Origin of the sequence: Bacillus sp. M6-12, from assembly GCF_002860285.1 — a bacterium.
Taxonomy (GTDB): domain Bacteria; phylum Bacillota; class Bacilli; order Bacillales; family DSM-1321; genus Peribacillus.
The window spans coordinates 173,015-222,906 of sequence record NZ_PGVF01000005.1; the positions used below are offsets into that span (position 1 = coordinate 173,015).

Below are 49,892 nucleotides of genomic sequence, written 5' to 3' on the forward strand. Positions count from 1 at the left end.
AATGTTGTAACTAAATCGTATCCATAGCTTGGCTTTTCGTTCACAATGGTGAGAACACAGAACTCCAATATTCCTCGTCGAACTTGTGTAATCCAGTCGTTTGAGTTCATTTTTTATCACCCAGGTAAAATATACCACACTGTAGTGTGCAGTGCAAGGTACTGTATGGAAATTTCTCCCTCACTAAACAAAATGGTGATCCTTTATGGAACAAAAAAATCCGAATTAATATTCGGATTAAGTAGTGAAAGTATCAGATTTTTTTCCTCACGGCTTTTTGCTTGTTCATTACTTCGTATGATTTTTCGATAATATCCGTTAAGACGTCTCCTTTATAAACACGTCCAATCCTGGTATTCTCCTGATAATATTCAACAATTTCATCAAGCTTTTCTAAGGTTTCTTGAGTTATTCGGACGTTTAATTGCTGTCTGCTGTTTCCAGTCATAATTCCCTCCGCATTGTAAACTGATAGCTAATGCTAGCAAATTGCTTGCTTTTTAATGAATTCAGCTAGCAGTGTGATAACCACTTAGCTACCAACAATTTTAACGGATTCTTTCTCTGACAACAACATTTTTTGTCTTTTTTTGTCAGCTATCACTACTGGAAGATTTTGGCGTTTTATAATAGAAACTAATAAATTGACTTACAGGAGTTTGAGGAAATGGCTAAATCAAATGCTTTAAAATTTAGGGAAAAGCAGATTAGAGAAGGAAAATTCGATGCTGCAAAGGTACGTGGAAACTGGGGTGATATTTTACCCGTCACCAAAAAAAACAAAACCAAACTAGGATCTTTAACTCACAAGTTGAAAAAACATAAAAAGGACCATTCTCTATATGAATATGATGAGAATGGTTCTTTTTGTTTTATGGTTAGTAAAACTTAATTAACAAGTACAGATGTCCAACATATTCGACCGGACCCGAAAGGAAAGTTTCGGCAGCGGCACAGCTTTGTGATGATGTGCTAGTGTCAACGCCGCCACAGAACGTGGAAATCTTATCTTTGCTTTCTTTATAATGAAGGCCTGGCATCGGCCTTTCGCACATGTTGTGCCAGACCTTAGTCGACATTACTTGTGCCAGGTTTCTTGCGCTTTTCACTAAAGTATCTCGTCGATGATGCCGTATTCCTTTGCCTCCTCCGCACTCATAAAATAATCCCTGTCAGTGTCTCTGGCTATTTTGTCATCCGGCTGGCCCGTTTGTTCCGCAATCAGCTGATTAATATGCTGCTTTAGTTTTAATATTCGCCGTGCCGAAATTTCTATTTCCGTAGCTTGCCCCCTCGCCCCTCCAAGCGGCTGATGAATCATGATTTCACTATTGGGAAGTGCAAACCGCTTGCCTTTAGTCCCTGCAAGGAGAAGCAAAGCCCCAAAGGAAGCAGCCATTCCAGTACAGATGGTCCTTACATCCGGTTTAATATGCTTCATCGTATCGTAAATGGCAAATCCAGCAGTTGTTGAGCCGCCGGGGCTGTTTATATAAATAGAAATGTCTTTGTCAGGTGCATCCGCTGCCAGAAATAATAATTGGGCAACAACGATATTTGCAGTATGATCCGTAATTTCCTCACCGATCATGATGATCCTGTCTTTTAAAAGACGGGAATAAATGTCGTATGATCTCTCCCCGCGGCTTGATTGTTCGATTACATATGGAATTGTACTCATATTGCCCTCCTGTTTTCCGTTTTTATAAAAAGTTGAGCCACTATTTCTGACTCATTATCTAAACGGTAAGGGAGGATATAAAGATACGGGACTTCCTAAAAAAACTATGCCGCCATACTGCTTGCATATGAAGAGCTTTTCTGCAATACACATTGAGGATTTCGCGCTTCGCTTTTTAAGGAACGGATTAATGGTATAGCCTTAATCAACTTGCTTGGATCCTGCGAGAGTAACGCTGAATAAAAAAGTTGCATAATCAATTGATCATCTTCTTCATTGGCTGTTTCGGCCGGATGAGGCTTAACCAGATCTTCGGATTTTCCTAATCGTTTCTTTGCCCGATGGAATGCAGCTTTCACTGCAATTTCTGTTGTTTGGAGGATTTCGGCAATCTCACTGTTCTTATATTGAAACGCTTCTTTCAGCAGATAAATGGCTGACTGTTTTGGTGTCAGGTATTTCTTCATTCTGCTGATGATTTCTTCAATATCTGCAAGCCTGGCTGTCCCTTCGCCTTCTGCTAAATCCGGAACTGTGCCAAGAGTTTCTTTCTTTTTTTTACGGATTGAATCTATCCAATGGTTATAGGCAATTTTGTTCAGCAAAGCTAATGTGACATCCGGTTTATTTCGGTAATGCTGAATCGCCTTCAGAATGGCTTCTTGAGCTATATCATCGCCATCCCATTTATTCTGGGTTAAAAAGCGGCAGTATTGTTGCAAACCTGGATATATTTCTTCCCAAAAAGTGTCAGCCTTTTCTTGAAGCTGACCATTGTTACTATGCAAATAGCTAACCTTATTTGGCATGTCAGGCCTCCTGAAGTCATCTTTTTAATACAAACGGATAAAAGGGTAAAAAAGATACGGGTAAACACGAAAAATTATACTTTTATTGTAAACAGTCCGTAATTGAAATTACCAAAAGAATGCTGCTGTTTTACCTGTTTATTTTTACTCAATCGGTTACCTTATATATGAGCATTAGTTTATTGCTCAATTACTCGTCGGGAGTGATGTAGCATGGCCAGAAACAAACTTTTGGTACCTGGTTCAGAAAATGTACTGGAACAGATGAAAAACGAAATTGCCAATGAGTTTGGAGTTCGACTTGGTGCAGATGCGACCGCGCGTGAGAATGGTGCTGTAGGCGGGGAAATGACCAAACGTTTAATTGCCTACGCACAGCAGCAGCTTGGAAACCAGCAAGGACAGTAACGCTGATTTTCTTTGAAGAGGCCCGTATGAAGGGTCTCTTCTCCCCTATATAAAAAAATCTGGACGGATGGGAGGAGACGCTGCAATGACTAATCGTAATGATAATCGTGAACGTGTAAACAAATATCCAAACAATCTTAAAAACGGTACAGAATTCGCCCAGGATATCAATATCCGCAGTGAAATAACAAAAAGGGACTTACAAAAAAGAAATAAGTAATCCAGAACCACGCCTCCCAGGCAAACGTCGCCTGGGAGGCTTTATATTACTTCCATTTTTCTTATACACGTATAAAATAAAGGCATGAATTCTTATCTTCATATATAATAGGATAGTTGCCTCTTATTGTTGCACAATTGGGTAAAGGCCGACGCATAACGAAAAAATAAGGAGTCATACTGAACAATGGATTTTCTAATGTTATTGAAAGCAATTATTTTAGGACTTGTGGAAGGAATAACCGAATTTGCACCTGTTTCGTCAACAGGACATATGATTATTGTCGATGATATGTGGCTTCAGTCAAAAGAATTTTTAACGAAGCCTATTGCAAACACATTTAAAGTGGTGATTCAGCTTGGCTCCATTCTTGCTGTAGTCATTGTTTTCCGAAACAGATTCATTGATATGCTGGGGCTAAACCGCCTTTTCAATAAAGGTACTGTTCAGCATACACAAGGGTTAAAGCTGTCACAAGTGATTGTCGGTTTAATACCTGCAGGAATCTTAGGCGTATTATTTGAGGATTATATTGATGAGCGTCTCTTTTCAACATCTTCTGTATTGATTGGACTAGTTATCGGTGCAGTATTTATGATTATTGCTGATATTTTTGGAGCAAAAAACTTAAAGGTAGATTCTGTTGACCAGATTACATACAGACAGGCCTTTACAATTGGACTGATTCAATGCTTCTCGCTCTGGCCAGGATTTTCCCGCTCAGGATCAACGATTTCTGGCGGGGTACTGTTAGGGTTAAGCCACCGCGCGGCTGCAGATTTCACATTTATCATGGCTGTTCCGATCATGGCTGGTGCGAGCTTCCTGTCATTGATTAAAAACCTTGAGTACTTCACGATGGATGCCATGCCGTTCTTTATCGCAGGATTTATCAGCGCGTTTGTATTTGCGTTAATATCGATTCGGTTTTTCCTAAAGCTGATTAACAAAGTTAAATTAATACCTTTTGCGATTTATCGAATTGTACTGGCAGCAGTTATTTATATTGTTTACTTTTAAAAAAACGGTTTCGGAGCATATTGAATGCTTCGAAACCGTTTTTTTGTATTATGCTGCTTTTGAAAAGTCGAAAAATGCCGAGAAATCGATAAAATCGGGAAGTTGCCGTATAAATTTCCGGTGCTGAACGATAAAAATCCGAGGGTTGATTGAAAAAATTTGAAAGTTGTTCGATAAATCAATCAATGTTGATGATAACTGCTTTTCTGCAATACCCTTCTGGGGTATAATTGGCTGAATTTCCCTATAATTTCCCGATAAAATAGCTAAAAAGGCAATCGGTTTTCAGAATCATAGTGTATTTACAAGTAAATAAAGCATTATTCCGGTTTTTATAATACTTTTTCTCCCTATATTAAAAACCGACCGGATATTGGTTTATCCGGTTTTCTGGAAACTTTATGAAATTAAACAAAATCCAGCTCCAAAACGACCGGGCAGTGGTCGCTGCCCATTACATGTGAATCGATATGAGCGTTTTTCAATGAATCTTTTAATCTTTCAGAAACAATAAAATAGTCTATGCGCCAGCCTATATTCCGTTCTCTTACTTTATTCATATAAGACCACCATGTATAGGCATCTTTTTGATCCGGGTTTAGGAATCTAAATGTATCAATAAAACCAGACTTTAGCAGCTCGGTCATTTTTCCGCGTTCTTCTGGCGTAAAGCCGGAGTTCTTAATATTGGATTTTGGGTTTTTTAAGTCGATTTCCTGATGGGCAACATTCAGATCGCCACAAAAAACGACAGGCTTAACCTTGTCCAATTCCATTAGATAATCCCGGATCTCATCTTCCCATTGGAGCCTGTATTCAATCCGTGATAAATCTCTTTTGGAGTTGGGTGTATATACGTTTACAATATAAAAATCCTCGAATTCAAGGGTTAAAGTCCTTCCCTCCGGTTCGTCATCCCGAAGTCCAATTCCATATTTTACATTAAGGGGCTTTTTCTTAGTAAAAACCGCAGTACCGGAATAGCCTTTTTTCAGCGCATAGTTCCAATATTGTTCATAGCCTTCCAGCTCCATTGAAATTTGTCCTGCCTGCAGTTTTGATTCTTGAATGCAGAAAATATCCGCATCTGTATCCTTAAAATATTCTAAAAAACCTTTTCCAACACAAGCCCTTATTCCATTCACATTCCATGAAACCAATTTCATTTTGGTATTTCGTCTCCTTGCTGCCAGCATACAAAGCTGAATATTAAATCTTTCCTATATCATGCTGATCGTTTTTTCGCTTTTAATCGTCTTCGTCCAGGAACAATTCTTTTAAAAATTGATCCCTTCTATTCAAAAAGCCTTTCATTATCTGATAATGGTCGGTCATTTCATATTGTACCTCTGAAATTTCAGCTTCGTCAAAACTGTAGATTGTGGCATTCGGATAGCCAAGCAGTATGGGGAATGGGTTGCTATAATAAATTGACTTTCGCCATCAGTTACTAAGTCATGAAGAATTCTTAAAAACGCAAGCTGTCTTTGCGGAGACAGTGCGGCTTCTGGTTCATCTAATAAATAGATTCCTCTCCCTTTAAACCGATTCAGGAAGAGAGCCAAGAAAGATTCACCGTGCGATTGGTGATGCAAAGAACGCCCGCCATAATTCAAAAAGCCTGTATCATCATCTACCTCTTCAAATGAGTGGCAAAATGATAAAATGACTCCGCGCGAAGAAAGAAACTATTAGTAATTTTTGGAAGCCATGAGAGTGTAATATAATTACCAAGCTCAGATTTAGACGCATAAAGATCATAAGCATTATTACGGCCGCCACCGGCGGTATTAAATCCGCATTTTTCAGCAATTGCTTCCAACAATGTAGATTTCCCTGATCCGTTTTCTCCCACAAAAAAGGTTACATTATTTTTTAACTCCAGTTCATGAAAACTGTTAATACAGGGAATGTTAAACGGATATTCGTCAGTATTAAGTATTCTTTCTCTTTGAATAGTAATTTTTCTTAAAGACATTTTAAGACACCTGCAAGCTTATTAGTTTCAGTAAATTAGTAAATCAGAATTTTATATTGGTACTTTGTTTATTTTAACGAAGACAGTAAATCTGTCAATTCGCAATAAATTCCCACAACTTCTTCCATTTTCATCCGCACCAGCCCGCTGGAGGATGGGGCCACAAAATCAATTGTCCCTGGCACCACAGAAATTTCCTGGCGTCCCCACTTCGCCTCCTTTTTTTTACTGAATTGCTGATATACTCCTTTGCCTACATAACAGGCAATCTTTGGTTTAAAGGTTCGGATTTTCCCTCTCAATTCCAACCGGCCTTCCTGATATTCATCTTTCGTAATTTCGTCAGCTGCTTTTGTTGGCCGGGAAACGATATTCGTTAATCCGTATCCCAGTTCCAGTAACAAATGGTTCTCTTCAGGAAGAAATTTTCGCGGCGTGAGGCCTGCTTCGTGAAGGATTTTCCAGAAACGGTTATTGGGGTTTGCATAATGGAATCCTGATTCTCCTGAACGGATACTTGGGTTAAAGCCGACGAATAAAATATCTAGACCTTCTTTTAGATGGTCCGGAATAGGATTCATTTTCTCACCTTCCTCAACCTATATATAAAAAGCGGTCCTCTAATAGAAGACCGCCTAACTATTATTCTTTAACTGCTTTTCCTGCTTCAGCAATATGGTGCATCAGGTGGGCAAGATGGTGAAGCGGTCCATATTCTTCTTCATCATCTTCGTCATCCGCTTCTTCAGTAAATTCCATGTCATTTAAGTATAGAGCCATAAATTCATAAAAATCCTTCAATTCAAAGGAATAGCAAGCGCTCGGATCCTCATTATCCTCTTCATATTGAAGAACCATGTAAGAGATATCGCCATCCGCGTCTGCCGCGTCGAAGAAGACAAAGAACCCGATATTAGTGTCAAATTCAAATAGGTGCCTTGTTCCGCCCACTGTTGCTTTTTCGAAATCTTCCTCATTCAGCTTTTGAATTGTCATGGAGTCCACGTTATCTTCCTGATGAAAGCTAACAATAAATGAATTCAAAGTCTTCGCCTCCTTATTAAAATGTAAACAAGTATAACTGTCTCAACAATTACAGATGACTAGCTAGAACGCCCAGCCCCGACGAACAGGACAAGGAAAAGCTGCCGCGATACATCTCACGAAACAAAGCGCTAGCTTGGTGAGGATGGGCAAGTGCCGGCGTCGCCACAGGACGAAGGTTGTAACATGGTTTTAGTTACAACACTGGCGATCTTAGACGTTCTTCCTCTAACAGGGCGCATGCGCTTTTCTTACATACATTATAGTTTTTACCCTATTTATGTAAAATAACCCCTATTTGCCGATTTTGGTTATGGTCTAATTTTTGATTGCTGAATTAGCGATCACACGTTTCATGGCGTGAACTTGCCCTAAATGATATGACTGGTGATAAACGGCCATGTTCGCCAGTTCGCCAAAGGTTTCCAGATCGAGGAACGGTTTTTTCAGTTTTTCGTCTAACCGTTCAAACGGAATGTCTTTAATTCGGATCACCTGTTCTTTCAGCTGTGCGGTCAATTCTTCAATCGAAGGAGCATCACCCTGCCATTCGGATGGTTTTGTCCCAGGTCCAAACAATTCAATATAATTTTCGGGAAGATGGGCAGATTTTTTTGGAAAACCAAACATAAATTGTTCTGTAACAGTCAAAATATGCCCGGCATGCCAGCGAATGTTGTTGTTGAAACCTTCAGGCTGGATATCCAACATTTCTTTTTCAATGCCTTCAAGTGTGCGAACGATAAATATGTTCGTCAATTCAAATTGTTTATACAATAGTTCACTCATTGCATTTCCTCCCTTTTTAAAAAATGAGATGAATCGTTGTTGCAATTTGCTCCTTCATATATATTTAACATCGTAGGATGTAATTCCTGCTAATCTTAAAAAACTCTATACGTTAAACTTTAGAGCAAAACTCCAGCAGGCAGCTGGGCAAGAAAATATTCACTTACTGCCATTGAATCGAGCCTGCTTGCGACATATGGCGGCTGCACTCTTTTTGCACATTCGACCGGAATTCCAAGCCAAAACAATCTCCCATCAATGATCATAAATGGTAAAGAAAAGCTTTCCTGAATCCACTTATCAGGAGCTATGCCATGTATGCTTGCCTCCGAGAGGACTGTCAGCTTCGCATTGCTGCTTTTTGAGGAAAGCATTTTTATCCATATTTCAGGTAATAACTTTGCATTGGGGAGGGAAAGAACAATTGATTCTCTAGCTTCGGCAATATCCTGGGCGGCTCTTTCCAATTTTCTTGCATGCATCCATTGCAGGCGATGATGCTGGTTTTTAATCCAGGCACCTATTTGGCCGATATCTGCTGTCTGACCAAGGTTTGACTGATGAGTAATCAGCTTATGCAATGTCTTGCTTCTATAAATTTTATCCTTACTAAATTCACTGTCAGCTACATGAATAAATTTGCCCTTTGTTCTCGTAATCGCAACATTAATCAGCCTTTCGCTGCCAGGACCTGTAAGCAGCATGCCGGCCCTTTCATGAGGGTAGCTGTCCACTCCATCAAATATCATGACTTCCCGCTCACTTCCTTGAAAACGGTGTACGGTTGCTGCCAGGATATCGGCTGTTTCCCTTTCCTTGCTATAAAGGTCTTTTAACAGAATCTCCATTAGTTCAGCCTGTGCCCGGTAAGGGGTGGCATAACCGATCGAGCGTGACCCGCCTACATACGCTTCATGTATCAATTGAAAAGACAGCATCAAATGCGATGGGTTGATTCTGGAGCCAGATGATTTTTCAGTCAGGCAGTTTTCTCCTGTAAAGGCAGTATCAACTAGCATGGATGCCCGATCTGGAAACGGAGCTCGCCCTGCTATATCCTGACGGCTAGTAAAAACAGTTTCGTGGTCAGCGACAAGTCCATGGTAAATATGCCTGTTTGTAAAAGCAGAAATTTCAGGGTGCATTCTTCTTTGCTCGTCCAATAGAAACAGATGCGGATGAAGCTGGCTGCCTTGCTGCTCGTTAACAACTCCTGCCCGGTGAAAAATGTCCTCTTTAAGCCATTTAGTTACTAATTCATGGCGTGCAGCTGCAATAGGCGGCAGCTGTTTAAAGTCGCCGCAAACAATGATCCTCTTCGCAAGTGAAGCGGCGAATGCAATTTGTGGCACATAGGCCATGCTTGCTTCGTCAACGATGACCAGATTAAATTCATTCGCATAGATTGCTTCGTCTGTCGCGGCCTTTGCCAGAGTGGTAGCAACTATCTTGGCTTCCTTTAAAAACTGAATCTCTTTATAACGAATTTTTTCAAGGACTCGGGAAATTTTTGTTTCCAGATCTATAAGCTGGTCTGTATCCCGCTTGCTGAATGAACGGCCAATATCCTGCTTTAGCAATCGCTTTTCTTCGAACAATTGCTGACGTTCTTCAGCGAGCTGCGGGTGATGTTTGCCGATTAGCTGGGTGGTTGTCAGTCTTTCTAAACCTGAAAGGATTTCTCCGGATTGTGAACCATACCGAAGAATTTCTCCTTCAACAAACTTCTTCTTTTTAGTTAAAAAAGCAGATGTTTCTTGTGCAAGGACATCGACTGCCTGGTTGCTGTGAGAAACGATCAGCACTCGTTCTCCCTTAAGGTACTTATTGGCAGCTACTCGTGCGAGTGTATGTGTTTTTCCTGTACCGGGCGGGCCCCATACATATGTAACCGGGTTGTACTTTGCCCTTGCAAACAGTTGCTGCAGCTTCGTTTTGCCGCGTGAATCAGGCTGCTTTGCCGGCATGGAAGGATCTATCAGCTTTTTGATTCTAACCCGTTTATTTTTGCTTTTCCCGGCTTCATCCAATCGTAAAATAAGCTGTTCAAGCAATTCCCATGGGTCAAACAATATATGGGCATCCGAGATCAAATCTCCAAGCGATTGAGTTAAAGCGAGAATCACACTGTTTCCTTCAGAGGAAAGGATTCTTCCATCCGCCATCATGCTGCCCCATTCCAAGCGTATCGAAGAACCGAGCGGGATCTTGATAGATGAACTTGTCTCAAAATAATAATTATAAGAACCTTCAGCTGACAGCAAATGGCCGTTTTTAATGCGGTATTTCGTACTGCCGTACTTTTTTATATATTGAATTTCGATTTGAAGGGCCTTTTGCCATTCTTTAATTAAACCGATTGTAGTTGTCATGCTTCTCTTCCTTTGTTTAATTTAAATCGGTTTCTAGTGGTTCCCGAGGGTTAGCTTAAATATGATTGTATTAGAATAAAAGTCTCTGTTAAGCTTCGCAGTTGATTTCCGCTACACGTATGCTAAATGCCCTGCTATTAAATCTCACAGAAAAACCCTGTCATACAGAATGACAAGGTTTTACATTCATTCTTTCCCTTTTTTATAAAAATTCAAGCATTTCAGCAGATCTTCTTTTCGCTTCAACATAGCCTTGCTGATATAGCTTGTCCAGTTTAGCAGGGTTTCGTTCGATTCGGCCAACCTCCAGCTTTTCCATTGGCCGGATAATAAACACATTGCCTTGTGCTTCTTGATCCTCCAAATAACTGACTGTGCTGTTATAAACCTCATGGCGGTTCATTATCGACCGGACTAACCCTTCATAATGGCCGTATTTCCGTTTTAACAACCAACCTAAAGAAGGTTTTTTCTTAAAATATCCTTCATTCCTAGTTAATATTACAACGTTTTTTAGATTGCCATCCTGTTCCGATTTTTTTATCGGGATTGGATCGGAAATGCCGCCATCAAGCAGATATCTGCCATTATAGCTGATTTCCGGCGCCATGAATGGGAGCGAGCTGGAAGCACGTAAAACGGTTAAAATATCTTCGTTATTCGCGAACTGTGATTTCTCGAAATATACTGGCTCTCCAGTCATGCAATCGGTAGTTCCAACAACGAATTGTCTTTCTTCCTGATGAAAAGTATTAAAATCAAACGGTACAAGTTCATTTGGCAGCTTATCAAAAATAAAATCCATCCCGAATAACTCTCTGCTCCTAACAAAACGTTTAAGAGAAATGTACTCCGGATGTGTACTATACTGGATAGTTACTTTATGATTTCGGCCTATTTGTCTGGAAACGTAGGAAGATCCATGGCAAGCTCCTGCAGAAACCCCAATTACGTAAGGGAGCTGGATATTCTGTTCCATAAAGAAGTGCAAGACTCCTGCTGTGAAGGCTCCTCTCATACCTCCGCCTTCTAAAACCAGTCCTGTATTTTGCATATATAAATCGCCTCTTTAATTTATCTTTATATCTCTACGATTTTACCATAACTGCAGCCCAATCAAAACTGATGATGCCATATAAGCAGTTCTGGGAAAAATATTTAATAACATCAAGTTTACTTGAAATAAAAAGAAGGAATGAAAGAGAAAGACGTTCAATACGGGAGGTTACATAGTGTGGATTCATAAACCCTTTTTTCAATATGCAACAGCAGTTTTGCTGGTTGTGATCATTATTTTTTTTCTCGGAAAAATCGATTACTTTTTATGGCCTTTTCAAAAGACAGCAGCTACTATCTTCTTTCCGATTGTGATTGCTGGACTATTATATTATTTGGTAAGGCCTATCGTTCGATTGCTTTCAAAGCGGATGCCGAAAACGGCAAGCATCTTTATTGTATTTGCAGTTTTCATCGCCATTATTTCAGGAGTGTCCTACTTTTACGGAAATGCTATAGCAGAGCAGGTTCAGGATCTTTCTAAAGTTCTTCCTGATAAAGTAAAGGAAATTTCCTCGGAATCTGAAAAAGCAATTGAGGATAGCAAGCTCGGAGTAGTTAAAACAGATAACCTGTCACAAAAAGCACAGCGCTATCTGAATACTCTTGCAGAAAAGCTGGTCGGCAATCTTGCGGATGTTATTTCCGTCATTACGAGTGTAGCAACTGTATTGGTTATTGTTCCTTTTATCCTTTTTTATTTTCTGAAAGATGATCACAGGCTAAGGCCATTTCTCTTAAAATATCTTCCTGATGAACATGAAGGAGAAGGAAATGTAATTTTGCTTGATATAGATAAGACTTTATCCACCTATATTATAGGGCAATTTATAATTGCCATTGTTGATGGGATCTTAATGTATATAGGTTATTTGATTATTGGAATTGATTATGCGATTATCCTGGCATTGTTTGCTATGGTCCTGACTGTTGTCCCGTTTATTGGGCCAATGATGGGAGTGATTCCGGCCATGTTTATCGCACTGCAGCAGGAACCATTCATGGCTGTAAAAGTCCTGATTGTCCTTGCTGTCGTTCAGCAGCTGGAGGGTTATCTTGTAACACCTCACGTAATGGGAAAACGGCTGAATATTCATCCATTAACCATTATCCTGCTTCTGCTAGTGGCAGGATCCATCTATGGGTTTCTGGGCATTTTGCTTGCGATTCCGCTGTATTCTGTTATCAAAACACTAATTAAAAACTTCCGCTTATTTTATCGGTTGCGAAGAAAGCGTGAAGAGAGCTCCCCAGTAAGTCTGAAAAAATCATAACTCAATATGAAAGAACCCTATCCGGCAGGGTTCTCAGAATGTCGACAAAAGGGGTACGGAATGGTCTCATTCCGAACCCCTTTTGTTGATTTTTCTATCTTTCTCTTATTTGGCAGGAAATGATCTCTTATAGCCTCATTTATTAAGCCCTTTCTCGGCATCTCCAAATACATTTGGCCATCTTCATGATTTGGAAAATGCATTCTTAATTTTTTGGAACAATCCTTTTCTCGCAGTTTTTTTTGAAAATGTTCCAGCTAATTCTTTCTTGCTCACAAAAATTTCCGGTTTATCAACGGCATGATCGTAGGCTATCAGCATACCAATTTCAGAGTTATGATCGCCGTTAGTAACGATTGTGTATTTGATGCCGTGCTTATTGGCCGCCTGAATGTACTTGGATTGATGGGAAAAATCAAGATTGCCATTGATTAACATGTGAGCTTGAGGATTATCCTTCATTGCTTGTTCTGCTTCCGGATAAATGCTCTTTTCCATTACTTGTGCCTGAGTTAGCGCGAGCACAACGCGCTCCCGTAGTGTACCAAGAAACTTCTTTCGTTCTTCCGGCTTGATCTCCTTTTGACCATATATCCCTTCCTGCAGATAATCATCAATATTTTTATTAGACACAATTCTCCCTCCTGCCCTTTCAACCTTTATATATATGTATCATTAACCATGATTGATAAAAAAACTGATCGTTTCTAATAGCAGTAACAAAAAAAGAGCCCGCCTAATTGGCACAGCTCCTCTTGTTTTGACAGCTATTCTTCCCTTTTTGAAAGGCAGCGGTCGCATTCCATTAAAAAAGATTCGTGGTGCTCGTGAAATTTTTCACCACATTCCGGACATTGCTTTTGTGTTTGCATTTTGAATTCGTTTGATTTTTTCATTTTACTTCCTCCTTTTGTATAACAATTATTTTTTTATTTCTTCTGTTATAATACAGTATAATCTGGTTCCGATTAAAAGGGAAGCCTTTTTTTCTGAAAATTTCAATTTATTTAACTTCCTGTTAAAATGGGAAACAGGTTGCGGTTTTTTTGATCATAGGTCTGATTATCTGCTTAACAAGTAAATCACCGGAATCGGCTAGTATTTTCTGGGGTTGGACAGTAAATCCTTGATTCCGGCAAGTAAATGACCGTCTTTGGACAGTTACCCTTTTTGGGAAGTAAATAGGGCTTCAAATTTTAAAAAAATAAGCCCGGTTATACATGCATGTTTATTTCCGCTCTAGGAGCAATCCGGGAGCCTCCTCGGCGTTACCTTATGCGGGGTCTCCCTTGGACCGCTTCTCACGGGTACATTAATCCTTGAAAAAATACCGCACGAAGGAAATGCTAAGCATTTACGAGGAGTCTCACTCCTTCCGCCCCAATCAACATAGTGCCAAAATAAAAATGAATTTTAACATTGCCTAAAAATAAAAAACCTTGCCTGTTCTTTTCAAAACGGGCAAGGTTTAATGGAAGACATCCTTTTGTTATCTTTATAAAAAACAATCTGCGGATTTCAATATCTTATTTCCTGGCATCTTCAAATGGGGCAAAGAATACTCCTTTTGGACCGAGCATTTCTGTGCTGCTAGTTCTTTCGTTACCGTTGACCACATATAGTCCAGCGGGGAAATAATCAAATCGGCCGCTTTCCACATGAAGCTGGACAAAATAATTCTGGAGTTCATCCAACAGCTGATCATAGGACTTTTCATCTTTCACGTCGCCAAATTCATCGAGCTCAAAACTATCTTTTAAAGAATCCTCTAATTCTTCATGACTCGAAATGGCTATATAGATGTCGACATCGCTGCAATCTAAACACAGCAGCATCGGATCATCAATGAGCTGATCGTATGCGGTCTCGACCATTTCGCTCAAGAGGTCCTTGATCTTGTCTTCATTCTCCAGTTTAATGGACGTTTTTAGCATCTTTCTCCCTCCTAGCCTAAAAGAATAATCATTTTTTAATTAGCTTTATTATATCAGTCAGGCCATAAAGGACAAATGTTTGACCTCAGGCATTAAAACAAGGGCCGTAGTTTGACAAAAATCGCTGTTATACTGTGTTGGGTTACACGGAATGACATTTTTGGTTTGTTATTGTCACATCCTGCGCTTTCCCGAGAAATAATTTAAATTTTCGGAAATAAATAACGTTCACTCTTTATATCATTCTATTCATTTTAAAGAACAATCCAGAATACCAGCGGCAAGGTAACTAAACTTAACACGGTACTTACGAACGTAGCAGTGGATACAAAATCCGGCTCCGTATTGAACTGGAGCGCCAGCATGGTGGTATTTGCGGCTGTTGGCATTGCGGCTAAAACAATCATAATTTGTTTTACCATATCATCCACTGGCAGGATCAGGGTCAATAAAAAGGCAATAACAGGAGAAATGGCAAGTTTAATAGTTAAGGAAAGAGATAGTTTCTCTTTGACCAGGTTTTTTACCGAGATATTTGCAAGCTGCATACCAAGCGTAATCATAATAGTCGGAATGGCTGCGTCTGCAACCATGTTTACGGCTTCCATGATAGAGCTCCCAAGCGGAATCCGGAAATAATGAAGAACCGCCCCTGCAAAACCGGCATACATAATGGGCATTTTCCTTACTGCCTCAAGTGCAGACTGAAAACCATTACTCCCGGGGCTGCCCTTTGCTGCATAATAGATGCCGATTGTACACATAACCAATTGTTGGATAACCATAAGAATAATTGCATAGTCAAGCCCTGCAGCTCCAAATAAAAGGAAAACTACAGGTGTTCCATAGTTTCCATTATTCATAAAGGAGGAAGCCAGTATCATGCCGCAAGTTTCGGTAACTGTATACCTCCTGAAAAATGATATCGTATAAACTACCAGTATAAGTGAAAAGCATAAGGCAAAAATATAGACAGCAAGATAAAAATGGCTAACATTAAATTCGGTTGTATAAAAGGTACGGAATACGAGAAATGGTGACATTAAATAAAGAGCCATCGTGGAAATTCCCTTGGTATCAAACTGGAACTTTTTTTGGCCAATAAATCCCAATATAAAGATTCCAAATATCGGAAGCAGAATGCTTATGAATTCTATCAAATTAATTCACCTTCATTTTTGAATTTATTCCCAGCCAAGTTGCTCGCCTAATCATTAATCAAATTATTGTACATTATGTAGAAAAACACAATATGATTAACTTGTATACTTTTAATAAATAAGCTCTGTTAAACTTATTGCCAAATCAGCAATGATCTTTAATGTAGCCATTAAATAATGGAAGGTGAAAAATATGAATATCCTGATAGTCGGTGCTAACGGACAAATTGCAAGACATCTTATTAAAAAACTATCACCCACAGAACATACCGTAACTGCAATGCTGAGAAGCGAAGAACAATTTGATGCTCTTCAAAAATTAGGAGCCGACAAAACGGTTCTTGGTGACTTGGAAGGAAATATTTCACATTCTTTTGCCGGAATCGATACTGTTGTCTTTACGGCTGGTTCTGGAGGCCATACAGGTGCGGATAAAACAATGCTGATTGATCTGTGGGGTGCGATAAAGACAATTGATGAAGCCAAAAGGCAGAATGTCTCCCGATTTATCATGGTCAGTGCAAAAAATACGGAAAACCCTGAGGAAGGCCCCTATTCGATGCGGCATTATTATATTGCTAAGAAGCTGGCTGATGATCATTTAAAACGTTCCAATTTAAACTTTACAATCATCCGGCCGGGCAGATTAGTGAATGAACCAGAAACAGGACATGTTCTTATCAAAGAGAAAATAACAGACAGCAGTGAGAACAGCATAACCCGCGAGGATGTAGCTGGGGTAATTGCCGAAGCAATAAGCCGGGATGATTTGCATGGCAAGACCTTCGAGCTATTAAACGGAAATCAAAAGATCAGCGAAGCATTGGATCAATTTATCGGGGACAATGTCTAGTGTTCAGTAATTAGATCTCAAAGGTATATTTTCCCCATAACTGCACAAACTGTATGTAGGACTTGTAGCTCAACGAACAGAGCAACCGGCAGTTTCACCAGATAAACTGCATGTGTTTTTTGCGGGTTAAAGTCCCGCCAGGTCCTTTCCCTTCTAAGAAAAAAACGCCAGCGGGCTGCTGGCGTTTAACTTTATTAGATAAGAAAACTTTTTTAACAATTACAGATGTCTAGCTCTGCTTGCGCTTTTCTTATATACAATGTTCATATTTCTTTATAAAAAAACCTTCTGGAATTGACCATTCGGCATAATAAATATCTTTAATATTGCTGATCCCCTCTTTTGATAAACCTCTCATAAGCCATTCCCTATCCTTGCCGGCAATTTGAAGATTATGTTCCAATATCCTGCCTTCGTCAACTAATAAAATCGACGGTTCTTCCGTTTCCTCATGTTCTTTATATTTCATGACACTTATCTCACCATTGGTTTCCAGGAACACATATTTTACGGCCTTTAAAGAAAATATATCTTTTTGGCGGAGCATACCTCTTAGCTCTTCCAGCTCAAGATTAGCTTTTTCAAGTTCCTCAATGCTAACTTTCCCATCCTGAATCAATATCTGGCTGCTTCCTTTTAAAGGGCCTCTTAATTTGTCAAATCGCTGTGTCAGCTTTTCAACTGTATAAATCAGTGCACCCCAGATAGCTATTGAAAAGAGCATTTGGGGAATGGTATGGTCTTGATGGTAAATGGTTTCTTCAACGGTACCTCCAAGTATGAGGGCATAAACAAAATCAAAGGGTGTAACCTGGGACATATGCTTTTTCCCAAGCAGCCGGGTAACAAAAACAAGTGCGATGAGCCCGATAAGTAATTTTAATACTATTGACGGATAAATCATAAATAAGTCCATTACCTCCTAACTTCTCTTGATCATTTTTCCCGTCTTTTGCTCATTAGAAACGCATTAAGGGAATTATCAAGGGTTATAGGAGCTGAAAAATTAAATGGTGCTATTAAGGTATCCGATAACGGAATTGTAATGAAGTAAAAAAATTATTTTCGTGGCACCCTTACCACAATTCCGTGATAATTTTTATTCCGTGAGACAAACCGCCATTCCATGAAAAGGGACGACAATTCAATCGTGAGAATGGAACCGCATTTCCGCGCAAGGTAAAATAATTCCGGAAAAAGACTTTTCTTTTTATTAATATCCACAATTTGGTAAATGTTTTTTGCGCAACGCCTTTCTTAAATTCTTATTTATATGCCATCGCCGCGTGAATCGCCTTTTTCCAGCCTTCATATAATTTTACGCTTTCCGTTTCTTCCATAGAAGGCGTAAAAGTTTTGTCAATTGCCCACTGTTGTGCAATTTCTTCTTGGTTCTTCCAGTAACCCACAGCGAGACCTGCCAAATAGGCGGCTCCCAGTGCGGTTGTTTCATTTATAATTGGCCTTTCTACTGGCACACGTAACAGGTCGCTTTGAAACTGCATTAAGAATTCATTCCTCACCGCTCCCCCATCAACCCGCAGTGTCTGCAAACTTATACCAGAATCGGCTTCCATTGCGTCAATTACATCCTTTGTTTGGTAGCACAATGATTCCAGCGTAGCGCGGATAAAATGTTCCTTTGAAGTGCCGCGGGTCAAACCAAGCACTGCACCCCGCACGTCGCTGTCCCAATAAGGAGTTCCCAAACCAACGAATGCCGGGACTACATATACCCCATCCGTACTATTAACTCTTATTGCATAGTTTTCACTGTCTTTCGCACTTTTCAGCATTCTTAGACCATCGCGGAGCCATTGAATAGCAGATCCCGCCACGAAAATGCTTCCCTCAAGGGCATATTCTACCTTGCCGTTCAAGCCCCAAGCGATAGTTGTAAGCAATCCATGTTCTGAACGGACAGCTTTATCACCGGTATTCATCAGCATAAAGCAGCCTGTTCCGTACGTGTTTTTCGCCATTCCTTCATTAAAACATGCCTGTCCGAATAGTGCAGCCTGCTGGTCTCCCGCTGCGCCTGCAATAGGAACCGATTGTCCGAAGAAATGATCATCCGCTGTATGGGCATATATTTCAGATGATGGCCGGACATCAGGAAGCATGGATTTTGGCACCGTCAAAAGTTCTAGCAGCTCATCATCCCATGCCACATCATGAATATTGAACATCATTGTCCGGGAAGCATTGGAAAAGTCGGTCACATGCGCCTTGCCTCCTGAAAGCTTCCATATGAGCCATGTATCTATGGTCCCGAACAAAAGCTTGCCTTCATCAGCCTTTTGTCTGGCACCTTCGACATTATCGAGAATCCATTTTACCTTGGTTCCCGAAAAATAAGCATCAATCAGCAAGCCTGTTTTCTCTCGAAACAGGTCATTATAGCCTTTTTCTTTTAATTCTTCACAAATACCTGAAGTCTGTCTGGATTGCCAAACAATCGCATGATAAACCGGGGTTCCTGTTTCTTTATCCCATACAACGGTTGTTTCGCGCTGGTTCGTAATCCCGATTCCGGCAATTTGAACAGGTCTTACCCCTGACTCTGACAATACCCCTGCAATAACCGCAAGAATAGAACCCCAAATTTCGTTTGCATTATGCTCCACCCAGCCTGGCTTCGGAAAATGCTGTGTGAATTCCTTTTGGGCTGTATGGACAATTTCTCCCTTTTTGTTGAATAATATCGCACGTGAGCTGGTGGTACCCTGGTCCAAGGATAAAATAAACTTTTCCATATGTTTCTCCCCTTTTTTGGTGATGTAAAAGGTAATATACTTTTATGTTTCTATTGAAATTGGTTAAATATATCGGGATATTTTCTGTCTTCCTCATATCAATAATATCAAACATACCCTTAAAACAGACCTAAATCACCATTGCTGCTTATTCCGTCTTTTTTCCAATATTGTAGTACAAAATAGTAATGGTGAAGCAGCCCATAGTTACAGCATGCTGCCAATGTTTACTAAAGCAATTTTAACAGCCAGATAAGCTTGCGCCACAGCTGATTCACGCATGTAACAATGACTGTTAATCGGTTATTAGTGGATTTAACCGCAGTATGGTAAAATGTAGGCATCATGAAAAGGAGGTTACCTCGTTGTCAAATAAATACTTAGGATATATTGGAACGTATACAAAGGGAGATAGCAAAGGTATTTATACTTTCACCCTTGATGCAGAAAAACGGGAATTACAAGAATTGAAACTTGCTGCAGAGCTTGAAAATCCTACATATGTAGCTATCAGTCATGATAATAAATTTTTATATTCCGTCGCTAAAAGCGGAGAAAATGGGGGTATTGCTTCCTATAGCATAAACCCGGAAAATGGAGAACTGCAGTCCATTAACCAGCAGCTACTGAAGGGCGCTTCCCCTTGCCACGTGAGTATCAATCAGGATAACAGCCTGGCTGTTACTGCAAATTATCATAAAGGAACGATAGAGTCATATTCAGTGAACAGCAATAATGGTAAGGTTAGTCCTGCAGCATCAGTCAGCGAGCATTCAGGCTCAGGCCCAAATAAGGACAGGCAGGAAAAACCTCATGCACATTATTCAGGGTTTACTCCAGATGAAAAGTTTGTTGCTGCCATTGATTTAGGTATTGATAAGCTTATTACATATAAGGTTACTGGACCGGCTTTGAGCGAATTGCGATCATTCACTTTCAGGCCAGGAAGCGGGCCGAGGCACCTGGCGTTTCATCCAAATAGAAAATTTGCCTATGTGATGACAGAGTTAAGCTCTGAGGTCGTTGCTTTGGAGTATGATCAGGTAAATGGCAGCTTTACAGAATTGCAATATATATCAGCGATCCCTGCTGATTTTCAAGAAAATAACCAGGGAAGTGCGATCCACATTTCTTCTGACGGCCGGTTTGTATATGCCGCAAACCGGGGCCACGACAGCATAGCTGTCTTCCAGGTAAATCAGGATAATGGTGAACTTTCTTTTGTAGAACACACATCTACTGAAGGAGAGTGGCCAAGAGACTTTGCACTAGATCCATCAGAGCAGTTCCTTGTTGTTTCAAATCAGGAAACGAGCAGTCTGGCTTTGTTTAAAAGAGATCAGGAATCAGGAAAGTTGTCTCTGATTCAATCAAATGTATCTGTACCATTCCCTGTTTGTGTGAAATTTTTGCGCGAATCATAATCATAATTAAGTAATTATTAAAACCGCTTGGATCTGGGATTCAAGCGGTTTACATTATATGTCGGTCAGCTTTACATTGCATTCATTTTAGGAAGGTATAATACATCTGTGCACTGATGGCCGTAAGGAGGTAATTCGATGGTCCGGCATAGTAAAAAAATGAGTTTGAACTCCAAGATTTCTATTTCGCTGCAATATGCTTTAAATACTGCTTTAGTTTGCCTTGGGATAACTTTGTCTGTTTTGCTTGGCAAAGAAATTATCTATTTTATTTATTTTTCCATTCTTCAGCCGGGAATTGATAGTCACTATGAGCTTCTTGAGCGAATCTTAATCTTCTTCCTTTACTTTGAATTTATCGCAATGATCGTCAAATATTTTCAGGAAGAATACCATTTTCCAATTCGTTATTTTCTCTATATCGGCATTACGGCGATGATTCGTTTAATCATCGTTTATCATGAAAATCCCGTCAACACCCTCTTATATTCGTTGGCGATTCTTGTTCTTATACTCAGTTTTTATATTATGAACTCAGCAACAGCAAGGAAAGGGAAACTTTAATCTTCACTCCCTCCTTGCCTTTTCCGAAAACTGAGCCGCTTTAGTGTCGCTACATGGTGATTAACAATAAATATAAGTATCAATCGCTGAATTCAACCCCGAGCATGTCTCGTGAAGTAATGATGCCATTAGGCTGTTCAGATGGTGAGCCTGTCTTGGTTATCAGCACCCCTTCAATCTTCTTGTTTTTGTTGTAATATTCTTCAAAAATGTCTTCAACCTCAAAAATTGTGCTGTTTTGTGAAACAAAGATAACGTTATGCTTATATTTGGTGTTGAAAAGCTCCTTAATTTTTACAGAGTTGATTGTTAGTTTCTGATCTGAGAAATTGTCCGCAAGGTATTGGACAATCTGCCCTGAAGTTAATAACCAGGAATATTTGCCGTCTTTATTGTATATGGGGAATCTTGAATGTGCGTGTTTTTTGATAATATCCAGAACTTCTGAAAGGCTGTCATCCTCCTGAAAAAAATAAACAGGCTTTGTTGCTACTGACAGCGCAGAATCCGGTTTTTCGAACTCATCTGCAATTTTTTCAATTTTATCAACTATATTTTCATGCGGCTCTGCAATATAGTAGCCCTCATGTATTTTTTCATGTACCAGAGCATTTCTTAGTTTGGCGAATTGGCAAAGGTCATGTTCATAGTACCGAATGAAGGCATGGCTTTTCCCTTTATTAACAAGTTCAATAAATTTATCTGATTTTGCATTCTTTATTGTTTGCATCAGGGCTTTGTGAATTCTATTAAATGCAGTTTCAAATCTTTCGGATTGGCTTGTTTGAGTTTTTGCAGTCATATAATCTCTCCTAATTAACTTAGTTGCCTCTACTCTCTTCTTCCCCTTTTTTAAATTTTGAAAACTGTGAGGTCTTTTCAGAATTAATCAAGGAAACTGATTTATATGCCTGTTAATATTTTGGCAGCAAAAATCCCCCTTAATCACATTCTTTCCTCCATGAAATCATGCAGGTTTTTTAGAATGTGACTTAAAGGGGATCATATCCTATTCGCATAAATTACGAAAAATTAGCGCATCGATGCTGAAATTTCTTTCATTTTACTTAACACCAGCGGATAAAAATTATTCTTTGCACTCGTTGTGGAATTGCCTCCGAAAAATTCAGTACCTGGACAAGTTTTTACAGCATGGCCTTCACTTTTATCTAACACTCTTTCCCCTGAGTTAATATCCCACCAATGATGGTATGTGATACTTTCAATGGAAGGAGTTAAGCCGAATTTTAAACTAAGCAAGGCAGTGATCGTAATAATCGTTTCTTTTTGTTCCTCAGTCATACGATTTTTATCAAAGTTGCCAACATTTTCGATGGCTAACGAATTAGCTTCAATGGCATGCATCACCGATTTATTCTGTAACCCAAATGAACCTTCTGGCGGGGTATCAAATGGCCTGCCAACTACTACTTTTCCGTCCGGAAAGGTTGTTAAATGCTGACTTATTTGACTCCAGCCCATTGTCTTAATATGATGTTACTCCATTCCCTTCATCAATGCAAAGTGATTCGACCCATTGAATTCCTGATAAGAAGGCTGATACGTGTGGTGCTGCTGGATTTTTCCTATTTTTCTATTGAAGCGTTGATTAAATAGCCAATCTTTAAATTCTTCTCTTGTCATAAGTACAAACTGTCCTTGCATGGTTAGTCTTTTAGGAGGAATCCTTAATTTCTGCCCAACATATATAGTGTTGGACGTAATCCCGCTGGCCGTTTTAATGGATTGGACAGAAGAATTGAACGATTGTGCAAGCATCCATAAATTATCCCCTGGAAGAACTTTATACATGATGGGCACCCTTAATTTCTGGCCAGCAAATATTACATCAGATTGTAATCCATTGATTAGTTTTAAATCTTTTGCAGAAGTCCGATAAGTATTGGCTATTTTCCATAAATTATCCCCTGTTTTCACATCATACATATTTCTTGGATTATTAGCTGCAAGAGCAGGAGATATATTCCATAGCAATAATAAAATCAAACTAATGTAAAGCACAAATTGTTTTCTCATTTTTTAACCCTTTCATTGTGATATTACAATTTTAATCTTTCTGTTTGTTTAGTTTGTAAAACCGCAATGAAAGTATTCCAATTAATAATTGTTAAATTGCTGCAGGTGCAAATAAAAAAGGAAACTCTGTATTAAAAAGTTTCCCTGTGCCTTATAAAACTAACGGTACCTCTCCTCTTTAAATGGATTTGCTGACATGGAATATCCTAGCTCCTCCCAAAAACCGGCTTCATCATGCTTCATGAACCGTATTCCTGAAACCCATTTGGTACCCTTCCATAAATAGAAGGATTCTGGCGGTATAAAGCGAAGCGGATAGCCATGCTTTGGTGAAAGATCCTCCCATTCGCGTCCGCTATCCTTCCAGCGGGAAACGAATAAGGAATCATCGCCTAACAAATCAGCAAGCGGCAGGTTGGCCGAATACCCAAACATATCGCCATCCATGTATCCGTAGATTTTGACGTGTGAGACGCCATCCTCCAGTTCAACCAAATTTAAAAACTCTCTTAAGGCAATTCCTTCAAAAGTGGTATCAAATTTAGACCATGTTGTCACGCAATGCATATCAACTGTGGTTACCGTTTTTGGCATCGTCATAACATCTGAAAATGATAACTCCGCTTCCCTTTTTACTGCTCCAAAAAGCCGAAAGCTCCAGTCAGCCTCATTAAATTTATAAACATCTCCCTGGTGTAAAATCGGCCAGCTTTCTGTCTCAAATTGTCCTGGCGGAAGCTGCTTTGCCATTTTCTTTCACTACCTTTCCTAAATAAGACTGTTTTTATCATACTGTTTTGTACAGTAGTAATGCAAAGAAACCAAATTGAAACTAAGAAAAACTTTGTAATAATTGTAATATTATCCATTAAAATCTGTAACATTTGTAACATTCAGGCGTCTATATAGTGAAACCAATTAAGGAGGATTTTTTTATGAAAAAAATTGTTACAATTCTATTTTCTGCAGTTATGATGTTCACGTTTACCATGGGAGCTTCTGCACAGGCATCAAGCGCAAGCCTGACGGATACAAGTGCCTCCAAACTTTCTGTCTCTGCCCGGGACCATTTTCAAAGCTTTGTACTGGGCTTTAATGTGAAGGACAAAAATTCAAAATGTACAGCAGCCAAATTTACGCTAAAAGGGGTACAATACCAATACTATTGCAGTGAATTTAATACAAAAGCAAAGCTAACGAAATACATGAATGAAGTATTTACGTTAAATGCAATCGAAAAAGGAATGAAGAAATATAAAGTAATCGAATACAAAGGCAAGCTCGCTTTTGCCGCAAACGATTCTGCAGCAAGCTTTATCGATTGGAATAAGGCTAAAGGGAAATTGATTTATCAAAGAACTGATGTAAAACTGTATGAGTTCAAAATGCCGGAAGTTACTGCAAATAAAATCGAAAAACGGAAAGTAACGTTTGTTAAAGTGAAAAATAGATGGCTGATAAATCAAGTTGATGCTGCAATGTAAAAACAAGGTCCAGGTGGTCATAGGGTCACCTGGACTTTATATTTCTCTTAACCCCTCTTCATTAGCAATCAAAAAGTCGCTGCGCAGTAGAAGTCCGCAAAACAAAGTTTGCTTCTTAAAGGAATAAACCTGAGCAAGATGGTTTTATTCATCAATAAAAATTGATAAAATGACCTAGAAACTAATGGTTGTATACATTTAAGAATGCTGACAGGAAATAATATAACGATTACATAAAAGTGGCTGAAAATGCATAAAGACCAGCCGGTAAAGCTGAGAATGGTCTTTTCCAAATCATCCTCTACTTCCGATCATATTTCCCTGCCGGCGTAATGAACTCAATTGTGGGAGGAAGACATAATGTCAATTAAAACAGGCAATAAACAATTAAGTGAAACTCAACTATCAGTACTGGATCTTGCACCGATCGTCGAAGGCGGAAACGCTGCCATAGCTTTGAAGAATACTCTTGACCTGGCACGTCATGCAGAAAATTGGGGTTATAACCGGTACTGGCTGGCCGAGCACCATAATATGACCGGGATCGCCAGTTCGGCAACGTCTGTTGTCATTGGCCATGTCGCAGGCGGAACCTCAACAATTAGAGTCGGGTCAGGGGGAATTATGCTGCCGAACCATGCACCCCTGGTGATTGCTGAACAGTTTGGAACACTTGAATCCCTATTCCCAGGCAGAATTGATCTTGGTTTGGGCCGCGCTCCCGGTACGGACCAGCTGACTGCCCACGCATTACGAAGAGATCGCCGGAGCGACGGATCGGATTTTCCAGAACAGGTAGATGAACTGCGTAATTATTTTCATCCAAAAGGAAGCGTGCCTGTCCGGGCTGTCCCCGGAGAAGGATTAAACATCCCGATCTGGCTGCTGGGTTCTAGCGGATTCAGCGCGCAGCTGGCTGGACGCCTTGGCTTGCCGTTCTCATTTGCAAGCCATTTTTCTCCTGAAAATACTTTGCCGGCACTCGAGCTTTACCGCAGAAATTTCACAGCATCTGATGTGCTGGATAAGCCTTATGCAATGGTCGGGGTAAATGTGATTGCAGCGGAAACAGATGAAAAAGCGCAAAGGCTTGCAACTTCTATGCAGCAGCAATTTTTGTATTTAATCAGAAACAATCCAGGGCAGCTGCGGCCGCCGGTTGACAATATGGATGAACTTTGGACCCCGTATGAAAGGGCCGCGCTGGAACAGCGGCTGGAATCCTCTATTATAGGCAGTCCTGAAACAGTTAAGCAGAAATTGCAGGCCTTCCTTGATAAAACGCAGGCTGATGAGATGATTATCAACGCACAAATATATGATCACGCTGATCGCCTTCGGTCTTATGAAATTGTTTCAGGGATTGCAGGAAAAAAGTAAGAAAAAAACTCAAACATGTTTACTTTTCTTCCCTTAAGGGTAATTAAGAAATGTATGACGATACAAACCTGAAGGAGGTTGGTAATATTCCGTTATTAACTGCCACTTCATACTTTGTATTAGATGCTTAAGTAGTATATTGGAAGGATTCATGAAATTAGCGTTTTGTTAAGCGCTATTCCAATACTACAAAGGAGGGACTGGGAACTATGCGTTTTACAGCGACTTCAAGACATGTATTGGGGCAGCAGCAGAATAAATTCGTGTGGATTACGAAAAAGACCCCTGCTGACAGAAGGTTCATTTGGAGCAATGATCGCCTAGGAGAAAATCTGCCGACTGAAATGTATTTTTAATGCAAAAGGCCTGTACCATTTCGGTACAGGCTATTTTTATTATAGGGTGTGCTGAATCAAAATACTGCAAAAAAAGTTAGATCTACTATGTTAGTTTGCTTATGAGGAGATATTATTTAAAAACTCTTTCAGATAATTATTCCTTCAGCTGATGTTTCGTATACATTATATTTTTTCAAGGAAGGGATGGCAGATTCCATCCCTTCCTTGAAAAGTCGTTGGTCACCCGTCAGTTACCGCATCTTAGAATCCTCATTTAGTTGTCGAAAGGAAAACGCAGAGCTGGAGCACATTTTATCTGTATGATTAAATTTATATTAAACAAAATAAAATAAGGGTGGAAATTCTTTTTAATCCTGTTATAATGGCTAAAGGTTCAATACATTTTTAATAAAGGTGGGCAACATGGGGAATTCTTCTTGCAGGTTTGTAATCAATGCAGTAGGTAAAGATGGAGAAACGTACTATACCCATTGTCAGGATAAACAAGCGTTAAAGAAATGGATAGATGACCATCAAGAGAAGCTCTTGTTAAATGAACTTAAAATAACGGACAAGAATCAACATCCATTCTTAAAACTGTTTTCTCGAAAAAGATAATTAAAACCCTAACGAGACGTCATCCGGTTACGGATGGCGTTTTTTAATTGCAGTATCTTTCATAGCAAAAAGCCGTAGGAAGGTTCCTGCGGCATACTATTTTTCACATTCAAACTTAGGAGGCATTGCTTTCAGTATTTGCAACCTCATTTCTACTGACTTTCAAGTGCTTCCTTAACGAGAATAATATCGCTGCCACCCACCCAAAAATCAGCAGCGCATAAATAGCAGGGTGGTATTCATGATTGGTAACCCAAGCATTTAGAATGGTACGAATATTCACAATAATAATGAAGCCGCCAACGAAAACACCCATTAATTGTGGTGGGACGATCCGCACTAAATAAGCGGCTATTGGGGCTGCAAATATCCCTCCGATCATTAATGCGCCGACCCAAAGCCAGTTTACTGTGTTCCAGCCCAATGAAAGAATGAATCCTGCTGTCGCAGATAAAGCAATTGCAAACTCACTTGTATCAACGGTACCCACAACTTTACGTACAGTCATCCCCTTTTTGGATAACAGGATGGGTGTTGCAATTGGTCCCCAGCCTCCACCGCCTGTAGCATCGGCAAATCCCGCAATAAACCCAAGTGGGATCGATTGTTTTAATGGCAATGGCTTTGAATCTTTTTCCTCACTCTTTTGGAATAAAAACAGAAACCGGAAAATCACATATAACCCAAGGAGTAATAGGAAGGTTGACACGTATGGTTTAACAATATCTCCAGGCAAATTGCTTAAGAAACAAGCGCCAATAAAGGCTCCTATTGAACCTGGAATAATCAGGCGGATAACCATCTTTTTGTCTACGTTGCCGAATTTGATATGTGAAACTCCTGATGCAGCTGTTGTAACCACTTCAGAAAGATGAACGGAAGCAGAAGCAACCGCCGGAGCGATACTAAAAGCCAGCAGCAAGGAAGACGAGGTGACGCCGTATGCCATACCCAATGCCCCATCTATTAATTGTGCCAGGAAACCTACAAACGCCAAAACAAATAACTTTTTCATTTTTTCCCTCCGATGGCGTTGTTATTAATCAAAATATTTAGAATTTTATTTGTTAAAAAAATGCTTCTAACCTATAAGTCCAGAATTAGAAGCAATTCTTTTATCCAACTTGCTTTTTATTGCATTTTTATAAATTTTCTGGTGATGGCGCTTGCTAGCCTTCTAGGATCTCGTTAACCCGCTCTTTCAAAACCTTTTCGATAAGCGGGTGGTATCCTATATAATCACATAAAACATATTTATTTTCAGCATCCAGCTTTTTTATCGTTTTTTCCATGTTCTTCATCAGAATGCCTGTAAACAGCAGGTATGGGATTACAAATACTTTTTTCATGCCCGATTCCTTCGCAGTTTGTAGTCCTTCTTCAAAGCTAGGAAATGAAGCGGTCAGGTAACAGTCATTAACTCGGACTACCCCTATTCGCTGCTTCAAAAGCTCGGCAATCTGGACGAGGTCCCGTTTTACATCCGGGTCGCTGCTGCCTCTGCCCACCAGTAAAACCATTGAATCTGCTGTTAAAGCTTCTCCTGTTGCCTGGATTTTCTCCACTAAGATGTCGACCATGTTGGAGTCGACTCCAACAGGACGGCCATAGCGCAGCTCTACTTCGGGAAAATACTTGTGTATCCGGGAAAGTTCGGTTGGGATGTCTTCTTTGGCATGAGCAGCAGTCAGCAATAGCACTGGCAAGGCATGAATCCTTGTTGCTCCCCGTTCAATGCATCGTTGGAAAGCTGCTTCAATATTTGGGTCTGCAAGCTCCAGAAAACAATATTCCTGTATAGGAACTTCAACGCTTTGCATGCACCTGTTGATAAAGGCGGCTGCCTGTTCTACGCCTTTAGATACCCGGCTGCCATGCATGATATATAGAATTGCATCCATTTAATTGGCCTCGCTAGCTATAAAGGTTTCTAAGACAGGCTCTGATTCAAACCATTTAATTTTTTCACGCATTTTTACGACTTCACCTATGATAATGATGCATGGATTTTCGATTTTTTCCTTTTCAGCCGCCTCTGCTGCCATAATTAGCGTGCTGACGACCGTCTTTTGGCCATTTGTAGTACCCCAATTAATGAGCGCAACGGGAGTTTCAGGATTTTTACCAAAGTGCAGTAGCTGCTTCTGGATATATGGAAGGTTTTTCACTCCCATATAGACTGCAATAGTATCGATTCCTTTTGCTAGTGCTTCCCACTTAATATTATCTTTTTCCCCATTTTTGCGATGGCCGGCAACGAAAGCAAAAGAGGAACCGTATTCCCGGTGTGTAACAGGTATGCCGGCATAGGCAGGTGCTGCGATCCCTGATGTAATTCCGGGAATAATTTCAAAGGATACCCCGTTTTTGGCGAGGGTCTCAGCTTCTTCGCCCCCTCTTCCAAAAATAAATGGGTCTCCTCCTTTCAATCGGGTTACCACTTTGCCGTTTTTGGCACGTTTGACTAACAGATGATTGATCGTTTCCTGCTGAAGGGTATGCGATTCAGGGGATTTGCCGCAAAAAATGAGTTCGGCACCAGGTTTCGCATAGGTAAGCAGTTCTTCATTTATCAAGCGGTCATAAAGGATGACGTCAGCTTCTTTAATGCACTTTAATCCTTTGACAGTAATGAGGTCAGGGTCTCCAGGTCCTGCACCGACAAGATATACTTTACCCAAATTCCTACACCTCTTTTTAAAAAATTGGTACCTAGCAGTCAATGCCAGGTACCATTTTATAATTGTGTACTCAAATCCTTATATTGCTTCCCGATTTCTCAAATATTCAATTACCTGATCAGCACACTCTTCAATAGAGTACTGATTCGTTTCAATGACCAATTCCGGATTTTCTGGTTCTTCATATGGGGAACTAATGCCGGTGAATTCCGGGATTTTTCCTTGCCGGGCTTTTTCATAAAGGCCTTTTGGGTCACGCTTTTCACATTCGTCAAGCGGGCACTTTACAAAAACCTCAACAAATTCATCCTCATTTAACAGGCCGCGGACCAGCTCTCTGTCAGCTTGGAAAGGAGAAATAAACGCAGTTAGAACCACCTGGCCGCTATCGACAAATAGCTTCGATACTTCGCCGATTCTCCGAATATTTTCTTTCCTGTCTTCTTCAGAAAAACCCAAATCCTTGTTTAAGCCATGGCGGATGTTATCTCCGTCCAATACATAATTTTTTACATCGAGTTCATACAGCTTCTGAGCGACTGCATTTGCTACTGTCGATTTGCCTGATCCTGAAAGTCCGGTAAACCAAATGACAAAACTATGATGTTTATTTTGCTGTCTTCGAAGCTCCTTTGATAAGGATGCTTCATGCCAGGTAATATTAGTACTCTTCGTCAATGTTATCGCCCTTCCTGGATTGCTTGAAACAATCCTTAAACTTCTACTGTATTTTTCATTCCTTTGATTAACACTTCCACAACTTCCTTACGGCTGAATGTGCTTGGAGGGATTTCACCGTTGCGAAGCAGTTCCCTAACCTTTGTTCCTGACAAGATTACATGGTCTTCTTTACCGTGCGGGCAAGTTTTTGTTGATGCCATATTCTCACATTTAGAGCAATAAAAGCTGTGTTCGAAAAATAATAGAGAAATTCCTAATTCATCGGCAGTAAACTGACCAAAAATCAGCTGTGCATCGTATGTTCCATAGTAGCTGCCAACACCAGCATGGTCACGTCCAACGATAAAATGAGTACAGCCGTAATTTTTACGGACCATTGCATGGAAGATCGCTTCCCTTGGACCTGCATAGCGCATTGCGGCCGGGAATACAGCAAGGAATACACGGTCAGCAGGGTAATAGTTTTTAAGTAAAACCTGATAGCTTTCCATTCTTACATCTGCCGGAATATCGTCTGACTTTGTTTCCCCTACAAGCGGGTTAAGGAAAAGGCCATCCACTGTTTCAAGAGCTGTTTTTTGAATATATTCGTGGGCTCTATGAACAGGATTTCGCGTTTGGAATCCTACAACCGTTTTCCAGCCTTTTTCTTCGAAGACTTTCCTTGTATCAGCCGGGTCTAAATAAAAAGTATCAAATTGTTCCCTTTCAATTCTTTTAACAAGGGTAATTTGGCCGCCAATGTAAACATTGCCACGCTCAAACATTTTTAGGACACCTGGATGTGCCTTATCATCTGTTTGGTAAACTTTCTGAGCTTCTTTAGTTTTATCGGGTTCATAAATATCAGATATCGTTATAGTTCCGTAAGTAACTCCGTCTTTTACCAGTCGGGCTTCTTCTCCAATAGTAAGGCTGCCAGCTAGTTCCTCTGTAACAGGAAGCGTAATCGGAATACTCCAAACGCTGCCATTTGCCAAACGCACATTTTCTACAACTGATTCATAATCTTCTTTAGTAAGGAAGCCTTCAATAGGGCTGTATGCTCCAGTGCCGATCAATTCCAGGTCACTTAAAGCGATTCCGTCTAATTCAATCTCTTTTGCAATATTAGTAATGTCATATGAAGGATTCCAGCGATTAATTAATGTTCCTCCATGTGGTTGGCTTAATGTCATTTTGATATATCTCCTCTAGTAATTTTATTTATCTTATGGTTTTAGTCGGATTTAGGTGTTCAATTAAACTTTATTTTTTAGATGCCTATGTGTGCAAGCCGCACTCAATTTTTTGTGTTCCCGTCCATCTTCCCGACCTTAAATCATCTGCATTGAAAGCTGGCTGTGTGCATGGTTTGCAGCCGATGCTCGGATAGCCATTATCATGAAGAATATTGTATGGCAGTCCATTCTTATGGGCATAACGCCAGATGTCCTTCCAGGTCCAGTGGATGAGCGGACAGATCTTTACACTTTTGAAGCGGTTATCTTTATTGATAAATAATGTATTTTTCCTGGACTCTGACTGCTCGCGCCTTAAACCGGAAAGCCAGGCAGTTGCTCCTGACAGCACTTCATTTAGAGGAAGCACTTTTCTGATTTCACAGCATTTGTTAGGTTCCCGCTTCCATAATTCATCCCCGAATTGTGCAGCCTGTTCTTCCAACGTCAATTCTGGCTTTTTCAATTCGATCAATAAATCAGGATAGCGTTCTTTCATTTTTTCAATTAATTGATATGTTTCTTCAAAGTGAAGCCCTGTATCGAGAAAAACAACCTTCGCCCTAGGATTAACTTTGGAAATTAAATCAATCAGGACGATCCCTTCTATCCCAAAGCTGCACGCATAAATCAGCTGGTCACCATAATGGGAATACCCCCACTTTAGCGCCTCTAGTGCACCCTTCGTATCATTTTCAATCGGAAAATCAATTGCCGGAAACTCATCAAAGTTTCCATAGACCAATGTATCAGTCAAGATAACGCCCCCGATTCTTATTTTAAAATTATTAATATTTTATAGCGACATTTTCATTCATGTTCACATTATTTTAAAAAATCTTTCCGGGATAGGAAAGATTGGCAGGTAAAAGTTATACCTTATCTTCCCAAAATGGGTTTCATTTTGCTGGATGCAGCACCTTGCATTGCAGGTAGCCGGACATCATCGGGCCAAGTCCCTCCGTCACTCTTGATAAGTTTAATAAAATTTTAGCACATTATCCCTTAGTGTCAACAATAATATTGATTGGTTTACTCGGAATTAACAAAATGGGCGGATCATCATAATGCATTTCATATTAAACCCCCTTCTTAATTTATGAAAATAAGAAGGGGTAGGTGACTATCCTTTAATTGTAGAATGGGTCTTATTGGCATGTTGCCTGCCGCGAACCCAGGAAAAGATAATAGCAGCAATCAGAGTGAAACCAAGATATCCCATTACCGGATATACTGTACCAACTAAAGTGATAAATCCAATAAAGCTGGCAGCAAAGGCAATGATTCCGAAAACGGGAACAAATACTTTAAACTTAGGATTATCGGCTTTTACAAACCTCGCTGTGAAAGAATAAAGCATGCCAACAGCTGTATTAAATATCATTCCTAATAGGATAATTGACATTAAGATACCTAATACAGGGGACATTTCGTTGGCAATGAATAGCATTGGCATGTCCACACCTGTAATAACATCTACTTGTGTAAGCATTGCAATGTTTATCAGTAAAATGAGTACACCTAAACCAATACCGCCAAGAATTCCTCCTAAGCCTGCGCTCTTTTGATCCTTAACTGTCCCCCCCATTACAGCTAACATTGCGGCTCCTGCTGCAATATTATAAGAAACATATAATATTGCCCCTAAGCCCCAATTGGAGGCGGCTGAAGTTTGTTTTTGGGCCAATTGGTGCATTTCCGGAAAGCTTAAATCCGCTGTAGCAAAAGAATAACCGGCAATAACAACCACAATAGCAAGCAAAAACGGTGTAATAATACCCATTATCGAAAGCACTTTTTCAACATTAAGGCATACGGTAATGATGGTTAATAAAGCCATTACGATATTTCCGACGATGGCCGGCACACCAAACTGCTGTTCAAAAATTGATCCTGCTCCAGCCATCATGACAACTGTTACTCCAAATAAGAAAAACGTAATAACTATATCAACGGCGAGTCCAAGGTAACGGCCGCACATATGATAAATAACATCTTTATGCGAATCAGTCTGTAAACGGCTGCCAAGCTGCGTTAAATTCATACCTAAAAATGCAAAGAAAGCCGTTGCGATGACTCCTCCAACAATTCCCATCCACCCAAAACTTGTAAAAAATTGCAAAATCTCCTGTCCGGAAGCGAAACCAGCTCCCACTATTAGCCCGATGTATGCACCTGCGATCTGAATACTTTTTCTCATAATTTCCCCCGATATTCGAATATTTAGATAATTTATTTTAAAGAAAGGTAATGATAGAGTCCTCATACCTTTCCTATTTTTTTATTAAGAATATGTTTTTTCGAAAGTGGTAAATTGTTTAATGGTCTCCAGGTTAGGTTCATATCCGATTCCTGGTTTTTCAGGTACTGTAATCATTCCATCTGTTACGGTAACTTCCGGATCAATGATATCCCGTTCCCAATAGCGGGAAGAAGCAGCAGTATCACCTGGCATGATAAAGTTCGGTAATGTTGTTAATGCGATATTATGGGCCCTTCCGATTCCTGATTCAAGCATGCCTCCGCACCAGACTGGGATATTGTGCTGCTGGCAAAGATCGTGAATCCGTTTTGCTTCCGTCATTCCTCCAACACGGCCAATTTTTATATTGATAATCTTGCAGCTTCCCAATTCAATTGCTTTGCGCGCATCTTCGTATGAATGAATACTTTCATCTAAACAAACAGGAGTGGAGATCTGCTTTTGAAGCTGGGCATGATCGACGATATCATCGGAAGAAAGCGGCTGCTCAATCATCATCAAATCGAATTCATCAAGCTCTTTTAGCCTTCCGATATCGGTTAATCGATAAGCTGAATTAGCATCAGCCATTAGCTGTATGTTCGGAAATTTTTTACGGACCTCTCGCATAACATCCACATCCCAGCCAGGCTTTATCTTAACCTTCATCCGCTTATAACCTTCTTTGACGTATTCATCAATCAATTGTAGAAGGTCTTCCACGCTTTTTTGGATTCCAATGCTTATGCCGACATCAATCTCTTTCTTCTCGCCTCCAATGGCAGCTGCAAGGGGAATGCCTTGTTGTTTTGCGTACAAATCCCAGACAGCCCCTTCGATCGTGGACTTTGCCATATTGTTTTTCCGTATGTATGAGAAGATTTCAGAAACTTCATCAGGATGATGTATTTCTTTATTTAAGATTTGCGGGATTAGAAAGTCCTCAAGCATATGCCAATTCGTTTTAACCGTTTCTTCGTTATACCAAGGCGAATGGAAGGCTACTGATTCTCCCCAACCGCTGTTTCCCTCTTCATCCTTTGCCTCAAGAACCAGAAACTCTTTATCCTGGAATGTTCCAAAGCTAGTGGTAAATGGGAATATCATTTTCATTTTTAATTGCCTTAAGGTAACCTCTTTAATTTTCATAGTTCCTCCGCCTTATCATTGAGCTGTAAAGTTTTTTTGGGCACCAGCACGTAGTGATGTACAAGCTGATTTTCACTTTTACTTAGTGAAGCAACAGCATATCCGTTAGAAAATAAAGTTTGAAAGATTTGTCTTGTTTTAAACCGCCAATCGATGGCAAGTTCATTATTCTCACTTTTCAACTTCTGAAAACAGGCTGGTACCGGAATCACTACCGATTCCGGAAATGTGATGTTTTCAAGCGTTTCCTCTACATTTATTAATTTAGGGTGCTTATCCTCTGTCATTTCCCATCGAAAAGAGGATTCAAGACTAATATCCTCTATGGAATGCCGCTCCATCACATGCGGACTGTTAATCCACCATTCCACTTTAAAACGGTCTGTTGGAAGCCCGCTATTAAAGCTGTCTTCCATTTCACCGTAGCAATCTTCCACATAAGTTGAACAAATTGCATGTAATTTTGATAAATTGAGGTAGCCATTACGGGATTCAAGCGGGTCATAGGTCCATACTATAAGGTCATAACCCATCTCGCGGGCAATTTCCATTTGCTCCTGCTTTAGCCTAGCCCCTATACCTTTGTCCTGATGGTGAGGATGAATACCCAGCATATGAGAACATAAATAGCTTTTCCCTTTATTAAAGCCTGCAAAGCCATAGCTAAAACCAATCAGTTCATCCCCAATAAAAGCACCTAATATTAGTCCTCCATTTTGTGCAGCTGTAATCGTTTGATGAAGAGGCAGCGCGTCCATATTCCATACTTCCTTCTCTAGCCTTTGGACCTGCTGCATCTCTTTATTGGTAGTTAAGACTCTTGTCTCTATTTCTGAACTCATGATAACTCTCCCTTTTCATAAGCCTCAAATGTGTTTAGTACAGTTTTTGCCAGAATTTCTATTCCTGAGTATATGCGTTCTTGATTAAACGACATTTTTGGATGGTGCAGCCCTGGCTGTAAATCGCATCCTAATCCCAGCATGGTTGCTTTTATATGAGGTCTTTTCAAAGTATAGAAATGAAAATCTTCTCCGCCTGAGGTGACGACAGGCGCTTTAAGGTGCTGTTCCCCTATTGAATCAACAATCGCTTTTTTCATAAATTGAATAGCTTCTTGGTTGGCTTCCGCTGCAGCAACGCTCGCTACTGTTTCCAAAGTAATTTCAACGCCATAAAGCTTGGCCAGCGAATCAGCTATTTTGGTGGTTTTTTCAGTAAGCTCGTTCATTACAACATTGGTCTGCGCCCTTAAATCAATGCTAAAAGAGGCTTTTCCTGGAATAAGGTTTCCCGATTCCCCGCCGGCATGAAATTTGGTTACTTTAGCTGTATAGGGAACCATTGGATCCAAGTGGATATTTTTCATTTCATTGATAAGTGACGCACCAATTTCAATCGCATTTTGGCCCAAGTGCGGCCGGGCTCCGTGGGCATCTTCGCCAATGATCTCCCCAGTCAGAAACTTTGCAGCGCCATGAAGTATAGCAGGAATTGCTTCACCGTCCCGCAATTCCTGAATGGGCCTTAGATGGACACCATACAGGAAATCTACATCATCTACAACTTGTTTTTCAATCATTTTTAGTGCGCCAGTACCCTTTTCTTCTGCCGGCTGAAAAATGAATTTAAATTTACCTTTACTTAAGGCATTCAGCTGTTGCAGCAAAAGCATGGCCCCGACTGCCATTGTCATATGAGCATCGTGTCCGCATGAATGGTTTGCCTGGAATGTGCCATCTACTTCTTGCCAAAGAGCATCCATATCCGTCCGCAATGCGACGCAAAAGTCACCTTCCCCTGCCTCCACTACCATTCCGGTACAATCTTCAAAGGTTTGCACCGAAAACCCTCTTTCCATTAATAATTGCTGAAGATATTCAGTCGTTTTATATTCCTGCCAGCTTACCTCCGGATTATGATGTAAATGCTCAAATACTGAGTCAATTGTCGGCTTTAGCGTTTTGATGTAATCTTTCACTCTGCTATTCCCCCATCGTCTACAAAAAAATAATCTGCATTCAGTTTTTCATATTGTTGCTTTCGCATTTCAAATCGATCTTTATCTTTGATAGTAACTCCCGCAACAAAAGCATTTATCAATGAAAAAAGTGCGGGTGCTGCATCTATCGTAGACTTTTCGGATGAATAGATTTGAAAGATAATATCGGCATGCTCTCTGATCGGAGCTAGCGGAGAGTCGGTAATACCGATAACCGTTACTCCCTGCTCCTTTGCCAGTTGGGCAATCTTAATCGTTTCTTTTAGATATCGATGAAATGAGATAACGATCATTGTTGATTTGTTCGTCATTTCACTTAAGGTTGAAAGCAAATCATCTGTTTCTGGTCTCAATAGCTGCACGTTTCCACGCACTAAGCCTAGAGTAAACGTGAGCCAATTGGCTGCAGAAAAGGAAGAACGCAAGCCGGAAATATAGATTTTATCCGCCCGGGCAAGCTTCTGGACCGCCCATTCAAATTCCTTCTCACAAATATTATGTATTGTTTCCTGTATGTGCTGTCGATCCTGCTCCATCACACTTGCAAAGAAATGCGGCTGCTCAGCCAATTCAAGCTTTTTTGAAAAGAAATTGCCAAGGCTGCTTTCACTAAATAGCAGCTGTTCGCGGACTGTTTTTTGAAGCTCAGAGAAGCCGGTTAGCCGGATGGAGTAACAAAAACGAATAACAGTGGTTTCACTGACACCGGCCTGTATCCCAATTTCACTTGCCGATTTAACCGCAAACTCTCTTGGGTTATCCAATAAATATTTTGCTACCTTTTGCTGTCCCTTTGAGAGTTTGGTGTACTCCTGTTGTATAAGTTCCTTTAGATTCATGGAAATCACCTTTTAGTGGAAATGAAGTTTCAACAATAAATTTTCATAAAATGAAGTTTAGACTTCGAATTAGATTGTTATAAAATTATCACATATAATTAAATAATTCAACGATAATTCTGAAAATTTTCGCTACTTTTTTTATAATAGTGAGACTTTTGCCTACTATTTTAATGTGAGAGGTTATGTGAAGAATGAAAACAATCTTTTACTAGCAAGAAAAAGAGAGTATGATACGCCATACTCCCTCACTAGTCTTCTAATTTAGTTCAATGAAACGTCCACGAACGATTGGACACCAGTTGGATGTGGAAAGAAACCTTTCACTGTTACAGATCCTGCTAATTGTGGCTTTGAGTGTACAAGTGGAACCCAAGGCGCATCTTCATGAATGATTTCCTGTGCTTTCTTATAAAGAGCGTTTCGTTTATTTTCATCAGATATCCTCTGTGCTTCGATTAATAATTTATGAACTTCTTCGTTGTTGTAGCGGGAGTAATTGTTTGAACCAATTGAATCTTTATCAAGCAATGTATAAAGGAAGTTATCTGCGTCGCCATTATCGCCTGTCCCTCCTAGGATAAAGGCAGATGCCTCTCCAGCCTGAACCTTTTCGAGGTATGCACCCCACTCGAATGTTACAATTTTAGCGTCAATGTTTGCCTGTTTTAGGCTGGCCTGGATGGCTTCTGCGACCTTTTGTCCGTTTGGCATATATGGACGTGCTACAGGCATAGCCCATAAATCCATTTTAAAGCCTTTCTCTAATCCCGCTTGTTTCAGCAATTCTTTTGCTTTTTCAACATTGTATTCACGATCCTGAATGTCGTCATTATAGCCGTTGATTGATGGCGGCATAGGGTTTTTCGCTGGTTCAGCGGTACCTCCAAAGAAATTTTTTATGATCTCTTCTTTGTTTATCAAATGGCTTATTGCCTGACGAACCTCTTTTTTGTTAAAAGGTTCTTTTTCGACGTTAAAACCAAGGAATCCGACATTCATGGAAGGACGTTCGATTAATTGAAGATCTTTATTCTCTTTCACTTTGTTCATATCACTGGGGTTTAACCCTTCCATTAAATCTATTTCGCCTTTTATAAGTGCATTTAACCGTGAAGAATTGTCCTTTATCATTTTGATTTTTACGCCTGCCAGTTTTGGAAGGCCATTCTGCCAGTATTCTTCATTTTTTTCCAGTTCGATAATATCATTCGGCTTCCAGGCCTTAAACTTAAATGGACCTGTACCTACAGGATTTCTTCCAAACCCCTCTTCATCTTTTTCGAGTGCTGTCGGGCTCGAGATTACAAAAGGACTCATTGCGATATTCTTCAGAAACGGAGCTTGTGGGTGTAAAAGGTTTATCTCCACCGTTTTAGGATCAATGGCTTTCACTTCTTTAATTACATGACCTTCATCACCTTCAAAGCCTCCGAACATTGATGCATAGTATGCAAATTTTCCAGGATCCTTACTCTTTGCCCAGCGCTGAAAATTCTTCACCACAGCTTCGGCATTAAAATCTGTTCCATCATGGAATTTAATCCCTTCACGTAGATGGAAGGTATATTTCAATCCATCGGGAGAGACTTCCCATTTACTGGCAAGTCCGGGCTCAATCTCCATATTGTCTTTCCCGTACTGGACAAGGTTTTCGAAGATTTGTTCTGTTACTATAAAGGACTCCCCATCAATTACAATTGCCGGATCAAGCGAAACTGCTTCTCCTCCACGACCATAAATCAACGTATTGGCGGCGATATTTTTGTTGCCGCCTTCCTTCGAAGACGAAGTTGAAGCGGAGCAACCGCTTACAATAAGAGCAAGAACCAGCATACAAGAAAATACAACACTTAACATTTTTTTCATGATTTTCCCTCATTTATTTTATGTATTAGGACTTTATTTTAAGGCGCTAGACTATTAATGAAGAACCTTTTCCAGAAGTAATAAGGTCACGGGAGACGTTATTAAGCCTTTCACTGCCTGTTGCTGTCACCACTACAATATCCTCAATTCTCACGCCAAATTTCCCTTCGAGATATATGCCCGGTTCAACACTTATTACCATACCTTCCTCTAGAAGCTGCTCATTGTTAGAAGTCACATATGGTTCTTCATGCACCTCTATGCCGAGGCCATGCCCCGTTCGATGTGTGTAATTAGCTCCGTATCCTTCTTGACTGATGATTTCCCTTGCGATATTATCAATGTTTTTCAAAGGAACACCCGGTCTTACAGCCTTGACCGCCTCTTCTTGTGCTCTTTTTACAATTCCATAAACTTTTTTCATTTCTGCGGAAGGCTCCCCGCTTGCCAATATAGTTCTGGTCATGTCAGAACAATAATGGTCTTTTATTCCTCCCATATCAATGACCACCATGTCTCCTTCTGCAATAACTGTCTCATCGGATAAATGATGAGGGATTGCCCCGTTTCGGCCTGTACCTACAATAGGGTAGAAAGATAATTCATCAACCTTGTGTGCTGCAAAAAAACGCTTAATCTCTTCTGCTACATACTTTTCAGTAAGCCCTGGCTGAATAAATTCAATGGCCTGTTGGATAACAACATCAGCAACGGCAGCAGATCTTCTCAGTAATTCAATTTCCAGTTCGTCTTTCTTCAGCCTGCACCAGCCAATCACATTTGTGCTGTCTTCAAATGTGAGATTACTATTAAGTTTCATCAGCGTAAGTAAATTTTGGCTTGGCCACTGATTATCAATTGAAATGGTACCACTTTCAGGAAGTGATTTAGCCAATACCTCAAGTGACGCTTCTCCATCTTTCCAAAAAGCTTTAAGGAATAGGTCTGTTGAATCAACTTCTTCCCTGGACATTTCATGGACAATCATATTCGGTTTTCCATTTTTCTTAATGACAATTGCCTGCAAGCGTTCGTGGGAATCCAGCCAAATTCCACTAAAGTAATAAAAGTTGGATGGAGATGTTACAACTACCGCCTCAATATTTAATTCAGCTAACAATTGTTGGGCTTTTTCAATCCGTTTTGGATATACCAAGGTAAATCCCCCTTTAAAATGTATGGATTCAATAAGTCAGTTGGAATAAATAACAATAATATGAAGTCATTAAAAGATAACGGGTGTAACAACACATAGTACCTTTGCATCTTGTTCAAGGGGATTTTCCAACGAATGTGGAATATGCGATGGAAAGTGAATAGAATCCCCAGCCTTTACCAGATACTCCTTGCCTTCTATCTGAAAAAGAAGAACACCCTCAAGAACGTAGTAAAATTCCTCACCCGGATGGCTAACTGTTTTTTCTTTTGGTTGGCCTTGGGAAAAAGTTACCAGTAAAGGCTCAATTCCTCTCGCCGAAAACTCACCTCCAAGTCTTGTATACTTGGCTCCTGTACCTTCTATTCGAAACGGTCTTTGCTCTTCAGATTTGACTAAATAGTTTTTATTCTCATAGTCCTCGAAAAAACTAGTTATTGGCACCTCGACAGCATCTGCTATTTTCTTCAATGAAGTAATAGCGATTGATGAAGATGCCCGTTCTACCTGTGATAAAAAACTAATAGATAATCCTGTTTTTTCACTCAACTCCTTTAAAGTAAGTTTTTTTTCCATCCTTAATTCTCTAATCCTTTTTGATACCTCATCCATAAAAAACCTCCGAAAAATATGAAAAAAAATCTAACTGAAAATGATAATATAGTGAAAAAATTTAAGTAATACTGTAATTTGTTTAATATTAGCATATTTTTTGATATCGCATCAATATATTTTTTGAATATGTAAAATATTTAGAAATTTTTTAATCTAATTTTTCATTCTTGGTTTTCTCATATAACTTGTGTTTCATTTTGAAATGATCTATGAGGGTAAGGTAATATTTTCAGAACTCAGATTTTTTATTGACCGATTTTAGGGAAACAGTATGCTCTTGATAATAAAAAGAGATTGAGTAGAAAAGCTCACTCAATCTCCCGTATTTTTGCCTATTTTAATGGCACAATAACCTCGACCTGATTTTCGAAATCTGTCATATCATAAATCACAACAGTTATTTCTTTAGGTACTTCAGGGACCGGATTCAAATTTACCCGATGGATAATATGGTCCTTTCCATGTTTACCGTGTTTTTCGCCAAAATCTCCTGAACCGCCACCCGCCACGCCAACCCCTTTAATATTGAATCCAATATTGTTGCCGGTCCCTTTTCTGCTGATAGTTTCGGCAATTATCTGTGCACCGGATGGAGCAAATATTACTGCCTTAATTGTTACGTCTGCACCAATCGCTTCTGTCTTAAAGTCTGGAGTAAAGCTGTGAATGGATCCCTGTAAGAATTCTGAAGTTACAGGGATATCGAAATCCCAATCCCCTTTTTGGCCATCTATTTTGTTAATGTCTACCGCCATAATAAATTCTTCTTCAAAGTGATCAGCGTCCACTGAAACCAAACCTTCGAAGGTGGATTCATTAAGTTTTTCCATTTGATTATTAGTCTGGTATTGACCTAAATCAATCCCTTTTGCATCAATATCCATATCCATTTCAACGAAGTCTTTGGTCCATTTTTCTGATCCTTTATTAATTAGATTGTACCCAATTGTAAAACTGGTCCCATCATAATAGACGTCGTTAATTGCCATTTCGATATCATGATCGGTTTTTGCCTCAGTATATCCCTGGGTAATTCCTTTTTCCCTTGCTTCCTTCAGCCCAAAATCCGCTGAGACATTTTCATAAATTGCCCCCACTATCGGAACTCTGCTAAGCATATCTGCCATCGTCGGTAAACCAAAGCCGCTCCCGATAGTAATTAATGCTGCTGCAGCAAAAGCACTTGTCAGGTATGCTGCTTTTTTCTTGCTTCTATTTTTATTCATCTTATTTTTCCCGGTTTCTATTCTGCATTCTTGTTCTATGCGTTCTCTAATTTGACTTTGTAAATAATCCGGCACTTTAATATGCTCAGCCTCTTGTTGCAGCTGGCTTTGAAGTTTTTCTTTTCCCATCATTCTCAGAATCCGCCTTTCCGATAAAGTCATCTGTTTTATATTCGTTTCTAAGCTTTTTTAAAGCCAAATGATGCCTGGATTTCACCGTACCTATAGGTATGTCCAATAATTCACTGATTTCTTTTAATGAATAATCGTGAAAGTAATATAAAACTACTAATTCCCGGAGCTTAAATGACATTTGGCGAACAGTTTGAATGAGCTGCAGATTTCTTTCTACATTCAAGACCGATTCTTCAATTTCAGCAAATTGCTCCGTCTCTAGTGTTTTTTTCTTATTAAGCAGATCGATTCTTTTCCATGCCAGCAGTTTCCACCTTTTTACCTGTCGAATCACCAGGCCGTTAAGCCAGAACCGGAAAGGAAAAGAAAAATTGTAATTATGAATGGACCGCCATAATTGAACGTATATTTCACTTACAATATCATCGACATCTTGTTTATAAGGAACCATGATATAAACAGTTTTATAAACAGAATGAATGGTTAGCTGGTATACTTCATCAAAAGCTTCGAGATCTCCCTCCTTCATCCTTTGCAGCAGAGTTTCTGTAATTAATGATTCCATGAAGGCCCTCCTAAATCATCTTTCACTCTTAATTGTCCAGTAAGCAGGAAAAGGTTCACTAGCTGGATAACAATTTTATAAAAAGTTTTTATAATGGAAAAATGCCACAGAACACCTGCTCTGTGGCAGTTAGCATGCAGCCGTTTTTTTAAATGAATGATTATATCGTTACTTGAAAAGCTCCGGTTTCAAGCGGGAAATCATCTCTGGAAAGTGGAGTGCCTTCTATTAATGGTCTGTAGGAAGTAATTGTTCCGTCATGGGAAACTATATAAAGTTTTTTTAGGTTTAATTGTTTGCACCAATCAATAAACTCTCTAGCCAGTTTTATAAAATTATCTTCGGGCAAAATATTGATTCCCTTTTGCCAGTATGTATCCGGAATATTTTGTGCGAATTCAAAACCTGGGAAATCCTTTAGAATCTGGTGTTTGGGCAGCAATTGATCACATGGAAGTCCAAATTTACCTGCAATGAGCGGAAACACCCTTGGACCCGCATACGGGTGGATGATCTGTCTGCAGGCTAATTCTCCCCTCCAAAAAAGGGCAGTCTCTAAAGTTCTTCGGGTGGGACTTATTATCATCACATCTTCAGAGCTTAATGGGAATAACTCTCCCAAGCGAATTGCTTGCCTCCTTCCCAAATCTGTTAATCCTGGATCTCTTGTTTGGAGACTATCAGGCATATTCAAAGTGTGTTCTCCCTGGCCATGCCGAATGAATGTGAGTTGCATAAAAAACCTCCATATAAAATACGTAAAATTCAGAATTAATGAGCAATTAATAACTAATTGCAGTCTCTATGTCTTATAATAGGAGAAAAGCGATATAAGGGGGAGATTTTTTGAAATTTTTAGTCGTTGGTGCAGGAGCCATTGGGGGATATTTTGGCGGCCGATTGCTTGAAAAAGGCGTTGACGTTACCTTTTTAGTAAGGGAAAAAAGAAGGCAGCAGCTTGAAGAACACGGGCTGGTCATTAAAAGCATACATGGCGATGGAGAATTGATCCCAAAAGTAATTAGCGAAGGAGAATCTTCCGGCCCATTTGATGTGATTCTCTTTTCTACAAAGTCTTATCACCTGGAAGGTGCCATCCAAAGCGTCCGTCCGTTCGTTGATTCTCATACAATGATCTTACCATTGCTGAACGGGATATCACATGTCGACCGGCTGGTTAAGGAGTTTGGAGAAGAAAATGTGATAGGCGGATTATGCTTTATTGAAGCAACTCTTGATACGAATGGTATTGTAATGCAAACCAGCCCGATGCATGAGCTTGTCTTTGGTGAACGGAATGGAGAAAAAACGGAACGGATTCTCGAACTTCAAAAGACAATTAGTGGTACCAAAACAAATTTCCGGTTAAGTGAAAACATCAGCCAGGAAATGTGGCATAAATATATGTTTATTACTGGTCTGTCGGGAATCACAACGTTAATGCGTGCTCCAATCGGTCCCATTCGCGATGCAGGCGGCCTTACAGCCTTAAAGCTTCTTTTTGCAGAGCAAGGCGCTATCATGCGGAAAATAAAAGCGCCAATTGCTGATCAAATAGAAGAAGGCCTATTAGAAAAAGTGAATCAAATGGGCTATGAAATGAAATCCTCTATGCAAAGAGATATGGAAAAAGGGCTTTCTGTGGAGGCAGACCATCTGCAGGGGTATTTGCTGGAAATCGCTGAAAAAGAAGGAATTTATGCGCCCATTTTAGAGACAATCTATACAAACCTAAAAGTATATGAAAGTATGCTTGAGTCCCAATAAGACGACTGTTGAACATCCTCAAAATACTTAACTGCATACGGAAAACTGTTTAGAGGCATCCGGTTGGATGCCTCTTTGATTTATGGAATGCAAGAGTATTTTTTGGCTCGTATCACTGGAAGTGAAAGAGACCAACCTTTCAAAAGTGGTCTCAGCTAAAAAGCCTAATGAGTCAAGTGGGATTTTTTACAAAGCACCACGGCCGTTCCCTTTTTTTACGAGTTAATTTGTTTCAATCGTAAGGCTGTCTAACGCACTTTTAGCATTAGTTCTAGCCTCTTCAGTTGTTTCAGCACTAGATAAGGCAACCGCTACCCGCCGTCCCGGTTTTGTAACTGGTTTCCCGAATATTCGTAACTGTGTTTGTCGCACGGACAGTGCTTGTTCTATACCGCTAATGGAGTAAGTATGGAGGTCATCTTCTGCCTTCAAAGGACGGCTTGCTCCGGGTGAAACCTGAATTATTTCCGGGATTGGGAAACCTAAAATCGCTCTCACATGAAGTGCAAACTCTGATAAATTCTGGGTAACAAGCGTAACTAACCCTGTGTCATGCGGACGAGGGGAAACTTCGCTGAAATAAACTTTATCCTTAGAAAGAAAAAGCTCCACTCCAAAAAGCCCATACCCGCCAAGTTCCTCGGTAATTGTCAAAGCGATTTTTTCAGCTTCGCTTATTTGTTGTTCCGACATATTATGAGGCTGCCAGGACTCAATATAATCTCCATCCTTTTGAATGTGTCCAATTGGCGCACAAAATTTTGTCCCATTAACTGCCCGGACTGTAAGCAAGGTTATTTCCGAGTCAAATTGAATGAATTCTTCTACGATAACCCTTCCTTTTTGAACCCTTCCACCTTCCATGGCAATTTTCCAGCACTCTTCCATGTCAGCTTCTGTCCGGCAAACACTTTGCCCCTTGCCTGAAGAGCTCATTAGTGGCTTCACAACACAAGGGAAACCAATTGTGCTGGCTGCCTGTACAAATTGTTCATAGTTATCAGCAAATTCATATTTCGCAGTTGGAATTTCAAGTGTTTCAGCTGCTAACCGGCGAATGCCTTCTCGATCCATCGTCAATTTTGCCGCCCGGGCAGTCGGAATCACATGGTATCCTTCACTCTCTAGCTTTACAAGTTCAGCGGTTGCTATTGCTTCAATTTCAGGAACAATTAAATCAGGTTTTTCTTTCTCAATCACTTCCCGTAATTGCTGCGGATTCAGCATATCAATCACATAGCTTCTGTTTGCCACCTGCATCGCCGGAGCATTCTGATATCGGTCAACTGCTACTGTCTCTACCCCGAGGCGTGCAGCTTCAATAATAACTTCCTTTCCTAATTCACCTGAACCTAACAAAAGAATTTTTCTCGCTTGAAACATGTGATGCTCTCCCCCATTCTTTTGAATCTACTAATATAAACGAATTATACAGTATAAAAACCAAAAAATCATTCGTATTTTCGTATTATTTTTCAAAATAAATGAGGATTTTCAATTAAAAAAAGTTGAAAAATATATTATTCGTTATTTTAAGTCTCTCCTAAGTACTTAATTATGTTATTGCGGCGGTGAAAGAGAAAAATAATTGGTTAATATCAAAAGACGCTGGCTACAAGCCTAAATATTTACTGTAACTCCCATTTTAAAAATGAAATTTTAATGATGTTTATTAAAAGTAGTTGTACAATTAGGTATATATGAATTGTAAATTACCAATGAAGGAATTTTAGTTTTCATTAATATTTTTCGGGGGATTACTTTTATGTTAAATGGTGTTGGGGCAATCTTGTATCATGTTTTAGTTGTTCTGTTCCCTATTCTGTTCTATCATTTATTTTTTAATGAGAACCGGATTCAGCGTAAAGAACCAACTTCAGCATTAACACTTTTACTAATGGCTATGGTACTACTGACAATGTCTGTCCCAATAACCATTTCACCAGGACATGACTTTGATTTTCGAGTAATCCCTATAATTATTTCTTTTTTTTATGGTGGGACCATTCCAGGTATCATGACATTGGGAACTATGATGTTATATCAATTTACCATTGAACTAGAAGCTTTTTATGTTTGCATGATTAATTACTCAATAGCGTCGTCCATTCTTATGTATTTTTCTAGAAGGTTTGAAAACATGGAAAAAAAGTATAAAGTGGCGATAGTCAGCATAATATTTTGGGTAATTGCATTAACAAGGTTTATCGCACTTTATGTGAAAAACCAACCTGGAGACCTGGCTTTTATATTTTTACTTGCTGCTGTAACCTGGGTAACCTTAATATTAGTTGTCTTTTTGATTGAGAATTTAAATCAGCAAATGGAAATAAGGAAAGAGCTGGCCAGAGCTGACAAATTAAATATGATTAGCCAGCTGGCAGCATCAGTGGCCCATGAGGTAAGAAATCCAATGACTTCTGTCCGCGGCTTTCTCCAGTTAATGAGCCAGGATAAGAATCTGAATTCCTCTCAGCGAAATTATATTAGTATATCATTGAATGAATTGGATACCGCACATAATATTATAAATGATTATCTTTCATTGGCTAAACCGCATACAGAAGGCTTAATTCCTATTAATATTTCCAATGAAGTGAAGAATACAGTTGAACTTATGACATCATACTCAACTATTTTAAATATAACAATAAAAACAACCATACAAGAATCACTGTTTATTAAAGGCAATAAGGACGAGATTAAACAAGTGCTGGTCAACATCATGAAAAATGGAATTGAAGCTATGGACAACCAGGGTTGTTTGATAGTCAGGGTATTTGAAGAAAATGAAAATGTACTGATTGAAATCATTGATAACGGCAAAGGCATGTCAAAGAGCCAGTTAAAGACTTTGGGAACCCCATTTTATTCAACAAAGGAAAAAGGCACAGGAGTCGGTTTAACTATCTCATTCCAGCTAATTGAAGCAATGAAAGGGAAAATATTAGTTCAAAGTGAAGCCGGATATGGAACAAAATTTATAATTAAGTTTCCTGCTATAAAAGTGAATAAAGATAATAATTCTGACTAAATAGCTGATTGGACGGTCCAATCAGCTATTTTTATTATTGATTTGCTTTTTTTATCCATTCTGCAATTGTTACTGTCCGCTTGGCCTGATATTTTACAGCTGCTTGCACATCTTCAACCATCTTTCCGTCTTGGTCGACGGAAACACTTGTGCCGTAAGGGTTACCGCCTGCTGAATAAACTGCTTGATCTGAATAACCGGGTGCTGCTACGATTGCTCCCCAATGATAAAAAGTTGTGTATAAAGACAATATGGTAGCTTCCTGTCCCCCATGGGAATTTTGGGCAGATGTCATGGCACTTACTACTTTATTCACAAGCTTCCCTTTAAACCAAAGGCCGCCAGTCGTATCCAGGAATTGCTTCATTTGTGCAGGCATATTTCCGAACCTTGTCGGTACGCTGAATATTATTGCATCAGCCCATTCCAAATCATCGAGTGTCACTTCAGGCACACCGCTTGTTTCTTCCATATGAGCTTTCCAAGCCGGATTAGAATCAATTGCTGTTTGCGGCGCCAGCTCTGGAACCTTTAACACTTTAACATTCGCTCCAGTATCCTGACCCCCTTCTTCCGCCCATTTTGCCAGCTTGTAGTTCGTACCTGTAGAACTGTAATAAATTACTGCCAGATTTACATTTGACATGTTTTGGTCTCCTTTTTAAGAAAATATTAATTCTGCTTTACTGAACACCATCCTAGTACCCTGAAAACAGGGTAAGTATTCACCTATACCGAGGGATTTAGTTCTTTTGTGAAAAATCCGATTTGGAATGTTTACATAATATTATTATCAAGCACTGTCTTCGCCTTCGTTTCCTTGTCTTCCTCGCTCCTCCCCCTCCAGGTATTTGGCTTCTTTATTTTTCTCCATCATGCTGAGTCTTGAAGTTCTTTAAACCCTTCCGGTTTTAGACATAAAAAAACGACCAGCTTTTCAGCTGATCGTTCGTTTGCCTGACAATATCCTACTCTCACAGGACTTGCACAGGATGTGCTGACTTCTGCGTTCGCCACAGGACGTAGCGGCCCTTAACAGAAGGTCCTTACTTGCTCCAACTACCATCGGGTGCGCGAGCTTAACTTCCATGAGGCCTACAGGATGTAGGTCATGAAGGCGGTGCCACAGGACGTGGCGTTCTTTGTCTTCTTTCCTTTTTAGGGGCGGCGATGAGCTTCGGATCTCTTTGTCAGCTTCAATCGTTGCGGTCCTCGTGTACTGAGTACACTCCGGTCCTCTCTCATTCGCTGGGCCTGCACGATGCAGGTCATGAAGGCGATGCCACAGGACGTGGCGTTCTTAGCCTTCGTTCCTTTTCCTCCTTGCTCCTCCCCATCCAGGTATTTGTCTTCTTTATTTTTACTCCATCATGCTGAGTCTTGAAGTCCTTTAAAACTTTCCAGTTTTTAGACATAAAAAACGACCAGCTTTTTAGCTGATCGTTCGTTTGCCTGGCGACGTCCTACTCTCACAGGGGGAATCCCCCAACTACCATCGGCGCTGAAGAGCTT

The 49,892-nt window shown here is 39.9% G+C and carries 52 protein-coding genes, 1 tRNA gene, 2 pseudogenes and 1 riboswitch (1 of these 56 cut by a window edge); of the genes and pseudogenes, 15 read left to right on the forward strand and 40 right to left on the reverse strand.

What is annotated here, in order from left to right; genetic code table 11:
- Positions 1-110 carry the start of a PadR family transcriptional regulator gene (locus CVD28_RS08265; RefSeq protein ID WP_101591894.1) on the reverse strand. 265 nt of this gene lie to the left of the window's left edge, so the window shows 110 of its 375 coding nt (coding positions 1-110); it begins with the start codon at positions 108-110; its stop codon lies beyond the left edge, outside the window.
- A 143-nt stretch (positions 111-253) separates the two neighbouring features.
- On the reverse strand, positions 254-448 hold the full coding sequence (locus tag CVD28_RS08270; protein ID WP_101591895.1) for a hypothetical protein: 195 nt from the start codon (positions 446-448) through the stop codon (positions 254-256).
- A 219-nt stretch (positions 449-667) separates the two neighbouring features.
- Here CVD28_RS08270 and CVD28_RS08275 point away from each other — a divergent pair, with 219 nt between their 5' ends.
- A complete protein-coding gene (locus CVD28_RS08275) occupies positions 668-892 on the forward strand; it encodes a hypothetical protein (protein ID WP_101591896.1) in 225 nt (74 codons plus the stop codon).
- Positions 893-1,108: 216 nt separating this feature from the next.
- On the opposite strand, the pseudogene clpP reads toward CVD28_RS08275, so the two are convergent.
- Positions 1,109-1,687: pseudogene (gene clpP, locus CVD28_RS08285) on the reverse strand (ATP-dependent Clp endopeptidase proteolytic subunit ClpP); the annotation flags it as partial.
- Between the two features lie 98 nt (positions 1,688-1,785).
- On the reverse strand, positions 1,786-2,490 hold the full coding sequence (locus CVD28_RS08290; protein ID WP_101591899.1) for a sigma factor-like helix-turn-helix DNA-binding protein: 705 nt from the start codon (positions 2,488-2,490) through the stop codon (positions 1,786-1,788).
- A gap of 213 nt (positions 2,491-2,703) precedes the next feature.
- Between CVD28_RS08290 and CVD28_RS08295 the strand changes: the two genes are divergently transcribed.
- The 3 genes from CVD28_RS08295 to CVD28_RS08300 all read left to right on the forward strand — a co-directional run bounded on the left by CVD28_RS08295 (position 2,704) and on the right by CVD28_RS08300 (position 4,138).
- On the forward strand, positions 2,704-2,898 hold the full coding sequence (locus CVD28_RS08295) for an alpha/beta-type small acid-soluble spore protein (protein WP_101591900.1): 195 nt from the start codon (positions 2,704-2,706) through the stop codon (positions 2,896-2,898).
- A gap of 85 nt (positions 2,899-2,983) precedes the next feature.
- Entirely contained in the window at positions 2,984-3,118 is a 135-nt protein-coding gene (locus CVD28_RS28650) for a hypothetical protein (RefSeq protein ID WP_257985798.1), read from the forward strand.
- Between the two features lie 186 nt (positions 3,119-3,304).
- Positions 3,305-4,138, forward strand: a complete 834-nt coding sequence (locus CVD28_RS08300; protein ID WP_101591901.1) for an undecaprenyl-diphosphate phosphatase — start codon at positions 3,305-3,307, stop codon at positions 4,136-4,138.
- Positions 4,139-4,545: 407 nt separating this feature from the next.
- Here CVD28_RS08300 and CVD28_RS08305 read toward each other — a convergent pair whose 3' ends face one another.
- The 7 genes and pseudogenes from CVD28_RS08305 to CVD28_RS08335 form a co-directional block, all read right to left on the reverse strand.
- The gene (locus tag CVD28_RS08305; RefSeq protein ID WP_101591902.1) at positions 4,546-5,304 is read right to left on the reverse strand and encodes an exodeoxyribonuclease III; all 759 of its coding nucleotides are present in this window, start codon (positions 5,302-5,304) and stop codon (positions 4,546-4,548) included.
- An 82-nt stretch (positions 5,305-5,386) separates the two neighbouring features.
- A pseudogene (locus CVD28_RS08310) lies at positions 5,387-6,116 on the reverse strand (AAA family ATPase).
- A 68-nt stretch (positions 6,117-6,184) separates the two neighbouring features.
- Entirely contained in the window at positions 6,185-6,697 is a 513-nt protein-coding gene (gene mug, locus CVD28_RS08315; RefSeq protein ID WP_101591903.1) for a G/U mismatch-specific DNA glycosylase, read from the reverse strand.
- Positions 6,698-6,758: 61 nt separating this feature from the next.
- Positions 6,759-7,160 (reverse strand): cytosolic protein, encoded by a 402-nt coding sequence (locus CVD28_RS08320; RefSeq protein WP_101591904.1) that lies wholly within the window; start codon positions 7,158-7,160, stop codon positions 6,759-6,761.
- 318 nt (positions 7,161-7,478) lie between these two features.
- Positions 7,479-7,949, reverse strand: coding sequence for a DinB family protein (locus CVD28_RS08325; protein ID WP_101591905.1), 471 nt, complete (start codon positions 7,947-7,949; stop codon positions 7,479-7,481).
- Between the two features lie 119 nt (positions 7,950-8,068).
- Positions 8,069-10,321 (reverse strand): AAA domain-containing protein, encoded by a 2,253-nt coding sequence (locus tag CVD28_RS08330; protein WP_101591906.1) that lies wholly within the window; start codon positions 10,319-10,321, stop codon positions 8,069-8,071.
- A 202-nt stretch (positions 10,322-10,523) separates the two neighbouring features.
- Complete coding sequence (locus CVD28_RS08335; RefSeq protein WP_101591907.1) at positions 10,524-11,375, reverse strand: patatin-like phospholipase family protein; 852 nt, start codon at positions 11,373-11,375, stop codon at positions 10,524-10,526.
- Between the two features lie 178 nt (positions 11,376-11,553).
- Here CVD28_RS08335 and CVD28_RS08340 point away from each other — a divergent pair, with 178 nt between their 5' ends.
- On the forward strand, positions 11,554-12,651 hold the full coding sequence (locus tag CVD28_RS08340) for an AI-2E family transporter (protein ID WP_101591908.1): 1,098 nt from the start codon (positions 11,554-11,556) through the stop codon (positions 12,649-12,651).
- Between the two features lie 183 nt (positions 12,652-12,834).
- Here CVD28_RS08340 and CVD28_RS08345 read toward each other — a convergent pair whose 3' ends face one another.
- The 4 genes from CVD28_RS08345 to CVD28_RS08360 form a co-directional block, all read right to left on the reverse strand.
- The gene (locus CVD28_RS08345; protein ID WP_101591909.1) at positions 12,835-13,284 is read right to left on the reverse strand and encodes a YueI family protein; all 450 of its coding nucleotides are present in this window, start codon (positions 13,282-13,284) and stop codon (positions 12,835-12,837) included.
- A 134-nt stretch (positions 13,285-13,418) separates the two neighbouring features.
- A complete protein-coding gene (gene yhfH, locus CVD28_RS08350) occupies positions 13,419-13,547 on the reverse strand; it encodes a protein YhfH (RefSeq protein ID WP_101591910.1) in 129 nt (42 codons plus the stop codon).
- Between the two features lie 630 nt (positions 13,548-14,177).
- Positions 14,178-14,585: a hypothetical protein gene (locus CVD28_RS08355; RefSeq protein WP_101591911.1), complete on the reverse strand. Its 408-nt coding sequence runs from the start codon at positions 14,583-14,585 to the stop codon at positions 14,178-14,180.
- A 254-nt stretch (positions 14,586-14,839) separates the two neighbouring features.
- Positions 14,840-15,742, reverse strand: coding sequence for an AEC family transporter (locus tag CVD28_RS08360; RefSeq protein WP_101591952.1), 903 nt, complete (start codon positions 15,740-15,742; stop codon positions 14,840-14,842).
- 196 nt (positions 15,743-15,938) lie between these two features.
- Here CVD28_RS08360 and CVD28_RS08365 point away from each other — a divergent pair, with 196 nt between their 5' ends.
- The gene (locus CVD28_RS08365; RefSeq protein ID WP_101591912.1) at positions 15,939-16,598 is read left to right on the forward strand and encodes an SDR family oxidoreductase; all 660 of its coding nucleotides are present in this window, start codon (positions 15,939-15,941) and stop codon (positions 16,596-16,598) included.
- A gap of 58 nt (positions 16,599-16,656) precedes the next feature.
- Positions 16,657-16,744 (forward strand) — tRNA-OTHER (locus tag CVD28_RS27980).
- Between the two features lie 104 nt (positions 16,745-16,848).
- Here CVD28_RS27980 and CVD28_RS08370 read toward each other — a convergent pair.
- Together CVD28_RS08370 and glpK are read right to left on the reverse strand one after the other, a co-directional pair.
- On the reverse strand, positions 16,849-17,502 hold the full coding sequence (locus CVD28_RS08370) for a DUF421 domain-containing protein (protein WP_257985799.1): 654 nt from the start codon (positions 17,500-17,502) through the stop codon (positions 16,849-16,851).
- A gap of 361 nt (positions 17,503-17,863) precedes the next feature.
- Positions 17,864-19,354, reverse strand: a complete 1,491-nt coding sequence (gene glpK, locus CVD28_RS08375; protein WP_101591913.1) for a glycerol kinase GlpK — start codon at positions 19,352-19,354, stop codon at positions 17,864-17,866.
- Positions 19,355-19,680: 326 nt separating this feature from the next.
- Here glpK and CVD28_RS08380 point away from each other — a divergent pair, with 326 nt between their 5' ends.
- A complete protein-coding gene (locus CVD28_RS08380) occupies positions 19,681-20,778 on the forward strand; it encodes a lactonase family protein (protein WP_101591914.1) in 1,098 nt (365 codons plus the stop codon).
- 138 nt (positions 20,779-20,916) lie between these two features.
- Complete coding sequence (psiE, locus tag CVD28_RS08385) at positions 20,917-21,342, forward strand: phosphate-starvation-inducible protein PsiE (RefSeq protein ID WP_101591915.1); 426 nt, start codon at positions 20,917-20,919, stop codon at positions 21,340-21,342.
- 79 nt (positions 21,343-21,421) lie between these two features.
- Here psiE and CVD28_RS08390 read toward each other — a convergent pair whose 3' ends face one another.
- The 4 genes from CVD28_RS08390 to CVD28_RS08400 all read right to left on the reverse strand — a co-directional run bounded on the left by CVD28_RS08390 (position 21,422) and on the right by CVD28_RS08400 (position 24,129).
- Positions 21,422-22,144, reverse strand: coding sequence for a CBS domain-containing protein (locus tag CVD28_RS08390; RefSeq protein WP_101591916.1), 723 nt, complete (start codon positions 22,142-22,144; stop codon positions 21,422-21,424).
- Between the two features lie 230 nt (positions 22,145-22,374).
- On the reverse strand, positions 22,375-22,824 hold the full coding sequence (locus tag CVD28_RS28655) for an N-acetylmuramoyl-L-alanine amidase (RefSeq protein WP_257985800.1): 450 nt from the start codon (positions 22,822-22,824) through the stop codon (positions 22,375-22,377).
- Positions 22,825-22,839: 15 nt separating this feature from the next.
- Complete coding sequence (locus CVD28_RS28660; RefSeq protein WP_257985801.1) at positions 22,840-23,379, reverse strand: LysM peptidoglycan-binding domain-containing protein; 540 nt, start codon at positions 23,377-23,379, stop codon at positions 22,840-22,842.
- Between the two features lie 159 nt (positions 23,380-23,538).
- Positions 23,539-24,129, reverse strand: a complete 591-nt coding sequence (locus tag CVD28_RS08400; RefSeq protein ID WP_101591917.1) for a molybdopterin-dependent oxidoreductase — start codon at positions 24,127-24,129, stop codon at positions 23,539-23,541.
- Between the two features lie 185 nt (positions 24,130-24,314).
- On the opposite strand from CVD28_RS08400, the gene CVD28_RS08405 reads away from it, so the two are divergent.
- The 4 genes from CVD28_RS08405 (at position 24,315) to CVD28_RS08415 (ending at position 27,199) form a co-directional block, all read left to right on the forward strand.
- Positions 24,315-24,863 carry a DL-endopeptidase inhibitor IseA family protein gene (locus CVD28_RS08405; protein ID WP_101591918.1) on the forward strand — a complete coding sequence of 183 codons (549 nt, stop codon included), beginning with the start codon at positions 24,315-24,317 and terminating at the stop codon, positions 24,861-24,863.
- Between the two features lie 360 nt (positions 24,864-25,223).
- Positions 25,224-26,243 carry an LLM class flavin-dependent oxidoreductase gene (locus tag CVD28_RS08410; protein WP_101591919.1) on the forward strand — a complete coding sequence of 340 codons (1,020 nt, stop codon included), beginning with the start codon at positions 25,224-25,226 and terminating at the stop codon, positions 26,241-26,243.
- 209 nt (positions 26,244-26,452) lie between these two features.
- On the forward strand, positions 26,453-26,599 hold the full coding sequence (locus CVD28_RS27985; RefSeq protein ID WP_180954070.1) for a hypothetical protein: 147 nt from the start codon (positions 26,453-26,455) through the stop codon (positions 26,597-26,599).
- A 405-nt stretch (positions 26,600-27,004) separates the two neighbouring features.
- The gene (locus CVD28_RS08415) at positions 27,005-27,199 is read left to right on the forward strand and encodes a hypothetical protein (RefSeq protein ID WP_101591920.1); all 195 of its coding nucleotides are present in this window, start codon (positions 27,005-27,007) and stop codon (positions 27,197-27,199) included.
- Positions 27,200-27,314: 115 nt separating this feature from the next.
- Here the strand turns inward: CVD28_RS08415 and CVD28_RS08420 are convergent, their stop codons facing one another.
- The 17 genes from CVD28_RS08420 to CVD28_RS08500 all read right to left on the reverse strand — a co-directional run bounded on the left by CVD28_RS08420 (position 27,315) and on the right by CVD28_RS08500 (position 44,315).
- Positions 27,315-28,214 carry a sulfite exporter TauE/SafE family protein gene (locus CVD28_RS08420; protein ID WP_101591921.1) on the reverse strand — a complete coding sequence of 300 codons (900 nt, stop codon included), beginning with the start codon at positions 28,212-28,214 and terminating at the stop codon, positions 27,315-27,317.
- Positions 28,215-28,368: 154 nt separating this feature from the next.
- Positions 28,369-29,100: a sirohydrochlorin chelatase gene (locus tag CVD28_RS08425; RefSeq protein WP_101591922.1), complete on the reverse strand. Its 732-nt coding sequence runs from the start codon at positions 29,098-29,100 to the stop codon at positions 28,369-28,371.
- A complete protein-coding gene (gene cobA, locus CVD28_RS08430) occupies positions 29,101-29,880 on the reverse strand; it encodes a uroporphyrinogen-III C-methyltransferase (protein ID WP_101591923.1) in 780 nt (259 codons plus the stop codon).
- Positions 29,881-29,958: 78 nt separating this feature from the next.
- A complete protein-coding gene (cysC, locus tag CVD28_RS08435) occupies positions 29,959-30,558 on the reverse strand; it encodes an adenylyl-sulfate kinase (RefSeq protein ID WP_101591924.1) in 600 nt (199 codons plus the stop codon).
- Positions 30,559-30,593: 35 nt separating this feature from the next.
- Positions 30,594-31,739: a sulfate adenylyltransferase gene (gene sat, locus CVD28_RS08440; RefSeq protein ID WP_101591925.1), complete on the reverse strand. Its 1,146-nt coding sequence runs from the start codon at positions 31,737-31,739 to the stop codon at positions 30,594-30,596.
- Between the two features lie 85 nt (positions 31,740-31,824).
- Positions 31,825-32,526: a phosphoadenylyl-sulfate reductase gene (locus tag CVD28_RS08445; RefSeq protein ID WP_257985805.1), complete on the reverse strand. Its 702-nt coding sequence runs from the start codon at positions 32,524-32,526 to the stop codon at positions 31,825-31,827.
- Between the two features lie 131 nt (positions 32,527-32,657).
- Positions 32,658-32,761, reverse strand: a riboswitch (SAM riboswitch).
- Between the two features lie 143 nt (positions 32,762-32,904).
- Entirely contained in the window at positions 32,905-33,981 is a 1,077-nt protein-coding gene (locus tag CVD28_RS08450) for a YkvI family membrane protein (protein WP_101591927.1), read from the reverse strand.
- 84 nt (positions 33,982-34,065) lie between these two features.
- Complete coding sequence (gene menC / locus CVD28_RS08455; protein ID WP_101591928.1) at positions 34,066-35,172, reverse strand: o-succinylbenzoate synthase; 1,107 nt, start codon at positions 35,170-35,172, stop codon at positions 34,066-34,068.
- A complete protein-coding gene (locus CVD28_RS08460) occupies positions 35,169-36,014 on the reverse strand; it encodes a GNAT family N-acetyltransferase (RefSeq protein ID WP_180954072.1) in 846 nt (281 codons plus the stop codon). Before CVD28_RS08460 ends, menC begins: the two co-directional genes overlap by 4 nt.
- Entirely contained in the window at positions 36,011-37,153 is a 1,143-nt protein-coding gene (locus CVD28_RS08465) for a M20 peptidase aminoacylase family protein (protein ID WP_101591930.1), read from the reverse strand. Before CVD28_RS08465 ends, CVD28_RS08460 begins: the two co-directional genes overlap by 4 nt.
- Positions 37,150-38,013, reverse strand: a complete 864-nt coding sequence (locus tag CVD28_RS08470; RefSeq protein ID WP_101591931.1) for a MurR/RpiR family transcriptional regulator — start codon at positions 38,011-38,013, stop codon at positions 37,150-37,152. The genes CVD28_RS08465 and CVD28_RS08470 overlap by 4 nt, the downstream gene beginning before the upstream one ends.
- 264 nt (positions 38,014-38,277) lie before the next feature.
- On the reverse strand, positions 38,278-39,882 hold the full coding sequence (locus CVD28_RS08475) for an ABC transporter substrate-binding protein (protein WP_180954074.1): 1,605 nt from the start codon (positions 39,880-39,882) through the stop codon (positions 38,278-38,280).
- A gap of 46 nt (positions 39,883-39,928) precedes the next feature.
- Positions 39,929-41,038: a M24 family metallopeptidase gene (locus CVD28_RS08480; protein WP_101591933.1), complete on the reverse strand. Its 1,110-nt coding sequence runs from the start codon at positions 41,036-41,038 to the stop codon at positions 39,929-39,931.
- A gap of 69 nt (positions 41,039-41,107) precedes the next feature.
- The gene (locus tag CVD28_RS08485; protein ID WP_101591934.1) at positions 41,108-41,650 is read right to left on the reverse strand and encodes a helix-turn-helix domain-containing protein; all 543 of its coding nucleotides are present in this window, start codon (positions 41,648-41,650) and stop codon (positions 41,108-41,110) included.
- 335 nt (positions 41,651-41,985) lie between these two features.
- Positions 41,986-43,011, reverse strand: coding sequence for a DUF4179 domain-containing protein (locus CVD28_RS08490; RefSeq protein WP_180954076.1), 1,026 nt, complete (start codon positions 43,009-43,011; stop codon positions 41,986-41,988).
- Positions 42,965-43,579: a sigma-70 family RNA polymerase sigma factor gene (locus tag CVD28_RS08495; RefSeq protein WP_101591936.1), complete on the reverse strand. Its 615-nt coding sequence runs from the start codon at positions 43,577-43,579 to the stop codon at positions 42,965-42,967. Before CVD28_RS08495 ends, CVD28_RS08490 begins: the two co-directional genes overlap by 47 nt.
- Before the next feature lie 160 nt (positions 43,580-43,739).
- A complete protein-coding gene (locus CVD28_RS08500; protein ID WP_101591937.1) occupies positions 43,740-44,315 on the reverse strand; it encodes a histidine phosphatase family protein in 576 nt (191 codons plus the stop codon).
- Positions 44,316-44,425: 110 nt separating this feature from the next.
- On the opposite strand from CVD28_RS08500, the gene CVD28_RS08505 reads away from it, so the two are divergent.
- Entirely contained in the window at positions 44,426-45,346 is a 921-nt protein-coding gene (locus tag CVD28_RS08505) for a ketopantoate reductase family protein (protein WP_101591938.1), read from the forward strand.
- Between the two features lie 222 nt (positions 45,347-45,568).
- Here the strand turns inward: CVD28_RS08505 and purT are convergent, their stop codons facing one another.
- Positions 45,569-46,729, reverse strand: coding sequence for a phosphoribosylglycinamide formyltransferase 2 (gene purT / locus CVD28_RS08510; protein WP_101591939.1), 1,161 nt, complete (start codon positions 46,727-46,729; stop codon positions 45,569-45,571).
- A gap of 382 nt (positions 46,730-47,111) precedes the next feature.
- Here purT and CVD28_RS08515 point away from each other — a divergent pair, with 382 nt between their 5' ends.
- Entirely contained in the window at positions 47,112-48,380 is a 1,269-nt protein-coding gene (locus CVD28_RS08515) for an ATP-binding protein (RefSeq protein ID WP_101591940.1), read from the forward strand.
- Between the two features lie 34 nt (positions 48,381-48,414).
- Here the strand turns inward: CVD28_RS08515 and wrbA are convergent, their stop codons facing one another.
- The gene (gene wrbA / locus CVD28_RS08520; protein WP_101591941.1) at positions 48,415-49,026 is read right to left on the reverse strand and encodes an NAD(P)H:quinone oxidoreductase; all 612 of its coding nucleotides are present in this window, start codon (positions 49,024-49,026) and stop codon (positions 48,415-48,417) included.
- Positions 49,027-49,892 lie beyond the last annotated feature (866 nt).

Excerpts from the sequence above, each read along its gene's own strand:
- CVD28_RS08330 (WP_101591906.1), bottom strand. The coding sequence starts at position 10,321 with ATGACAACTACAATCGGTTTAATTAAAGAATGGCAAAAGGCCCTTCAA.
- CVD28_RS08325 (WP_101591905.1), bottom strand. The coding sequence starts at position 7,949 with ATGAGTGAACTATTGTATAAACAATTTGAATTGACGAACATATTTATC.
- yhfH (WP_101591910.1), bottom strand. The coding sequence starts at position 13,547 with ATGAAAAAATCAAACGAATTCAAAATGCAAACACAAAAGCAATGTCCG.
- CVD28_RS08380 (WP_101591914.1), top strand. The coding sequence starts at position 19,681 with ATGGTAAAATGTAGGCATCATGAAAAGGAGGTTACCTCGTTGTCAAAT.
- CVD28_RS08425 (WP_101591922.1), bottom strand. The coding sequence starts at position 29,100 with ATGGATGCAATTCTATATATCATGCATGGCAGCCGGGTATCTAAAGGC.
- CVD28_RS08475 (WP_180954074.1), bottom strand. The coding sequence starts at position 39,882 with ATGAAAAAAATGTTAAGTGTTGTATTTTCTTGTATGCTGGTTCTTGCT.
- CVD28_RS08275 (WP_101591896.1), top strand. The coding sequence starts at position 668 with ATGGCTAAATCAAATGCTTTAAAATTTAGGGAAAAGCAGATTAGAGAA.
- CVD28_RS27985 (WP_180954070.1), top strand. The coding sequence starts at position 26,453 with ATGCGTTTTACAGCGACTTCAAGACATGTATTGGGGCAGCAGCAGAAT.
- wrbA (WP_101591941.1), bottom strand. The coding sequence starts at position 49,026 with ATGTCAAATGTAAATCTGGCAGTAATTTATTACAGTTCTACAGGTACG.
- CVD28_RS08420 (WP_101591921.1), bottom strand. The coding sequence starts at position 28,214 with ATGAAAAAGTTATTTGTTTTGGCGTTTGTAGGTTTCCTGGCACAATTA.
- CVD28_RS08490 (WP_180954076.1), bottom strand. The coding sequence starts at position 43,011 with ATGATGGGAAAAGAAAAACTTCAAAGCCAGCTGCAACAAGAGGCTGAG.
- CVD28_RS08410 (WP_101591919.1), top strand. The coding sequence starts at position 25,224 with ATGTCAATTAAAACAGGCAATAAACAATTAAGTGAAACTCAACTATCA.
- CVD28_RS08495 (WP_101591936.1), bottom strand. The coding sequence starts at position 43,579 with ATGGAATCATTAATTACAGAAACTCTGCTGCAAAGGATGAAGGAGGGA.
- CVD28_RS28660 (WP_257985801.1), bottom strand. The coding sequence starts at position 23,379 with ATGAGAAAACAATTTGTGCTTTACATTAGTTTGATTTTATTATTGCTA.
- psiE (WP_101591915.1), top strand. The coding sequence starts at position 20,917 with ATGGTCCGGCATAGTAAAAAAATGAGTTTGAACTCCAAGATTTCTATT.
- CVD28_RS08405 (WP_101591918.1), top strand. The coding sequence starts at position 24,315 with ATGAAAAAAATTGTTACAATTCTATTTTCTGCAGTTATGATGTTCACG.
- CVD28_RS08290 (WP_101591899.1), bottom strand. The coding sequence starts at position 2,490 with ATGCCAAATAAGGTTAGCTATTTGCATAGTAACAATGGTCAGCTTCAA.
- CVD28_RS28650 (WP_257985798.1), top strand. The coding sequence starts at position 2,984 with ATGACTAATCGTAATGATAATCGTGAACGTGTAAACAAATATCCAAAC.
- CVD28_RS08370 (WP_257985799.1), bottom strand. The coding sequence starts at position 17,502 with ATGATTTATCCGTCAATAGTATTAAAATTACTTATCGGGCTCATCGCA.
- CVD28_RS08305 (WP_101591902.1), bottom strand. The coding sequence starts at position 5,304 with ATGAAATTGGTTTCATGGAATGTGAATGGAATAAGGGCTTGTGTTGGA.
- CVD28_RS28655 (WP_257985800.1), bottom strand. The coding sequence starts at position 22,824 with ATGGGCTGGAGTCAAATAAGTCAGCATTTAACAACCTTTCCGGACGGA.
- CVD28_RS08365 (WP_101591912.1), top strand. The coding sequence starts at position 15,939 with ATGAATATCCTGATAGTCGGTGCTAACGGACAAATTGCAAGACATCTT.
- CVD28_RS08355 (WP_101591911.1), bottom strand. The coding sequence starts at position 14,585 with ATGCTAAAAACGTCCATTAAACTGGAGAATGAAGACAAGATCAAGGAC.
- CVD28_RS08295 (WP_101591900.1), top strand. The coding sequence starts at position 2,704 with ATGGCCAGAAACAAACTTTTGGTACCTGGTTCAGAAAATGTACTGGAA.
- CVD28_RS08460 (WP_180954072.1), bottom strand. The coding sequence starts at position 36,014 with ATGAGTTCAGAAATAGAGACAAGAGTCTTAACTACCAATAAAGAGATG.
- CVD28_RS08500 (WP_101591937.1), bottom strand. The coding sequence starts at position 44,315 with ATGCAACTCACATTCATTCGGCATGGCCAGGGAGAACACACTTTGAAT.
- glpK (WP_101591913.1), bottom strand. The coding sequence starts at position 19,354 with ATGGAAAAGTTTATTTTATCCTTGGACCAGGGTACCACCAGCTCACGT.
- CVD28_RS08450 (WP_101591927.1), bottom strand. The coding sequence starts at position 33,981 with ATGAGAAAAAGTATTCAGATCGCAGGTGCATACATCGGGCTAATAGTG.
- menC (WP_101591928.1), bottom strand. The coding sequence starts at position 35,172 with ATGAAAATTAAAGAGGTTACCTTAAGGCAATTAAAAATGAAAATGATA.
- CVD28_RS08270 (WP_101591895.1), bottom strand. The coding sequence starts at position 448 with ATGACTGGAAACAGCAGACAGCAATTAAACGTCCGAATAACTCAAGAA.
- CVD28_RS08470 (WP_101591931.1), bottom strand. The coding sequence starts at position 38,013 with ATGAATCTAAAGGAACTTATACAACAGGAGTACACCAAACTCTCAAAG.
- purT (WP_101591939.1), bottom strand. The coding sequence starts at position 46,729 with ATGTTTCAAGCGAGAAAAATTCTTTTGTTAGGTTCAGGTGAATTAGGA.
- CVD28_RS08485 (WP_101591934.1), bottom strand. The coding sequence starts at position 41,650 with ATGGATGAGGTATCAAAAAGGATTAGAGAATTAAGGATGGAAAAAAAA.
- mug (WP_101591903.1), bottom strand. The coding sequence starts at position 6,697 with ATGAATCCTATTCCGGACCATCTAAAAGAAGGTCTAGATATTTTATTC.
- CVD28_RS08300 (WP_101591901.1), top strand. The coding sequence starts at position 3,305 with ATGGATTTTCTAATGTTATTGAAAGCAATTATTTTAGGACTTGTGGAA.
- CVD28_RS08390 (WP_101591916.1), bottom strand. The coding sequence starts at position 22,144 with ATGACTGCAAAAACTCAAACAAGCCAATCCGAAAGATTTGAAACTGCA.
- CVD28_RS08515 (WP_101591940.1), top strand. The coding sequence starts at position 47,112 with ATGTTAAATGGTGTTGGGGCAATCTTGTATCATGTTTTAGTTGTTCTG.
- CVD28_RS08400 (WP_101591917.1), bottom strand. The coding sequence starts at position 24,129 with ATGGCAAAGCAGCTTCCGCCAGGACAATTTGAGACAGAAAGCTGGCCG.
- CVD28_RS08415 (WP_101591920.1), top strand. The coding sequence starts at position 27,005 with ATGGGGAATTCTTCTTGCAGGTTTGTAATCAATGCAGTAGGTAAAGAT.
- sat (WP_101591925.1), bottom strand. The coding sequence starts at position 31,739 with ATGACATTAAGCCAACCACATGGAGGAACATTAATTAATCGCTGGAAT.
- CVD28_RS08335 (WP_101591907.1), bottom strand. The coding sequence starts at position 11,375 with ATGCAAAATACAGGACTGGTTTTAGAAGGCGGAGGTATGAGAGGAGCC.